The organism is Vibrio sp. SCSIO 43086, assembly GCF_051132235.1.
GTDB classification, from domain to species: domain Bacteria; phylum Pseudomonadota; class Gammaproteobacteria; order Enterobacterales; family Vibrionaceae; genus Vibrio; species Vibrio diabolicus.
The window spans coordinates 865072-922742 of the sequence record NZ_CP072678.1; the positions used below are offsets into that span (position 1 = coordinate 865072).

Genomic DNA, 57671 nt, shown 5'->3' on the forward strand with positions numbered 1-57671 from the left:
CTACTCTATTTGGGCCCGGCCTCAAACTGAGTCAGGTTATCCGATATCTCAAGCCACGGCGCTTTGGACGCGACAAAAATATGGAAATTTGGCTTGTGGGATGGAGCATCATCCAAGACACCTAGGCGAATATTGACAATCCCATTGTTCTTTTTCGAATACAGGCTCGATCCACAATGGCGACAAAAACATAACATGGTATTTTCGCTTTTCTGATAAGTTTGAATATCCTCTTTTCCTTGGATAATGAGCAACTTATCTAGAGCAATACCGCCCGCCGATGAATAGTCAGAGCCAGTAAATTTTCGACATTCCGAGCAATGGCAATTTCCCATGTACTTGAATTCATCTGCCACTTCCAATTTCACCTTACCACACAGACATGAGCCTTTGAGTACTTCCATTTGAGTCCCTTTTTGTTATGAATCTAATTGAATTAGACGAATACACCGACACCTTGCCACTGCAATGCGAAAAATTAAAGGCAGGTAATACAGGTTTTCAAAAATGAAACGAAAATGTAAAACACTCTATTCAGAGGAAAGATAGGTGTGCTCAGCACATGAGAGCTCAAGCTATTGTCGATACAAAAACACCAAGCAAGACGCTTGGTGTTTTCTTAATATTTTGTCTAACACAGTCATCGCTCTTAATAAGAGACGCCGTGTTGAGAAAGTGTAGTGCTTAGAAAATGCAGTGCTTAGTAAAGCTGGTGGCTTCGTTTGCACTCCAGTCACCTTTTGGCTTATCTTTCAGGTTCTCACACCATTGCTCGCTGCCCACACCATCTTGAAGAACACAGTGCTTCGCAAAGTCTACTGCGTTGTCTGCTGTCCATTCTGTTTTTGGCTTATCGCGCATGTCGTTACACCAGCCTTCAGTGCCCACTTCATCACTACAAGCGGTTAAAGCAGAAGCCGCCAACATCAGCATGACTAGTTTTTTCATAAATTTAAGGTTCCAGTTGCAAACAATATTAAAATAAAACTCAATCGCTTCAACAAATGCCCATTCAACTGTTGAACTAAGCAGTCACTTGTTGAAGTGACTTTTGTATCAACTATAACGAAATTATCAGTCTACGTGTTAAGACACCGAAAAATTATTGAGCCAAGCTGCGTAAATGACACCATAAACACCTATAAGCAGCGCGCTTGCGTTAATGCACTGATCTTAGAAGAACCCGTGCCAAAACATGCTAAACGTAACTCTAACGCCATTTGCTCAAAGTGCTCGACCACCGCTTGAGTGCTTATGGTAGCCGCTTTCAAGACTGCGCCCGCTTGCCCAACGAGATTGGCGCCCAAATGTATGGCTTTCGCCGCTTCAAGTCCGTTATGCACACCACCTGAGGCGATCAAAGGTAATGTAGGATGCTGTGCTCTTATTTGAGTCAAACATTTTGCCGTTGGGATGCCCCAATCGCGGAAAAGCTCGGCTGCACGCTGCATTTTCGGGTTATCTTGGCAATAGCCTTCAACCGCGCTCCAACTTGTGCCACCCGCGCCCGCTACGTCAATGGCATCCACACCGGCGTCAACCAATCGCTGCGCAACGTGACCACTAATACCAAAACCGACTTCTTTAATAATGATCGGAACATTCACGCGAGATTTAAGCTGCTCGATAGCGTGTAAGACGCCAGTCCAATTATGGTCGCCATTTTTCTGAAACGCTTCCTGCATTGGGTTTACGTGTACAAACAACGCATCCGCTTGAATGGATTCAACCGCACGCTGCGCATTATCAAGTTTACCTTTGTCGCGCAATTGAGCGGCTCCAAGGTTGGAATAAAGCGGCACATCTTTGGCTAAATCACGAATGGTTTTACCTAGACCTGCGTGTTGGCGCTCTTCTAAGCTAATACGCTGCGACCCCACGCCCATCGCAATGCCTAATTCACTGGCAGCTTCAGCCAAACGACAATTGATCACTTCAGCGTCTTTCGCTCCACCTGTCATCGAGCTAATCAAAAACGGCAGCGCCAGTCGGTGGCCAAGAAACTCTGTCGACAGGTCGATCGCCTGAAAGTCACATTCTGGCAGCGCGCAGTGTTCAAACTCGACAGACTCAAAGCCCGCCGTTTTATGCTTCATGCTCATGTCATGATGTAAAACAGCGTCTAGATGTAAATCTTTTCGGTTAGTTTGCGGAGCCATAATGTCACCCTAAAGTAAAACAGTCGCGCAGTATTGCGATCCTTATCAGTAACGTCAATGCGAATTTTCTGAATTCACGAGATTACTTTTCCGAAACCAGTAATGAATCACGACTTACTCTGACATTATAGAAAGAGAAACTCGCCTTCTGTTTTAAACAAGCAGGCGAGTGTTTCTCCAAGTTGAAGTAATCAGCGTGCGAGAAACCACGATAAAAAGAGCCGCATACTTCTCTAATTTACTTTGCGTTTTCTGACAGAATCAGAGACACAACGGTGCTTGTGGTGGTTGGAGCAAACTGCTCAGGATCATCACAGAATTGAATTTTCCCTTTTTCTTCAACGTGGAACAACGGCACTACCGAGTTCCCTTTGTGGTGCGCTAAATAGTCTTGATACGTAAAGTTGTCGCTCAATTTCGTGTGTTTTATCTCTGCACCGCGGCTCAACAAACTGGCCAGCTGGGTATAGCTTACGTTACCGCCCATCAGCAATTTACCGTGGTACTCCTGAGCCACGGAGTGCTTCTCGCTACCATTGCCGTTGGTTTTCACTTTTTGCAAGCAGTGAACTTTATCTTCACCAAACTCGTCGACGAATTGCATGCAAGCCATAATGTTGAAATGCTGGTCAGGTGTTAATGCAACTACTTGTCCCACCCCTATCAGGTTCAAATTGTCATCTGCGTGACTAGAAATCGGATTCCCGTAGTAGTAATCCAGCCCCAACATACGAACTTGACTGATGTACTCCCAGTTAGAATCGGTCATCAATATGCGGCGGTCATAGCGTGCCAACGCTTGACCAATTTCTCTTGCTACTCGGTTAGCACCAATCAACAAGAAGCCGCGTGGCGCTGGCTCCGCGACGCCCAACATCAATGCGACAGGACGTGCCGTTGCACTTTGTAAAACAACCGTTCCGATGATCACCATGAAGGTCATAGGAACCAGTAAAATCGCTTCATCAATACCGTATTCGGTCAATTTGATCGCGAAAAGAGACGAAATAGAGGCAGCGACAATACCGCGCGGTGCAACCCAAGACAGGAACAGTTTATCTTTAAGTCTCAAGTTACTGCGGATGGTTGAGAGGAAAATCGACAACGGACGCGACACCAACTGCATAAATACAAACAGCAATAACGCGCCACTACCCAGCGCAGCAAAATCATCCAAGCTGATGCGTGCAGCAAGGAAAATAAATAGGCCGGTGATCAGCAATATGGTCAAGTGCTCTTTAAAGTGCAGAATTTGTTGAATATTGATGCCCTTTGCGTTGGCAAGCCACATACCCATTACAGTAACCGTGAGTAATCCGGCTTCAGACTCGATATGGTTGGAGACGGAAAATACGCCAAGCACAATCATCAAAACTGCAAATGGCTGCAAGTATTCCGGTAGCCACGCACGGCGCATAATCGTCGCGACTGCTGCGCCAGAGGCTGCACCAAGAATGACGCCCACGGCAATGAGCGTCCCGAACACTTCGGCGCTATTTATCGCGCTGTGCGATACGATGAACTCATAAACCATCACAACAAAAAGCGCACCGAGTGGATCAATCAAGATCCCCTCCCAACGCAAAATATTGGCAAGCGTACTGTTGGGTCTTACCGTCCGAAGAAGTGGCACGATCACCGTCGGACCTGTTACCACGGTTAAGCTGCCGAACAACATGGCGAGCTCCCAAGTAAAACCGAGGAAATAGTGCGTCGCAATACTGGTTGCTGCCCACGAAATGATGGCCCCGATGGAAACGATACTCCAGACTGAGCCACTCACACCGCGAATTTCTTTAAAGTTTAGGGTCAAGCTGCCTTCGAAAAGAATCACCGCAACCGCCAATGAAACCAACGGAAAGAGCAAATTCCCTAAAATCTCATCTGGGTTTAACCACTGCATAAATGGCCCGACAATCAACCCGGCTAGCAGCAAAAATAAAATCGCTGGTAAGCGCAATCGCCATGCCAACCACTGACAACCTAAACCAATGACCCCAACCGCTGATAGCACCAGCGCTTCATTACCCACTTGCATTAATCATTTACCTGTTTTGTCTTTTTTCGCGTGAATGCGCTATACCCAAATAACCTCGGGCGTGCGGTTCAATAAGCATGACTTGGCATGCAGACTAAACGGCTTACCTTCGACTCTTCGACAGCATGCCTCTGAAATGCACATTTTTGAGGTCACTTGGGTATCGCATCAGAATTATGAATATAGTTGAACCCCAATGACTTAACGACTCATTTCTGTTCATCAGATCTTAAAGTGACACACAAGTATGTCGCTTCGTCGAATTCATCATTACGCATTGAGTTTCATTATGTAGAATGATTCTTAAAGAAAGCGCGGAACCTAGCACTATATGAAGCTAAGGCAAAGCGCTTGGACTAAGCTTTAGCGTACGTGCTCAAAGTTAAGAATCGTGTGTCACGCGACGTACGCAGGGAGAAATGGATTGTACGTAATACTAACACTGTTCATGGCGTTGCTCGCCATCCTCATCGGAGTGAAAGCCGCCAACCGAGCAGCACTTTTAGAAAAAGAGCTAACCAAACTTCGTGAAGAGGTAACATCACTGCGAGTCAGTCTAAATAAGGACTCGAACCAACCAACGCGCCAACAATCCAGCGTTGAAGAGGTAGCAAAAGAAGCAAACTCCTCATCCTCTAAGGAGCATGACCCGATTACCGACCGAGCATCTTATCCAAACACAACACATCAAGCTCAATACCAGACAAGCGAAGTTCAACTGGACGTTTTTAGTCAAGAACAAGAGTCTATATTGCCAAGTAGAGTGCAGAGTCTGTTTAGCAACATTCAAGAAAACTGGTTGGTTTGGGTGGGCGCGCTGGCAATGCTAATTGGTGGGGGGTATCTCGTACAGGTTATTGGTAGTCACATTGAGTTTTCGCCACTTATGCGTGTGTCCTTTGCGTTTGTACTCTCGTTACTTATGGTGCTTGTTGGCGAATGGTTCCACCGCAAAGAACAACAAAATCCTCAACGAGCAACACGAGCCCAAGGCTTTACTTATGTGCCTGCCGCCGTTACCGGAACCGGGCTAACTGGCATTTACTGCACGGTTATCTTTGCGTTTGTTGTTTATCAAATGCTGACACCTAGTGTCTCGCTTATCATCTTAGCCGCTGCCGCATTTTGCAGCTTGGCTCTATCTTTACAGCAAGGGCCGTTGATGGCGGTGCTTGGTCTGATTGGTGGATATACCGCACCGTTATGGATTGGTGGAAGCGAGCCTAATTACTTCTTATTAGCTGGGTATATCAGCGCGATCTCGGTCGCGGCAACATTGCTAATGCAAAAAGTGCGTAGTGCATGGATTTCTCCAAGCATCGCGCTTCCACATGTTGTTTGGATGCTGTTGCTCATTGAAAGCATGCCACTTGAGACGCTTTTTTCTTGGCTGGCTATTTATCTCTCCATTACTCTTTATCTTATTTTCGCCGTTCCAAGACTGGGTTGGACACTCAATCCTCGTTATCATCACTGCCAGAATAAGTGGACAAATCCGCCGACCGCTACCTCTATCGCGATTGCGTTATTGACCTTTTCGGCTGTCACCAGAATGCCAGAATTGGACACACTGCAAATGGTGTACTGTTATGCGCTGCTCGTTGCGACAGTATGGCTCCCAGCGGTTCGCACAGGTTGGTCATTGCGCGTATTTTTGCCTTCCATATTGGTCTCTGCGACCGCACTTGTTGTCCTCACTGTCGCGTTTGACGCTTTGTATATGCCAGAACATGGTGCCAGTATCTTACTCGCATTGGCCACTAGTATTGCACTGATCTGCTGTCGAACTTATTTCCAGTCACTCAGTGACCGATCGCAACTTAGCGGCGTACTTCTGTTAGTACTGGCTCCAGCAATGAGTTTGATTACGCTGTTTTATGTCGACGAATTTATGCAAGGCTACCTGTGGCACTGGACTGCATTCTGCGCATTGGTGACCGTTTATTACGTTGTACTTGGTCAACGCTTACATTCGCTAGCATTGGAATGTTCTGCCGTCATGCACGCTTTAATCGTAGGCGTCGCCTTTGTTTGGTTAAGCGATACCTGGTTGACGACAACAATCTCGATACAAGTTACGGTAATGGCGCTACAGACGCAATCAGGGTTATTTCGCCCCGCAAGTTGGGCGATTAAAGTGGCGATGGGGATACTGGTCATCCGCCTCACACTTTTACCCTTCATCCCTGAATGGCAACCCGTAGAAGCAGGACATTGGGCTTGGGTTATTGTGAGTTACCTACCGTCTCTCATCATCCTGCTCTATGCTCGAGCCACGCTAAAGCAAGTGGACCTCGAACTGACCAACTGGTTTGAAGGCGCATTTTTGCATGTATTCTTAATGGCGCTATTCACCCAAACCAACTACTGGTTAACTGGGCAGTACGGCTATTTGGGACACCTTGATTTCACAAGCGCCATCGTTTTTGCTAACCAAGCGTTGGTTATGGGTTTGGTGTACAGCTACCGTAGCCAATTTGCACAACGCTTAAGCCGCATCTATGAAGCCTACAGCTACCTGCTTTGGTGTGCCTTCGCATTGCTGATAATTTTGCTTAATACGGCAGAGTCGCCATTGGTGACTGACAACGTCTCAGCCCAAGCTCTTCCCGTCATTAATATGCTAAGCGTCGGCTGGTTGCTGCCAGCTTGCATCCTACTTATCGCAACCTTTAGAGGCTGGAATACGTTACAGGTTCATCGATTTGCGGTTGCTAGCCTAGGCTTTGCACTCGCTGCTATTTGGTTAGGTATGTCTATCCGTCAATTCTGGCAAACCACATCCATGATGCTGTACCAACCGACCAGCATGGCAGAACTGTTCAGTTATTCAGTAGCAGGTTTGCTCGTGGGTGGATTGCTTACTTGGCGCGGTGTGACACACAGAGGGTTGATGATGCAGCGCGTGGGTCTAGTGGTTTTAGCTTTTGTCGCACTAAAAGTATTCTTATGGGATGTTAGCTCTCTGGATGGGTTCTGGAGAGCAATCAGCTTCTTAGGTTTAGGAGCATCTTTAATCGCGCTTGGGTGGTTATTCCAGAAATTGAATCGCTCGGTGGCAAAAGCACTCGAACCATAAACGAATTAAAGAGAGATTCCCGACAATGCACCGTTCTCGTTATTGGGGGGCGATAGCGATGCAAAGCCGGGAATCATTGGAGTGTTCGTTATTTTAGCAACGCAACAACCGTATGACGGCGCACGTTTGCTTGTGCATTCAACGCTTGAAAAGTCGAGGTGAACTCACCAGACTTCTGCACAAAACCATCCAGTTTTGCATTCACATCATCCACAGAAAGCTGCGCGGTTTTATTTTGAATTGAGCGCATTTGAGTATTCAACTCTCCATGAAATGCTTTCGCTTCCTGCAAGCTCGTTTGCACTTGTCTTAGATGCTGGTTCACTTTGGCAATCGTCTGTTTCATGCCATCGCGTGATGCCAAATCAAACCCAAGTTCTGCAATACCATCTGGCTCTGACTTTAGATTTAGAACGTTCGGCTGGCCCGCAGGAAAACGGTGCCCTTCGCCCGTAACCATCACTTTCTGCTGCATTTGCTGATAAGCGTTGTCTCTGGCTTCAAATAAAATGCTGCCATCGTCAGCTAATGAGGCACGCATCCCTAAAGCAATCAAGCTTCGGTCAAGCATTTTGACAGTTCGAGCACCATCGGCTTGTCCATCGAACTGAATCATTACCGCTTGACCCTGAGGGAAATCCAAACGAATTTGCTCAGCCTTGTCACTTAAGCGATGCACGTTCAAGCCAGGAATAGAAAAGCGACGAATGTCTGCTTTATCTAGCTTTAAATGCAGTTCGTTGTTGAGCACTTTCTGGCCGTCGAAACGAGCATGCTCCACAACGTTCTGAATGGTGGCTTTAGAACGAACCAATGTATCCTGCAAGCCAGGTACATTTTGCACGCCTTGATTCACCGCTTGCGTCAAACCACGTTTAATTTGAGTCAGCTCTTTGCCAATCACCTGCAACGATTTCGATGCGATCTGCACTGCCGTCGCTTGCTGCTGACCTTGGGTCAGTTGAATCCCAGAGACAGAGTAGGCTGACGCAGTGTCAGCCTGAACTTGCGCCGGGCGCGGTTTAATTGCAGTACTTGAGTCTGCAGAACGGGTCGGCATGATAGAGGCTTGTTCTTGCCCACCCAAGCGTATGCTATGGGGTCTAACCTCTACTGTACTCATTACCATAAAAGAACTTCCTAACCTTATAGACGGTCAAACAACGATAGATCATTGATCTTTACATAGCTCGCTTGCGTTGCTTGCAAAGCCGCCATGTAATTGCTCAAGCGTACCGATGCTTCACCGTAATCCAGAGCTGAGAGGTCACCTGATACTTTATCGACGAACAGTTTATTCTCACCATGGGCACCGCCAACCAAATCTAGGTTATTGTGTCGGCCACCAATCTCCGTCATCGTGCCAAGTACGCTTGCCAACGTATCATCAATGGCACTCAGGCTTGCGTCCACTTCAGCTTGGAAATTCGGACTCGGGTTCTCAAATTCTGTAATTAGATTGTTAATTTGATCCAGTACGTTTTTGCCGCCACCAAGGTCCAGAATGTCCTTTGCCGTCATGTTGGAATCCATCGTTACGCCTTTCGCAATCGTCACGACACGTTTATCGCTGTTGCCCTCGATGACATAACTACCGCTTGCGCTATTTATAGCAGGGGTGTCAGTTTTGGTGCCTGAAAATAGGTAGTGCCCTTCTTCATCCTGAGCATTGAAAGACGACTCAATTGAATCACGATAGCTCTTTAGCTCAGTGATCATACCGGTACGGTCTTGATCAGTCAGTGAGCCATTCGCACCCCATAATGCAATATCACGCATGCTCATTAGGCTCTCTTTCACTGAGTCTAAATGAGTTTCTTGACTCGAAAGCGTGGTTTTGACGTTTGCGATATTGTTTTGATATTGGGCGATGGCGCTGTTTTCACGATCCAAATTAAGCAGCTTAATCGATGCCATTGGATCGTCAGATAGCTTAGTTAGACGCTCACCTGTCGTCATTTGTTGTAGCACGTGCCCCAGACCTGCATTGTTACCTTGCAGGCTTTGCAGCATCATTTGGCTAAATTGATTGTCACTGATTCGCATCTGGGTTTCCTTTAGAATAACTGCAATACAGAATCGAACAGCTGATTCGCTGTGCTGATCACTTTCATGTTGGCATTGTGTGCATTAGCAAACGTCATTAAGTTAGCCGCTTCTTCATCACTGTTAACGGCACTCACATTGTCACGAGCCGCATGTGCTTGCTTGTTCATGGCTAACTTAGCTTGGTAATCGGCGTCTGCTTGGCGTGCTTTAATCGCGGTTTGACCCACCATAGAACTGAATGCGTCATTCAAACTCACTGAGCCATAGCCAGTCACAGAAACAGGCTTGTTGCTTAAATTAATCAACGACTGCAATACATCCGCATTACCTGGCGTACCATCACTTGAAAACGCAAGCTCACCTGGAGTCAACTCAGTGATATCCAAACTTGCCGCTGGGTTGGCAGGGTCGTAGCTGAACAATGGTTTACCTGGGTTACCATTTAAATCTTGTCCAGTAGCGAGCACAGCGTTGTATTCATCCGCTAATGCTTTCGCCATGTCATTCAAAGCCAATTGGTTTGGTTTTAATACATCGGTTTGATAATCGTTAATCGCACCTAATTTGCCACCAAGAGAGTCACCAATCGCAAAACTTTGGCTTGAGAATGTTACGTGTAAGTCTGCTACGTAAGGGTCACTAGGATCTGGAACGGCTGCGAGTTTGCCATGGTCCGTGCCCATCACAAGTGGCTGACCAGAGGTCAACGTTACCTGAACACTGCCGTCAGGCTGTTCTGTTGTTCTGATTTCGATGGTTTGAGATAACTCGCCGATCAATTTATCTCGTTCATCCATAAGTTGCGATGGGTTGCCGCCTGTTCCTTGCATTTCAACCAGCTGCTTGTTTACCTTCGCGATGTTTTCCATGAGGCTATTCGCGTGGTTGAGTGCCGCATTACGCTGGTCGCTCATATCTTTGTGTTGGTTGTGCAAAGACTCGGTCAACGTATTAAAGCGGCGCGCCAACGCTTCAGATTCGTTGATGATTTGTTGACGGTAAGGGATCGACTCAGGCTTAACCGTAGCATCGTTAAGCGCAGCGTTTAGAGAGTCCAAACCAGCAGAAATACTGAAGCCATCGGCCCCTAGCGTATTTTCCAATTGGCTCATGTTGCTGGTGTAGCCAGAAGCGTACGCCGCCATACTGTTAGTGGACCACGTTTGCTTAATCAGAAATTGGTCTGTAACGCGGCGAATGCTGGTGACCTCTACCCCTAAACCAGGGCTTAAGCGGTTGGCTTTTCCGTCATCAACTGATGCCATCAACGCTTGTTGACGGCTGTAGCCCACAGTATTCACGTTCGCCACGTTTTGTGCCGTTACGTCTAAGGCCACGCGGTTCGCGCCTAAACCTGAAAGGGCAATATTAACTAGGTTCATTTACAGCTCCATTTTCCTGATCAACGGCTGAGAAAACGCGGTAGTCATACCGGCCTCACCGAGCACCTGTTTTACAGAGGCGACGGCTTGAGAGGCGGTATTAAATAAGCTTGAGTTCCCCTCAATCTCGTTAGCATCAAGCTGTGAGATAGATTCAGAATTCGCACCTTTACCATCGTTTGCAGATGAGATGTTACGCGCAGCATCAAAGGCGACTTCGCGCATAGAGGGGCTAAGTTGCTGGATGAGCATATTGGCAATGCCTGAGCTCTGCTTTTTTGCCAGTTCCATTGCCAGTTGCCCATCGTACATATCACGGAAAACACCTTGCTGCTGGCTTGCAAACGGGCTGTCTTTATCCGCTAGAACATCGCTGCTGCTGCGCATTTGACGCAGCACCATTTGTAAAAACATCGCCTCAAATTGACCCGCCACTACTTCAAGCGCGCCTTCCTGATCTCGACTCTGCTTGATGTTGGCAAGTGCGCTGTTGTCGTGATACAGCATCGAATTCAGTTGAGTTTGTTCATTGGTACTGTCTAGTTTCATCCTTAACTCCTTAAATCACGACCAATTCAGCGTTCAATGCACCCGCTTCGCTCAGTGCTTGCAGGATAGACATCAAGTCAGTAGGTGTGGCACCTAAGCTGTTTACCGCAGTCACAATAGTGTTGAGCTCCGTGCCTGGAGGCCAAATTACCATTTGAGCTAAATCTTCGTTCACATCAAGATCCGTTTGGTTAACGACTTTCGTATCGCCATTTGCAAACGCATTTGGCTGACTGACTTGTTGTGATTCAGAAATTCGCACGGTTAAGTTGCCATGGCTCACTGCTGCCTCACTCACTTTGACACTCTTACCGATCACGACCGTTCCCGTACGAGAGTTAAAGACAATTCGAGCCGGCTTGCGGCCTTCCACGACGCTCATTTCTTCAAGCATCGACATCATCACTACGCGCTGTTGGGTATCTTTTGGTGCACGCATATCAATGCGCGCTTTATTGATCGCAACAGCAACGTTAGGCCCAAAAGTGTTGTTGATTTCACGCGCGATATTTTTTGCCGTCGTGAAGCTTGGTTTACGCAGGTTTAAGGTGACTTCATCACGCTGGTTGAAATCAGTTTTGATTTCTCTCTCTAACGTCGCACCATTCGGAACGCGACCTGCCGTTGGCGTATTAACTTCGACTTTGGAGCCACTTCGCCCTTCTGCAGATAAACCGCCCACCACGACGTTTCCTTGTGCAATGGCATACACTTCACCATCAATACCGCGTAAAGGCGTCAACAATAGCGTACCGCCACGGAGGCTTTTCGCGTCACCAATTGAAGACACGACCACGTCCAAAGTTTGTCCAGGGCCCGCCATTGGATCAACGGTTGCTGTCACGCTTACAGAAGCCACATTTCGTAGCTTAGGGTTCATACTGTCATCAATTTGAACCCCAAACTGACGGAGCATGTTGGTAATAGATTGAGAAGTAAATTTCACTTGGTTTCGGTCACCCTGGCCAGCTAAGCCAACCACCAAACCATAACCAACCAATTGGTTTTCTCGAATGCCGCGTACATCGACCAAGTCCATGATCGGAATTTCCACTTCAGCATGTGAAGTGGTTGGTAATCCCAAGGTCAACACCAATAGGAAAGACGTAAAGAAAGATTGCATTGTCTTCATTAGAAAGGTACCCATGGGCTGTTGAAGAATTGAGTTAGCCATCCGGCTGCGTTGCTGTCAGCCAGAGCTCCGCGACCTGCGTAGGTAATTCGTGCATCAGCAATTCGTTGAGAAGAAACTTGGTTGCTGCGATTAATATCATCCACACGAACAATGCCAGTGAGACGAATAAACTCATCTCCCTGGTTAAGGCGCAGCCATTTTTCGCCACTGATACGCAATACACCATTAGGTAACACCTCGTGTACCGTTACGGTGATAGCACCTTGCAGCTTGTTGCCCTGTGAGCTTGAAGCGCTGCCATCAAAGTTGCGGCTGCCATCGACACTAACCCCTAGCTCATCGAACGTTTTCGTTCCTATGGTCGGCGCCGCGAAATTAACCGCTGAGCTTTTGCCAAACTTAGTACCCGCTTTTTTGCTCGATGAGGTTTCTTCTGATAGTTGAACCGTTAACACATCGCCAACTCGGTAAGCACGACGATCCTGAAACAGGGTCATCGTGTATTGGTGACGATAAAGGCTACCAGACTGGGTTTCCGGCAACGTGTAATCGAGCGTTGGTGGTGCATATTCCTCGGCATTTGGCTCAGGCGGAATAAATTCCTGACGGCCGGCACATCCCACCAGCAACACGGCGGCTACTGCCCAACTCTTAGAAAGCCATTTCATTGCTTTTTCCTTCATCATCACCAATTTCATACTTACATTGATTGCGAAACAAACTTCAGCATGTCATCTGCAGCAGAGACCACTTTCGCATTCATCTCATACGCACGTTGAGTCGTGATCATGTCGACCATCTCTTCCACTACTTGTACGTTTGAACCTTCCAATGCACCTTGCTTGATGAGGCCTGCGCCATCTTCACCAGCAATCAGTTCATCTGCCGGGCCGCTGGCTTCCGTTTCACGGAACAAGTTACCACCCACGGCCTCTAAGCCTGCTGGGTTAATGAATTTTGCGAGAGTGATTTGACCAAGCTGCTGTGGCGTTGGATCGTCGGCCGTCGTTGTTGTTACCGTGCCATCAACACCAACAGAGAATGAAGAGGCATTATCTGGGATCTGAATTTGTGGCTCTAACGGCAAGCCTTGGCTGTTAACCATCAAGCCTTCAGAGTTGACATGGAACTGACCATTACGTGTGTACATGATCTGTCCATCCGAGTTTTCGATTTGAAAGAAACCCTGTCCCATAACGGCAAGGTCCAACTCTTGTGTTGTATTTTGAGTGTTACCTTGCGTAAACACTTTTTGCGTGCCAACTACGCGAACACCGCTACCTAGCTGAATACCACTTGGCAATTCGTTAACTTGGTCTACTTGAGCACCAGGTTGACGCTGAATGCTGTAGAAAAGGTCTTCGAATACAACTCGGTCACGCTTAAAGCCAACTGTATTTACGTTCGCTAGGTTGTTAGAAATGGCAGTCATCTTCGTGTCCTGCGCTGCCATGCCTGTTTTACTTACCCATAATGCTGAATGCATTTTTTATTACTCCTTGCGGGGCGAGACTTATCTCGCCGCCATTAATTTATTACCAGCTTGTGCCAACGTCTCGGCCGTTTTCATCATGCGAACTTGCATCTCGAAGTTACGCGTTAACGACATCACGCTAATCAACTCATCAATGGCAGATACGTTACTGCCCTCAATGTGCTCAGGAGAAAGTTGCACCGTTTCATCGGCAGCGAATGGCACGCCATCTACACTGTGCAGTAGGCTGTCACTCTCTTTTTGAAGTTGGTTCATTTCTGGTTTAACCAACTTCAACGTTCCAGCGACGATTTCTGCGCCACCACCTGGTGGAATCACGGATACTTGACCACGCTCGCTGATTTCAATCTTTTGATAATCAGGCACAACCAAAGGCCCATTTTCACCAAGAACAGGGAAACCATTGATGGTCATGGCACCAAAAGTGTCGACTTGGATATTGCCCGCTCGCGTGTACGCTTCGTTACCCGCAGGGGTTTCAACAGCAAGATAACCCTCACCCATGATGGCGACATCCAACGGGCGTCCCGTTTTCATAATGTCGCCAGAATCAAAGCGCGTTGAGGCAGAGTTGGTCACAACCATAGTGCGACCATCAAAACCTGGGCCTTGCATTTCTACACTGCGCACGCGCTCCATATCCGCTCGAAAGCCAGCAGTATCAGCGTTTGATAAGTTGTTTGAACGCACGTGCTGAGCCTTAAGAACTCGACTCGCACCTGACGTTGCAGTAAATAACAAGCTATCCATGCAAAACTCCCATTACACCGCGTTAAACAAAGCTTGAGTTAGCTTGTCGCTGGTAGAGATGGTTTTCGCGTTTGCTTGGTAGTTACGCTGTGCGGTCATAAGCGCCACAAGCTCACTGGTTAGGTCAACGTTAGAACCTTCTAGCGCACCTGGGGTTAAATCACCCAACGTACCTGAACCAGGGACACCCATGATTGGCGCACCAGAGCTAAAGCTTTGAGTCCACGCCGTACCACTCACTTTTGCTAAACCTTGTGTGTTGGCGAAGTCTGCAAGTACAACTTGACCTTGCAGCTGTGATTGGCCGTTAGTGTAGGTCGCGTAAACCATGCCATTACCTTCAACGCGTACACCTGCAAGCTCACCGGATGTGTAACCGTTCGGGCTGTTAGTACTTACGCCGAATTTAGCACCAAACTGCGTGCTGCCTTTCAAGTTAATGTCGACACTCATCGCGTTTGCGCCTGCCGCAGGGAATGAAACATTAAACGGAGCCGTCGGTGAAGAAAGCGAACCGTCTTTGTCAAACGTTACTGGTACCGTTGTCACTGGTGTTGCGCCACCATCCACTTGAACATTCACTTCCCAAGAGTTAGAAGCGGTCTTAGTGAAGTACTGGGTTACCGTGTGCGAGTTACCCAGCGAGTCATAGACTTTTGTGGTGTAAGACGAATTGAATGAGTTTGGATCGTCCGGATTAAACGGCGTTACCGTTTTATCAATGGCAGACGCACTTGCATCAAAGTTTGCAACAAAATCAAGACCGTCTGTCGCTTTTGCATTCAGTGATGACGTAGATACTTGGATATTGCCCACAGAGCCTGTCATCAGGTTGTTGTTGCTATCCACACTGTAACCTTGCAGTTTTGCGCCACTGTTAGCGGTAACAAAGTTATCTTTATCTGTCGCGAATACACCTGAACGCGTGTATAGCGTTTGACCCATGTTGTCTTTAGTGACAAAGAAGCCACCACCGTTGATCGCCAAGTCCATCGCACGGCCAGTTCCTGAGATACTGCCGTCTTTGTCGAAGTTCTGTGAAATTGACGCGACTTCTACACCACCAGGTTGCATGCCGTTGTATACTGCGGAGAATTCTGTGCGGCCACCTTTAAAACCATACGTTGATGCGTTGGCAATGTTGTGACTGATTGTGTTTAGCTCTGTGTTGGTCGCGTCCAGACCACTTAGTGCGATGTTAAAACTCATAAAAAGACCTCTGATTTCCCTATTTGGTTAAGCACCAAACTGAGTGATTTGATAGAAAGGAACGTTGCCAACGCCATGGACATTGACTAATGCTGCGCCGCCAGTATTTGGAATACGCACTTGCTCAACAGTGCCAGCCATGAGCACATTTGGACTTGCTTGCCCTTCTTGCACTTCTACTGCCACTGAGTATTTGCCTGGTTTAAGACCAAGTTCTTCAGGATTAATTGAAAAGTCGACGTCACCTTTGCCGTGAGCACCTAATGGCACTTTAGTAGATTGACCAAACTCATCTTTCACAACTAACGTCACTTGGTTTGAGCTATGAGCCAGTTCGATTTTTCCGTTCTGAACGCCTTCACCAAGCTCAAATTCTTTGGAATTGACGTAAACAGTTTGTCCTACGAGCCCCGCTGTCGATAGCACTTGCATGTTGTCGAGGAGAATCATGCTCTGTTGCATTGTCTTGGACATATTCTCGGTACTTTGAACTTGAGAGAATTGAGCCAACTGACCAACGTATTCCGTGCCATCAAGTGGGTTAAGTGGATCTTGGTTTTGGATCTGCGCCACCATCAAAGAAATGAATTCGTTCTCTAATGAAGAAGCACTGTTCATATCTTTAGGATTTGGGGCAATGCCATTGTTCTCTTTTGCTTTAGTGCTCACCGGAGCATCAGACGATAAAGGTGTATATTGTGCGAGACTCATTAACTGCCCTGCCCTAATCTAAGCAGACCTTGCTGCATACTTTTCACATTTGATAACACTTCAACATTGGTTTCGAAGCTACGTGTCGCTGACATCATGTCTGCCATTTCAGCCACGACATCGATATCTGGGTAATACACATAACCTTCACCATTGGCCAACGGGTTGTTTGGCTCAAAGCGTTTCTCGGCTTCTCCCGCATTTTTCACAACGTCAACAATGCGAACTTCAGCATTGGGATAAACCCCGTTTTCCGTTGTCAACTGCGCTTTTTGGTACACAGTCGCGAATACGGGCTTCAGCGCTTTATAAGCGTCATCTGGATTTGCAGACACCGCGTCCGCGTTAGCTAAGTTACTGGCGACCGTGTTAAGACGCACAGTTTGTGCCGTCATCGCGGATCCAGTGATCGAGTAAATATCAGTGAATGACATAATTAACGTCCCTCAATCGCTTTCGTTAAGCCATTAAATTTCATGTTGAGAAACGTCAGGCTAGTTTGAAAGTCCATGTTGTTTTGCGTGAATTTCGCTTGTTCAACACCCAGTTCTACAGTGTTGCCATCTTTGCTGTTCTGGTAAGGCACCGAGTATTGGGCCTGAACCTGAAACTTAGGCACTGGTTTGTTCACACCGCCTGCAGCCACCTGGTTCATTACGGTGGTGAAACTTAGGTCTTTCGCCAAATACCCAGGGGTGTCAACATTTGCTAGGTTACTGGCAAGGACTTTGGTACGCTGAACGCGAAAATTAAGTGCCTCTGGATGTACACCTAAAGCATTTTCAAATGTGATCGCCATGCATCTTCCTTACAGTTGGCTCGAATACGCCAACATACAAACAAGATGCGTGCCATAAAAAATAGCTATATATATCAATGATTTACAAACAAGGATGGAAGCCAAACTTCCGGCTCACGGAAAGCATTAAAAGCAAGGGGAAAGTGCTTACTTCCTCAACATTAATGCTAACTCTGCTTGCTCTAATACCAGGGCAAACTTTCGCCAACACCTCTGGCAGAACCCTAAGCGTTGAGGAGATAAAATCCGTTGTAGCAGAGCATTTCAAACAAGAAGTGGCCCAAAATGCTCACTCTAACCAGTGGGGAGAATACCAACTGGATTTCGACATGTGGGTACCAGGCTCGGCGAATCACCTACCTGAGTGTGAGTCGCCTCTGGTCATCACTGGTCGCGACAATCAAGCGTTGCCAGTTGGAAACCTTAAGCGCTCAGTAAGTTGCGATGACATCGCTTCACCCTGGCGAATTAACGTCACGATAAAATCTTCTCTGACACTGCCTGTCTTGGTTGCCACAACCACGGTCGGTCGAAATGAAGTTGTGACTGCCAAGCACGTTAAACTGGAAACGCGCACCATCTCGCGACAAGACGATTTTTATACTCGCCCAGGACAAGCAATAGGCTTAGAAACCTCTCGCCGTTTACGTGCAGGGCAAGTGGTCAACCCATCCAATTTATCGGCTCCACCTTTAATCGAAAAAGGCAATGAGGTCATAGTGATTGCGAGCAAAAATGGATTTAGCGCCAGCACGAAAGGAGTCGCCTTAGAAGATGGTGCGAAAGGGCAACAAATTGAAGTAGAAAACCTAAGTTCTGGCAAGGTCATTAGAGCTGTCGTAACCGGGTTAAACCAGGTTCATACTCAATTTTGATTTTGGACTCAGAGTAACATTTTTTAATTTTGGCTCTCGTCAGTAACACTGAATTTCGAGTACAAAAAAAATATTTAATGTTTATCACATCCTAACCGCCTACTTAATTTAGAACATGATGATGAGGACCACAGCATGAAAATCGACAAAGTCGCGGGCGGTCATGTCCCACAAACAAAATTACAGCAAGCAAGCAAACAGCCTGTCGACGTCGTCGAACAGAGCAAAGTACACGAGCCTGCATTTCAAGCGAATACCGTAGCGATAGATCGCGCTCAAGCTGAAATGGCATCACTACCTGATGTTGATATGGAAAAAGTAGAACAAGTACGTAACGCATTAGCGCGTGGCGAACTTAGCCTAGATACCAAAGCACTATCAAAGGCGATCATGCAATTCCATACAGGTCACGAGTAATAACACACTAGGAAGAGATCATGGCAAGCGCAGTATCGCAGCGAATTCAACAATTTATTCGCTCAATACCTGAGGATATCAAGCTCTATCAACAACTTATCCCTTTGCTTCAACAGCAAAAAACGTTGTACTTAAAGTTTGATGGTGAGGCACTGAGCAATAATGTTCAGAAACAAATGCCAATACTCAATAAACTTAGCCGCTCAGCCAGTGATAGAAGCCAGTGTATGCGAGAGCTGGGGTTAGCGTGTAATGACGCCAGCGTAAAACGAATTTTCAATGCTTTGCCTGCCCAAATAGGTATGCAAGCTAGAAAACAATGGGCGCTATTGGAAACGTTGGTAAGTCAGTGCCAACAATACAATCAGAGCAATGGCCACAGCTCTGCGGCGTTCCATGAGTTGGTCAGTCAACTCAAACAACCTGTGCAACACACTTATGAAGATAAATCGTTCTAAACGATGTTCGTCTTGCCTACAGATTCAGTCGCCATCTCGGCTGAGTACTGTAGGCCTTTTTATTTTTATCGCCTTACTATCCTGCCTTTCAATCACCTGCCAGGCGAAACCAAGCCCAGCTGATATTCAAACGCAATATCAAGTTTTAGCCCCATACAAACCACAAATTGCCAAACGTCTCGATTCATCCAGCCCGGTGATTCATCATATTTTCAAACAACTGCAAAGCCACTCTTTACCAAAGAGTCTAGCCTTAGTGCCAATGTTGGAATCCTCTTACAACCCCAAAGCCGTTTCTCATGCCAACGCCGCCGGACTTTGGCAACTGATACCAGCAACCGCTCAACGATTCGGGTTGACTGTAGATACAAAACAAGACGATCGCTTTGATACAGAAGCAAGCACAGCTGCAGCACTCAAGTATCTGACGTTTTTATACAACAAATTCGATCAAAACATGGCGCTGACATTAGCGGCCTACAATGCAGGCGAAGGGCGTGTCGCACGCGCTATTCAGCGAGCAGGCAGTAACGACTTCCAGAAGCTCACACTACCTAAAGAGACTCGCCAATACGTTAGTCGATTCTTCGCGCTGGAAAAGTTGATAGATATCGGTCAGTTACAACCCTCATCATTTCAACCTTTACTCTTATTTTCTTCAGATGCTCCGATGGTTTCGCAACCGCTGATCGACTTTAGTCCACTACCTCCGTTGGTCAATTTGTGATAAAAATCACGACAAAATCCAATGTCAGAAAAACGTAAAATTACAAGATCGTGTTCAGCCAATTTGAAAACTCGTGATCTCTATGCAAACGTGTGCAAAAAAGTTGAGGTAAGGTATCTCAAAGATAAGAAAGAGTAGTGGTTTATTAAAAGATACCCAAATTGCGCTTGCCAATTGGGTAGATATGCGTCACATTGCGTTTGCAAAAAACATGAAAACCAATGGTTGGACCTAATAATTATTTACACACTAAATGTAAAACAGCTATTGTTTTCATAGTTCGAAACAAATTTAAAATATCAAGATGACGCTTCGCTTGCGCGTCTGGAATAAGTCCGGGTTCCGGGGGGGAGTCCGGACTTTTTTTATCGATTTAAAAGCTGACCTATCAACAGAGCAACGAGTGGGTAAGTCACTATGAGGCGAGCTAAGTTATTTATAGTAATTCTTTAGAAATCAACTGAAGCAAAAACGTTTCGCGCTCGATGCTCATACCTTTTTTTGGGCTTTCTGCCATGGTCTTTTCATTGTGCGCTATCGCTTCGTGGATGTTCATCCATACTGGACGCATTCCATTTTTAACTTCATAGTCTTCATAAGCCGTTTCGCCTAACTCACGATCGATTTTACATGTATAGCAATACGACACCATGTGCATTACGTCAGCGTCGTCTTTGTACCAAGGACGAAACTCCTCAAAGATTCCGAAAGGCTTAATACCATGGATATTCTGCGCGCCGGTTTCCTCTTCTAGTTCACGAACTAGTCCAGCAATCACATCTTCACCATCATCAATACCACCACCTGGCAAAGTGTAGTCATGGTAACGCTCTGTATAGAGCAACAACACATCTTCACCATCTAGTACGATGGCGCGTGCCGCATTGCGCTGAAAAATAATTTTGTCGTCCAAGTGCTCAATGTCCGGATGAACGATCGATTTTAAGTGTCTCATCGAAAATACCACTGTCATGTTTTGCGCGCATATTACCGAACTTCACGCTTTAAATCATCGTTGTCGGTCCAAATGCGTTCAAGACATTGGTTTGAACGCAACGGTTCTAACCTTCGTAACAATCCGAAACAAATAGAAGTGTGACGTGATAACCAGTAAAAGATGAGAATATCTAAATTCTTATACGTCCCTCTTACTTTTAACATCGATAAGACAATAATCTCTGAAAGTTGCCTATAATCAATACAATACTCGCCCACCCCATGCGGAGATAAAGAATGAAAAAGACAAATTTAATGATGGCTATGGCTGCAACGTTGGTACTGGCTGGTTGTTCAACTTACGAAGGTGCCACTCGCTCGACTGAGTATACCTCCGTCGCAAATCCTGCAGCCGTTTACTGTGTTCAGCAAGGTGGTGAGTTGGATACCGTTTCGGAAAATGGCGAACGTGTGACTTACTGCGTGCTGTCTGACGATAATCGTGTCGAGCAATGGGAATACTATCGCGACAATCATAAAGAAAGTGAGAGTGGCGACTACTAAATTTTTTTGTCGACACGTCAGATTCCCTCTATCACTTAGGAGCCTTTAGGCTCCTTTTTTATTTGATTTATCAAAACTTTCTCACTTCATTTTTGCATACCTCTGACTTTACCGCACATCGATACTATATCGAACAGTGTTCTATTCTTGACATTCCTCTGACATAACTTTCCACTTGGACAATAAAATCCCAAACACAGATCACACTAATTCACATTTCTTCCACATTTTCTGGAACAGGTGAGCAAGATGAAAACACAAATAGTAAAAGAAGCCGAGTCAGCCCCAAGCAACGTTGTTACTGAAGAGTCAAAGCGCATCATTTATAAATCGAGTTTAAGTGCATTGATGATTGTCGCTATCAGTATTCTCGTTAACCTCAGTCTTCGCCTTGATTATGTCGTGTTGGGTTCAAGCCTTGGTGAGCTTTCCATAACAGAAACACTCCAGCTTGTGATGCTCGCGATTGCATCATGGTCATTTTTTAGCCTATCTAAACAACAGCCTCAGCTAAAGCATGCGGCCATTTTGATTGCCGGCTTTTTCACGGTGCTCATTATTCGTGAAACAGACTATTGGACAGACATGATTCGTCATGGTTCTTGGGTTTTCCCTGCGCTAGCTGTAACCGCACTGGCTTGCGCCAAAGCTTACCAAGGTGGTAAAGGTACCATGAACGAAATGGCGACTATCTTAACGGTGCCCCACATGAAACTGTTAATTGGTGCCGTGATGCTATTGTTGGTCTTCTCTCGCTTGTATGGCATGGGCAGTTTTTGGCAACAAGTGATGGACGAGAACTACATCCGTGATGTTAAGAATATTTCGGAAGAAGGCATGGAACTCCTTTGCTACTGTTTGATCGCATTGAGCGCAGTCCGTACAAAACGCGAACTTAATGAATAGACTCAGGATCCAAGCGGCGGTTCAATGCAGTTAATATCGGATGAACGATCCTTAACGCTTGTTCCGCAGCTCCTACAGATTCATCCAAGGCCGTCATTTCGATAGCCTTTTTCATATCTTCAATCTGTTGCAAACTATCTTTATCGAGTGGTAAAGCGAGCAATTGCTGAATGGCATGTCTCGCGATCATAAGCGGCTTCTTTCGGACAACCGATAAGTCTCGTAAAAATGCTCCCTGCTTGACCCCTTCTAAATAAACTCGGTAAGTCGTGAGTTCATCCAGTAATAAAAATGCCGCCGCCACAGGCCCTTTATGTGGGTATGGTACGCTGATATGTTTGTTGATATCCAAGGGTAAGTTGAGAGTAACGCCCATGGAGGCGCACTCAGATTTTAGTACTCGTAATAATCCCTGCTCATCCATCAAGGTTTGGATTTCTATGATTCGCTCAAGGTGGTAGTCATTCGACAACAAGGTGACCTCAACCGGGCGCGCTGACCATAACTGGAACAAACCACTATCACACAAAATGCGAGAAGCGTAACGCATGTTCTGAAACGTATTCAAAGATCGATTTTCTAAAAGTACTTGATGTTCAGGGAACGGATGCACAGCGGCCGCATTTAGAGATTTAAAATAACTGTACATTGCATCTGCTTCAGAAATGCGTTGACCTTGCGTTAATCCACCACAAAAAATAATCGCCGTTCGCTCTGTCGGCAATGACGCAATCGTATTAGATAAGGCTTCGACTCTTGTTACCCCTTCAACGGTCAATCTGCTATTGACGAGGCGTTTACCTAAAACAATGACCACATTGTCTAACTTCATTTCAAAATCTCGCGCTTAGTTGGCAGTGTTACAAAAATCTTCTTTCACTCCCGGCCTACAGGCTTTAACATCTAGTTAACAACACTGTTCTAGAGACCTTTATAAAGGTTCACTGCTAAAGGAAGTCAATTATGCTGTCGATTTTCGATATATTTAAGATTGGTGTCGGGCCTTCTAGCTCCCACACTAATGGTCCTATGCTTGCCGGATTCCATTTCACTCAACTAGTTAGCGACTCTATGGCGAAAGTGCATCGGGTGCAAGTGGACCTTTATGGCTCATTATCGCTCACTGGTAGAGGGCACCACACAGACCGAGCCACTGTCCTTGGTTTGATGGGAAATAAACCCGATACCATCAAAATGAGTAGCGCTAAAAGTGCGCTACAAAATACTATAGACAACAACACGCTGCTGCTCGCTGGTACGCACCAGATTGAGTTTAGCTACGACCATGACATCGTCTTTCATAGTGACAACCTTCCCCTGCATGAAAACGGAATGACGATTACTGCACTAGACGCTGCGGGAGACCAAGTGGCGTTTGAAATTTATTATTCCATCGGAGGTGGGTTCATCGCCACCGCTCACGAACTAGAAAACGGCACGCAACAAGATGAAGTCGCGGTACCATTTCCTTTCACATCAGCGGATGAGATGCTGGAAAAAGCCGAGACTAACGGTTTTAGTTTGGGAGGTATGATTCTACAAAACGAACTGGCATTCCGCTCAGATGAAGAAATTAGCCAAAGAGCAGAACAAATTTGGAAAGTGATGTCGCTCTGCATGCAACGTGGTTTCGATACGGAAGGGATTTTAGAAGGTGGTCTCAATGTCACTCGTCGTGCACCAAATCTTTTGAAGAAGCTCGAAGCCAACGCTGCAGTTGAGAATGATCCAATGGAGATCATGGATTGGATTAACCTCTTTGCCTTTGCGGTTAGCGAAGAAAATGCAGCTGGAGGACAAGTCGTTACTTCTCCAACTAATGGCGCTGCAGGGGTGATTCCGGCGGTATTGATGTACTACCATCGCTTCATCAAAGAGCTTGATATTAAACAGCTGAAAGATTTTCTTGCAGTCGCTGGCGCTATCGGCATCTTATACAAAACTAACGCGTCAATTTCCGGCGCCGAAGTGGGTTGTCAGGGAGAGGTCGGGGTTTCTTCATCCATGGCAGCCGCTGGTTTAACGGCGCTCAGAGGCGGCAGTAACGAGCAGATTTGTATTGCTGCGGAAATTGCGATGGAGCATTCATTAGGAATGACTTGTGACCCGATCGGCGGCTTGGTTCAAGTACCTTGCATTGAAAGAAATGCCATGGGCGCAATGAAAGCCATTAATGCCTCACGTATGGCATTAAAGCGCACGAGCAAATGCCTTATTTCATTAGATAAAGTTATCGAAACCATGTATCAAACTGGTAAAGATATGAACAAAAAATACCGTGAAACTTCCTTAGGTGGCTTGGCCGTTATTCATATGGCACCGCCATGCGAATAGTCAAATAAGCCCGCTATATCATTGCTGGCGATGCACTTCGTCAGCAATTTCCTTTCTCGCAAGACCTCTTTTTATTTACCAGTAATCCTATAAACCCCCTTCGGTCTCAATTAGTAACAAATACAAAAAAATTAAACAAAAATAGAATTAAGCACTGCTTTATTCAAATTGATCTAGAACAACACATTAGCATTTAGCCATATAAGCATTAGAAAATATAGTGCAGCATTTCCACGTTATGCGACAATTATTTCAATACTCAATCTTTCGTTTCATTACTATTTAATAGAAATAACAATACCTACCTTTCTCCGCTAATGTGAGTACAAAATTATGTGGAATAAACTCAATAAATCCATGATGTTCTGCCAAATGATGTTTGGCTTATCATTTTACGGTGTATTAGTAAGTCTAACTCGATTTTTTCTAGAGGATCTAAATTACAACGAAGCCGATACGATGATGATCGTTGGTGCTTTTTCGGCGATCGGGCCACTTTTCGCGATTGCGGGCGGCTTTATTGCAGATAAGTTTTTAGGCGCTTATCGCTCACTTTCTATCGCATATTTCGCTTTTGCATCCGGTTACGTATTACTCGTGCTGGGGGCTTCTGCTTCTAACGTTCCACTTTCAATGTGTGGTATTGCGCTCGCCAGTTATGGCCGCGGCCTGATGTCACCCTCTTACCCTAGCCTCTATAAACGAACGTTCAAATCACAAGAAGATTTTGAAAAAGGATACCCAATCAATTATTCAGTGAATAATGTTGGCGCCTTTTTAGGTCAATATTTGTTCCCAATGATTGTCCTTGTGATCGGCTTTAATGGCGGTTTTACCATCTCTGCTGTTATGGCAGCAGCGGCATTGATCATGCTATTGGTATTCCGCAAAGATCTTGTTGGCGTAGCCTCTGAGCTTGATCAAAAAACCGTAAGTTTAAAAAACTGGGTACTTTTTGCATTGATTTCATTGGCAATGATCGCGTTGGTATTTTTCATGTTTTCAAACATGGATATTGGCCAAAATATCGTATACGCCATCGGAGGGGCGGCGATCGCATACTTCATATCTCTGATGCTTAAAGCAAGCAAAGCTGAGTCTTTGAAGATGGGGACCATCTTAATTGTGACCTTGCTGACAACCTGTTTCTTTGTTTACTACGGACAAATGATGACCTCGATGAACATGGTTGCTATCAACACATTAAAAGGCTCTCTATTTGGTTTTATTCCGCTCGAACCAGAAGCAGCAATGGCAATGAACCCGCTTTGGTGTATGGTTGGTGGTCCTATCGTAGCTGGCTTTTTTGGGTTGTTGGAAAAGCGCGATATCTACCTCTCTACCGCGACAAAAATCGCCTTGGCATTTGTACTGACCGCGATAGCGTTTGGTATCTTGACGTTTGCCGTGACTACCGTGGGTGAAGATGTCGTGATCATGCCAGAAATCTTTCTCGCTATTCACTTCTTCCAGGCGATTGCAGAAGTCATCGTGGGTTCGATGGTCGTAGCGTTTATTCTTTCCGTCGCGCCGAAGCACATCGAAAACTTCTCTGTTAGCCTATTTTCTGTGGCAATCGCATTGAGCGGTATTATTGGTGCTGCATTTTCAACCTCTATCGCGTTAGAGAAAGGACAGACCATCACACAAGACATTGTACAAAACGTATATGGTGATTATTTCCAATTACTCACTGTCCTTGCTGTCGTGATGGTCGCTATCGCAATGGCAGCGTCACTCATTATTCGCAAAATGCTTGATGCGGCGAAAGAAAGCGATACTCAAGCGCAACCAGTCGAGATCGAAGCTGGGGTTGAAGTTCAAAGCTGAGTTTGATGATTTACCTATCTCAAAATATAAAAAATGCCGCGATATTCGCGGCATTTTCTTAACAACAACATGTTCGATTAATCGCGTCGACCACGAAGTTCGATTTTTTGTGTAGCAGCATCCGTTTGGATGATTACCCCGCCATAGGCCGTTTCATTTCGACCTTTCAACGTCAGTTGAGAATCTGCGCGCTCGACGTCGACCTGATTTTTCGTAGCCATCGTCATATCAATCGTGCCCGTGTATGACCCATCACCAGCTAATGCTATGTTTGTTGAGCAAACCATCAAACCAAGTGCGATTAATTTTTTCATACGTCACCTCTGTTTTTGTTCTTACCTTCTTTCGATGAAAAAACTGTAACAACAGAAACGTGTTCATACGAGGAAAGTCATCATTTACCAAATGGAAATCCAAACCACTAAATTGATATGACCAAGCCTATTTGCTGTCCACCGTCGCCTTCAATAAACCATAAGATACGACAGCATGCTTAAATTGACCGAACGTTGTCTTTTATTCAGAAATTCAGAGATATGATTTCTCGGCAGAAGATAAATGAGACGATGTATGAGCATTAATCTGGACATTCAAAACGTATTGGTACTAAAACGGATGTATGAGTTACGTAGCGTCCGATTGGTGGCAAATTCACTCGGAAAGACATCAGGTTCAATCAGCAAAAACCTGACAAAAATGAAAGCGCAGCTCGATGATCCTTTGTTCATTCAAACTAAAAATGGCTTTGAACCGACCGCTTTTGTCGAAGCGAACATGCCACATTTTGAACAAATCCTCACCAGTATTGATTCCATCAAACCGCAGAGTTTTTCACCCGCTCATTTTGACGGCTCGATCACTATTTATGCGAACACATTGTTTTGGGATTACTTTGGTGACAAGTTTTACTTAGAATTACTAAAACACGCCCCAAAAGCAAAGTTCTCTTGTTTACGTTGGGGTAGCGACGCGAAAAAGCGATTAACTGAGGGTGAAAACGCTATTGCGATTCATTATTTTGATGAGGATCTTCCACAGTCAATTATTCAAAACGAACTAGGTCGAGGAAAAGCCGTATTTTTTGTTCGAGATGAGCATCCCGCTCAACATTTCCAAGAGCTAGAAAACTACCCCTTTTTACTTTTCAAAACGCCGGGATGGAACGACTACCGATACCCGTTGTTGGAAAGGCTCAACCATATGGGGTTCAGAACCACACCTAAGGTAGAAATTGAACACCCTGCGATGATTCAAAAAGTGCTCCTACAAACGGATCATTTTGGTATAACCATGAGTGGACATGTGCCTAAGGGCTGCCGAAGTATCGCACTTCCTGGCGGGTTAGAGCTTGATGTTCGCTACGTGATGAGCTGTCGTCGCTCACAACAGCAAGCCCCGATAAACCTGTGGTTATTCAATGTCATTAAAGATATCACCCAGCCCTAACCTAAAAGCCCTAGGGTGATGACTTGTCTATGTTTTCTTAGGTACTCGATATCGTTGAGGTAAGCGGTATGATGACAATCTTCTAGGTTCGCTTGAAACCTATCATCACCTTGAAATGCAACCCCTCTCATATAATCAACTAACGCGGAGAGTCGATGTATCATCACCTCCACCAGCTCTTCCCGTTCCAATCTCGAACACCCATAAGCGTCACAGAAGAGTTTTGCACGCTGAATTTGTTGCTCCAAACAGCCCATTTTATCGTGCTCATCGGTTTTAAATGGTGCCCAACCATAGACCGAAAAAGAGACATCCCAAACTCTTGGCGCCGGATGCGCCGTATCAAAATCAAACACACCAACGACAAACTCTCCACGGAGTGCCACGTTATATGGCATGAAATCACCATGACAAATCACCTCTTGTGGTGTTCGTGGTGGCAGCATCCAGTGCAGCGTTTCATTTTGATATTGCTTAAGGAAACCCTCAGATGCATCGTGCATATCGCGTAACATTTTTGCCGCAGATTGGAGCGCGGAAACAGAAGCAATGTTGCCAATCAATGGATAGTTGTAAGTCTCTCCTTCGACATAGCTAACCCACTCTTTTCCTTTTTCAATACCAACCGCTTTAGGGCATGCCGTAAAGCCTCGTGAATGAAGATAGGTAAGTATCTGATGGATAGTCATCGTCCAATAACTGGCAGGACGAGATATCAAATTCCCTTTTCGATAGATGGCATTTTCTCTACCGCCTTGCATTGTTTCCATAACAGTATCCTGTGTGGATTAATCGCGCATCAGATAACGTAAAGCTAGATCATCATACACTCAAAGCTTTTAGAGAAGGTTGACTGACCCTATAAGAAACCGCGCATTTTGTTAGGTAAATCGCAAGAATAAGTACCGCTGTAAAAATAGACCGTAAAACATCAAAGGCTTTGTATTAACCATTGGGCAAAGGTGTTTACGTGTGACTTTTCTGATGCTCTAACCATCATATAGTGTGCGCCGGAGCTAGGCATACCCCAATCTCCGATTTGCACTAATATCCCTTGTTGTAACTCATCCTCAACAAGAAAGTCTCTCACCAGCAATATACCAAGTTGATTGGTTGCAGCTTGAATAGCAAGCAATGAATGTTCAAATTCGGCTATCACTTTGCTCACCTTGCCTTGATAACCTTGGTACGCAAACCATACCTGCCAAGATTCATGATAACCCCCGGTGCAAATTTTAGGTGTGTGAGACAACTTCGTGAGGTCATCAATCGGATTTAACTGAATAAAGCCGGGGCTTGCTACAACGATCCAGTTTTCTTGCGTAAGCTGAATAGCTTGTTGCTCTTGCCAATCGCCATCTCCGTTAATAATTTCTATATCTGCAATCGCACTGGCGTTTGGAACCGTATTCGCGGTTGTCGAGATCTTAAAGGAAACATCTGGAAATTGACGCTGAAAATCGGCCAGCCTTGGCATTAGCCATTGCGAGCAAAAACTGTGGGCGACATGTAAGGTAATTTGCTTGTTCTGTGGGCGAGTAAATAAATGATGGGTCGAGGTTGATAAGGTTTGAAGCACATGGTTAACCACCGGCCAGTATTCTTTTGCTGAGCTGGTCAGCGTAAGGTGCGTACCCTTGCGCTCGAATAATGTTGCATTTAACTGCAGTTCTAGCGATTTCACCTGCTGACTGACGGCCGCACGGGTCACATTTAGCTCCTCTGCGGCTTTAGTGAAGCTCTGTAATCGCGCCGTGGCTTCAAACGCTCGGAGCAAATTAAGCGGCGGTAAACTTTGCATAACACTCTCCCAAATACTCAGTAGCCATGGTATGAACTGGTGATGACAAATTGATGAAAGTGCTGAGTTTGTTAAGCGGGATCAAAAAAGCCAGCGTGATACACGCTGGCTTTTGGAACTGTCTCTTAAGCAGGAATTATTCTGCTTTCTCAGTGGTTTGGTATTCAAACGCAGGGACAACTACTTCAACACGACGGTTCATTTGACGACCTTGACGTGTTTCGTTGCTTGCTACTGGGTTAGCTTCACCCATGCCTTTCACTGTCATACGCTCAGCCGCAATACCTTTTGCTTGGAACTCGTCAGCAACGGCTTTCGCGCGTTTTTCTGTAAGTTGCTGGTTGTACGCAGCAGAACCCGTCGTATCACTGTAACCCGTGATCTCAACTTGAGCTTGTGGGTAAGTGTTCATCAGATCAACGGTACCAGAAAGGGTCGATGCATCTTTCACTTCTGCACTTTCTAGGTCGAATTGTACTGTCGCTGTTGTTTGAGCAGGGTAAACATGCTCAACAATGCGTGTTGCAGGGCGTGTTTCTACTACTTCCTCAACCACTTCTTCTTGAACTACTGGTTCAGAGCCGAACTTGTAGTTAAAACCAATACCGAAGAAATCTGCATCCATATCTTCAATCACGTCATCAGACATATCTTGGTAACGTTGGTATTCAGCACGTAGGCTCCAGTTGTAGTTGATTTTGTACTCAGCACCTAGAGAGCCTGTTGGTACGAAATCTTTTTCGTCACCCGCCATCATGTATGCAGCACCAACTTTCGCGAATAGATTCCAAGAATCCGTTAGCGGTAGGTTGAATTTAGGAGCAAGAGTCAACGCCCAAAGATCACCGTCAACGGTGTTTAGGCCCGGCTTTTTGAAGTTTGCAGTGAAGTCACCAAGGTAATCAACACCGTACTCTGCTGCAACGTACTCGTTGAAGCTGTAGCCCAAGTGCATAGATGCAGCAAAACTGTCGTCGTCACAAGGTTCGTTTAGGTAACACGCATCATTTAGAGAATTGTAACCTACTTTACCGCCCATGTAAGTGTCAGCAAGTGCAACGTTTGAGATCACACCACCAGCAAGTACAGTAGCCACTGCTATAGCGATTTTTTTCATTATTCTTTTCCTTTTTCTTGTACACAAAGCAACACATCGAGGCAGCATACTGCCGTAAAATATGAAGCCGTAACTTTCTCTTTTCTTCGAACAGAAATAGCTAAATAGCGTAGGAAAGAATCAAAAAATGATATTCAAACGCCAATGACGTAAAACGGAGAAAGATAACCTCAAGACCATCTATTCATGAGCTTCATCCGCATACCCAACCGAGAAATAAAGTCTCGTTGCGTTGGTTTAGCCATAGTCAATTCGTTGCGGAGAATATCACAAAATAGCCAGTTTTCTGTGACGCAAATCACCATAAAAACCCATATTCTCAAATTTAAGAATCGACATTTAAGCCTGTGAATGGCAACAAATTTTTACAGGAGAGAATGGATATCGAAGGCATAAAAAAACAGCTCATTTAAAATGAGCTGTTTTCGAAATAATTAACAGACGTTAAGTTATCGAACTAGATTTTATCCGCCACGGTAAGCGTTGCAGCTAAGACATCTTGCCCAAATAATACACTGCGTTCTGGTGACCAACCATAAAGCGGATCTGGGTGATTGTTGTTGTCTTTAAATGGCATCTCGATCGTGTACGACAGGCATTTGAACTGCTCCGCGACCCAGTTTGAGCCTACCGTCAAATTCGCTTTACCCGGCTCATCTTTATCATAACCAATCTCATCTTGGAACTCAGGTGTAATAGTCAGTAACGCTTGCTTAAATGATGCCTCTAAAGTGGCAAGATTTTCATCGTAAGAAGGAATACCTTCTGAGCCAGCGACGAAGTTGTAAGGAATTGCTTCATCACCATGGATATCTAAAAACATGTCAACACCCGTTTCCAGCATACGTTGACGCACAAGGTAGACCTCTGGACTTTTCTCCATAGACGGAGTTTGCCACTCACGGTTCAAGTTCACGCCTATCGCGTTCGTACGCAAGTGACCACGAATACCACCGTCTGGGTTCATGTTTGGTACCACGTAAAGCACTGCTTTTTCCAGTAATGCACGCGCAACCGTGTCATTTTCGTCCAGTAGACGTTGGATCATGCCTTCCATGAACCATTCAGCCATGGTTTCACCCGGATGTTGGCGTGCAATCATCCAGATTTTCTTTTTGCCTTCTTCTGGCTCACCAAACGTTAGCAAGCTCATGTCATTGCCGTCTAATGTGTGGCCTAGTGTTTCTAGTTGGCAATGGTGCGCGCTTTGTGCCATGTGTAACAAGTCTAAATGACGATCGTATGTGTAAGGCGCAAAGTACGCGAAGTAAATTGAGCTACGCTCAGGGATAACAGTGAAAGTCAGCGTGTCGCCATCGAACTCTGCTGGTATACGGAACCATTCTTCACGGTCGTAAGACGCTACGACATCGTAACCTTGCCACCCTTCTGGATAAGCCGACTTAGCCAAATCAAGCAGTTTGATCGTGTGCGACTGCTCGGCTTCGGTTTCTAGACGGAAATGGAACCACTGGTAGAATTCCGACATATTGTCATTAGGGATTTTAAGTTGGATGTCATTTTTGTCGTCCGCTTTCACTACGTGAATGCTGCCGCTATCGAAGTTGCTGAATACTTTCATTATATTACTCACCTTTTAAATCTGAGCTTGAAAGACAGAGGCTAACACAAGGCTACATCGCCCCCCAATGACTTTCACTGCAAACTGTCTCGTTTGTGGCTAAAGTCTTCAGTTTAGTCGAGCTTATCCGCTTTGCCTGCTGGTCCTGCGAGTTTCGCTAGCCATTTATCCCAAACAAACGGATGTTTCTCATTGTCTTCCGCTTCCTCTTTTCGGCGAACAGCATTTCGTACCATCATTGCTCCCAGCCAACGTATTGGTTCTGGTGGAAAATACCCAAGCGGTCCTTGCGCTAAACCACTTCGCGTCCATTCGTTATCTAGCCCTAACACCAACGACGATAAAATTTTTCCACCCATTCTAGTTTGGGCAACGCCGTTACCTGAGTAACCAAATCCGTAAAAGACATTGCTTTGCTTATCCAATTGGCCAAAGAAAGGAAAACCAGTTGCGGAGCGATCCGAACCGCCAGTCCAAGAGTACTCAAATTCAGCCCCTTTTAAGCGAGGAAAAAGGTTGTCGAATGATTTTTTTAGTAGCGTTTGATAACGCGTCGGCTTGTTAAACATCGCATCAACTTGGTTGTTGAAAGAGAACTGATTACCGCCTTTACCTAGCATCAAACGGCCATCTGGCGTATCTCGGTAATAATGTACGAAGATGCGTGAGTCCAAGACACTCGAACCCGCTTGCCAACCAGATTGAGACAAAGTATCACCAAGCGGTTTGGTAATAACCATATCCGAAGACACCACCACGATACTGTTTTTGAACTGCTTAAATTGCTCAACCATCCATGCGTTCAATGCCAGCACCACCTGCTGTGCTTGAATGTTTCCTTTAGGTGTACAGACGGTGGCAGGTTTTCCATAATCTAGACGCGTCATTGGCGTGTTCTCATAAACTTCTACACCCAGATCAATAGCAACACGGCGTAACCCTCGCGCGAGTAAGGCGGGTTGTACGTTAGCAGCAACCGGAGAGTGATAGCCTTCAATATGGCGAGGTGAACCCGCATTAGCACGCAGTTCCTTCACCGAGCAACGACGCCAACTGTTCACATCTAGCCGTTGTAACTCGTCGACAACTGGCTGCATTCCACCTTTCTGAGCCTGATTGGTTGCGGTGTAATAAACCCCTTTTAAAGATAATTGCGCATCGATATTGTATTGCTGACAAAAGTCGTCAATCTCCAACACCGCTTGTTCCGACTCTTTTACCAACCAAACAGCATGTTCTTCACCGAATAACCGTTTCAACGTTGGGAACTTGGTAGACCATGTCAGCATACAGCCGCCATTCGCGCCAGATGCCCCACTGCCACACAAGCCCTTTTCGATAACAACCACCTGTTTTTCAGGAGATTGCTGCTTAATCATAATCGCTGTCCAAAGTCCGGTGTAGCCACCACCGACAATAGCAACATCGGTATCAATATTTTGATGTAATGGTTGCGGCGTTTCCGGCTGTTCAGCTTCAATGGCCTGTTTGAACCAATATGAATGATGTGTCATCGGATATCCTTGTTAGTGCTTTGCATCGTTTCTATAAACACTTTACAAACGATGAGCACAATCAACGAGCAAGAATATCTAACGCTGAGCGATAGCAAATTTTGCGCTGAGAGAGTGGAAGTTTCCGCTATCAATGAATACAAAAATGGGGAGCAGCGCTCCCCAAAACAAACAGCGAGGATATAAATTATCGGAAAATCGAGACCGTCTTACTGGTTAGTATTTACCGGTTTCACGCATGCGGTACTCGTATTGAACATTGAGAATAGGCTGGTATACAACTTGCCCGTCACTTTGCAAGAACTCATTCACCATGACTTTTGAGTCAGTGATAGAAAACGACTGGCGATCAACATACTCTGTAAGGCTTGTAAACTCGTCACGAAGCTGACCTGGTGATTTGCTTTGATAGTTCTGAATCATGTCACGACCCATTTCATAAGCCGCTTGTTTACTATCCATAACATCACCATGGATCGTTTCGGTATCGTTTGTCCACTGATAGCCACCAGCAAAAACAACAGAAGGTGCAGCAGTCAGAGCAATCATACTTGCTAAAGTCATTAAGCGTTTCATAAACCTCTCCTTACTTACCTTTATATCGGACCTAAATTGGCTCGATATTTATAAGGTACGTATAAAGACCAGAAACACGTCAAAATAATTTCAAATAACGTTCAATTCTTGTTCAACTCATTTCACTTTAACTTAGCAACACGGCATCATACTCTGCCAACACGAGCATTTTTCTACCTCGTAATCACAACGTTCAAAGTGGCTTCCAAACTGACATTTCCTTACCAACCCATACAATACCTAAGGTCAATTTTCTCTTAGAATCCCAACAAAAGAACAGTGTTCAAAACCTTATATAAACGTCGGGCACAGCAAAACCTCCCCTTTTAGTAGTGCTTTGCATTTCCCCCTTTTTCGGGTTCTTCGCTGCTCGTCCGTCGGTTCTTAATTGTGGCTGTTGAGCACACGTTAATCTGGAGTGAAAATGACCGCGAACAAATCCATTTTTTACCATAGCAAATCAATTTACTCAGATGATTATGCTGATGTCTATAAGCCAATTTGGACCTACAGAGCTAAGTTCATCTTGCGCGCACTTTACTACAAACGAGCGTTTAAGCACCTGTCAGATAATATTGAATCGTCATTGCTAGAGATGCTTTGTGCACGTACGCACCGATTTTTAGAAAAACCGTTTCGTCCCTACATCATCAAAAATAACTCAGCGTTCGATCGTTCAAACCTAGTGGTTGATCACTACAAAACCATTTCAGAGCTGTTTTCTAAACAGACCATTGAAGAGATCTATACCGATTCAACTGGCTTAACATTAACATCATTTGAAATCGACGAGACATTGTACTCTGTGCGATTGGTGTACGAAGCGCGTTACCAAAAAGAAGGCGACATGAGCCTAGTGCTACACAGCGCGGAGGATGGCAACTTCTATACGCTCTCATTTACTCTCGGCCACATAGAATCTGGACGCAGCATTATGATTGGCGGCTTGCAAGGGCCACGCAGCAGTGAAGAGAACAACGCAAAAATTAAAAAGTTAACTCGTAAGCTTTACGGGCAAAGACCAAAAAGCTTGATGGTGAGTTTGCTCACTTTACTCGCGCAAATTTGGGAAGTGAATACGATTCTAGCGGTAAAAACACAATCCCATACTTATGCTGCACGACGCTACAGTAAAGGACGAATCAAAACGGATTACGATGCACTCTGGCAAGAGTTGGGCGGCACCGAATACAACCGTCATTTCTACTCACTCGATGTGAATGCCCCGCGTCGTGATATCGAAGGCATGTCGCGTTCTAAGCGTTCGATGTATCGACGTCGTTACGAATGGTTAGACAATACCAAAGCGGAGTTCATGACAAGGCTACGTTAACCCAACGCACCACATGACGTTTTGTTTTTTCATTTTATGATTCGGAGTTTTTATGTCTTACAAGTACGCCGTTGCATGCTTACTGTCCGCACTTTCCTTAACGGCTCATGCACAACCAACCCAACATGTTGTTGGAGCAAATTTAGGCTACGGTAATGTTAGTTACGATGTGAACAATAGCCATGATGAAGGTGACATGTTCCTTGGTGATGTATATTACCGTTACATGTTCGATCACAACTTTGGTATTGAAGCTGGCTATAAGGGCGCATTTAACGGCATCGGCTCCGTACTTATCAGTCCCTTAACAGAAATCACCGATGTCAGTTATGGCGGGCCTCGACTCAGCGGTTACGCAAGTTACCCTCTGGGAGCTGGCTTTGAGCTTTACGGGAAAGGCGGTATCACTTACTACACGTTAAGTTACACGCTTAAAAACAATGGTCAGAATAAAGAATATGACGAGTCTAGTCTTGGCGGAGAAGCCGCTGCTGGTGTCGCTTGGGCCTATAAACACTTTGGTTTGAACTTAGAGTACAACTACGCCAAGAATAGCGATTTTGATTCTGGCGGTGTGATGTTTGGTGCACAATTGCGATTTTAAAAATTTAGCTGTGCCAAGGCACCGAATCGACATCGGTGCCTTATACCTCAAGCAGAGCTCAATGACATAATGATTCCGCTCAGGATCAACAGCACCCCGACGCCTCGCGTGAAATACCATTTTTCAGCCAACAACCACACGCCCATTAATAAACCAAACACAATGCTGATTTGTCGCAAAGCCACAACAAGGCTGACGTTATCAGTCATAGTCATCGCAAACAGCACCAAACCGTAGGTGGATGCCATCATGATGCCAGCCATGCTCGCACTTTTGCGAATCATCCAAGCGGTTTGTAGTTCTTGCTGACTCCCCGAAACAATACACCACAATAAAACCGGTACTCCCATAACCCAAAACTGCACGCCTAGATAAAAAGTCGCGCTATAGTGGTCGTTAAGAATGGTCGATGTTTGTTGAGTTAGCAGATTCAGTGCTTGCTTGTCCACAACGGAGTAACCCGTCGTGCCAAGCGCCGCAATCAAGGCCCAAAACACACCAACATTCAGGTACTCCCCAAGAGTAATTTGACGAAAACTGGTCACTGGAACTAGGACACAACCTAAAGTAATAAGCAGGAAACCCAACCACTGCTGAGCATTCAACTCATAACCTAAGGCGACGGTGAGTGCGCCCACCATCATTACAGGAAGTGCTCTCGCAATCGGATAAATCACTCCCACATCGGAGTGCTTGTAGGCCACGATCAAACCAACCAAATAGACGATTTGAGATAAACCACTGATAAACAGCATTCCCCAAAACACGTTGGGCAACGTCGCCCAGCCAATGTTAAAGAGATACCAAATAAGATAAGGAGTGAGCAGAAGGCAAGCAGATAAACTTGCCGCCATCGTAAACGCGAGCCCTGAACCAGCATTGCTTTTACCAAGAATATTCCAGCCAGCATGCATAACCGCAGACAATACAACGAGTGCGATTGCCAAGAGATCCATTCCGTTTTCCTGTTTATGATATTTAGATACCCTCAAGGTGCTTGGGTACAACAAAGGCCCCAATATGGAGCCTTTGAATTTGAGATATAAATTGCTCGTACCAACTAGACAGATGCCCAGCAAACAGAGATTAATTCAGCTCCGCGACAGACTCGATGCTGATGGCATCATGACGCCAGTATTCGATGTCACAGTCAATCAACTCACCATGTTGGTTGTAGTTGATACGTTCAACCACCATTGCAGGCGTACCAGACGTCGCGCGCAATGCCTGTGCCACCTCACCCAACAAAGTACTAGTCGAAATGCGGTAACGAATTTTTTGATACGTCACACCATAGTGTTCACGATAAATGTCGGTTAACGAGTTTGATAAATCATAAGACAATAAGTTGGGAAATATGTCTGGTCGAATGTAGTTCGTGACATAAACCACCGGACGCTCTTCTAGGTAACGAACGCGGTCGACACGAAATACGTCTGAAAACGGCTGAAGGACCAACAAACGAGCGGCCAATTTATTAGCCAAAGTGCCTTTTGCGGCTATCACTTCTGTTTTTGGCACACGATTTTGCGCTTTCGCCATGTTCGGGAAGTTCAGCGTTTGGGTTGGGTCGTAACGCAATGGCTCAGGTGAGATAAACCAACCTCGGCGGTCTTCGCGATAAATTCGACCTTCCGCTTCTAGTAGTGATAAAGCTTCACGCAGAGTGACGCGTGTAGTATCGAACGACTCCGCCAACTTACGCTCTGCTGGCAGTTTTTGACGCGGCGATAGCATGCCCGCTTCAATCTGTTCAACAATCGAATCTTTAATTTTTACGTATTGCACGAAGTGTCCTTATCTTTTGCGCCAAGCTTGTGTGCGATTCTCTAACAATTTACCCAAAGTCATCTGAACAATCTTCGCAATTGCGGCAGCAATCATAATCATCACAGCCATTGCCGCTGCAGCGCCAGTTTGACCTGCATCGTCCATGTTCAGAATCGAGACCGAAGCCGGAATCGTATCGGTTGAGTAAAGGAATACTACCGCAGAAGTGGTGGTCAATGCATTAACAAACAAGTAAGTCGCAATGTCCAAAATCGCAGGTAAACACACAGGTAATGTCACTTTAAAGAACAACTTGTATTGAGGAAGCTTCACCGATGCTGCCGTCGCTTCAATCTCCGATGGCAACTGCTTTAGCGCTGTCAGTGCTGTCATATGGCCCACGGTGTAGTAATGCACTACCGTGTTAATCACCAAGAATGCCATGGTGCCATAAAGCACGTTCAAAGGATTGTTCGCATCATTGAAGTAAAAGATGTAACCCAAGCCAAGCACCATACCCGGAACCGCCATTGGCACCACGCTAAGCATTTGCATCACCTGACGAATTGGACCAAATGCACGCCCTTTCTCAATGCAGTAAGCACCGACAAAGATGATGGCTGTACCAATAACTGCCGTCCAACCTGCAAGTGTTAGCGAGTTGAAGAATGGGCTCCAACCGTAAGTGCTCATTTCAGCAAAGTTGTAGTTGTTTAGCGTCAGCGCTTTGTTCCAAGGCCAGAACGTAACTAACGAGCCATACACCGCCATGCCAAGCACAGCCAACACTGCGATAGAAATGATGCTGCAGTAAACCAGACAAATGCTGTCGCGCGCTTTGTTAGGTTCTGGCTGATAAGGCACCGAGCGTGTGTCGAATAAGCTCTTTTGCTTTTTCTGTACCCAGCGATCTGCGCCAAACGCCATTACCGCAGGGAATAACAGCATAATGCTTGTTACCGCACCCATGGCAAAATTTTGTTGTCCCACAACTTGCTTGAAGATGTCAGTCGCCAGAACGTTATAGCTGCCACCAATCACTTTCGGCACACCAAAGTCCGTGATAACCAGCGTAAAGACGACAATAAGCGTACTGATCAAACCGTATTTCGCCGCAGGTAACGTCACCATAAAGAAGGTTTTGATTGGTGAGGTTTTCAGTGCGCGGGCGGCTTCATACAAGCGGGCATCTGAAGTGCGCAGCGAAGTGGTTAAGATCATCAATGCATGAGGAAAGGTCCAGAAGATCAAACCCATCGAGATACCAATCACGCCGTAAATCGAGTTTCCTAACAGCATCTCTTTGGCAATGCCTTGATTACCGAAAAGGAAGATCAAACTGATCGCTGGTAACAACGAAGGCGCAAGGATCGGCGCAGTACCTATGATTTGAAACAAACCTTTAAACGGCATGCATGAACGAGTCAGCGCGTAGGCATAACCAAACGCAAGCACGCCCACTACCGAGGTCACAATCACGCCCAAAGTGAAGGTGTTTCCCACCGACACCCACAAGCTAGAAGAAGAAAAGTACGTCGCAAAGTTTGCCAATCCGACAAATTCGCCATTGGCATTTTGCACACTCTTGGTCAACATTGCCCAAAGCGGCATTAAGATGAACAGCACCATCATAGTCGACAAGCCAGCGAGCAAGCCAAACAACACAAGGTTATCGCGGCTAACACGTCCGAGTAAGGATTTTGCTTTGTCTTGAGTGGTCAGGCTATTCATCGTCATTGTCTTCGCATCCATGTTTACACCTACGCTGCTAGCGCTTTATCAACCGAGGGCACGGCGTAACCATGCAGCCCTTCTTCAGCAAACTGGATGTAACGTACATCGCCCGCCTTGATATTGAGTTTTTGAACCGTTTCCACAGGCACATCCACTACGATGGTTTTCGTTGAGCTGTCGTTTTGCAATACGCAATCAATACGGAAAAACGCCCCCAAAAACTCGGTAGCCGTAACTCGCACTGGTAAAGAGTTGGTGTAGTTTTCAACGAACTTGATGCTTTCAGGACGCACCGCAAGATCGAAGCGGTCACCACGTTGGATCTTACGATTGGTCAAGCTTGGCGCTGGCATCAGGGTTTCTGCAATTCGTACTTGGGAGTCCGTTGCGACTGAGGTTTCAATAAAGTTCATACTGCCGACAAACTCAGCGACAAAGCGCGTGGCTGGTTGTTGGTAGATCTCTTGAGGTGTGCCGACTTGCTCAATCACACCATGGTTCATTACCACAATACGATCCGCCATCGACAACGCTTCATCCTGATCGTGCGTAACCATGATGGTGGTGATGCCAAGCTTACGCTGCAGCTTACAAATCTCGTCACGTAAGTGAACACGTACTTTTGCATCCAGCGCTGACAGCGGCTCATCAAGTAGCAGTAGACCCGGAGACAACGCTAATGCGCGAGCAAGTGCCACACGCTGTTGTTGACCACCAGAAAGTTGGTTAGGGAATTTCTCGCCAGAGGTTGGAAGACCAATGGTTTCTAGCCAGTAATCCACCTTCTCTAACGCTTCTTTGGTCGACATGCCTTGGTTCTTCAAACCCACCGCAATATTCTCTTGCACAGTTAGGTTCGGAAACAAAGCATAAGATTGGAATACGATGCCGAAATCACGCTTCTCTGGTGGTAGGAATGTGGTCTCTTGACCGTTTTGAAAAATCGCACCAGACGTTGGCAAGTCTAAACCTGCAATAGCACGTAATAGAGTGGTTTTACCGCAGCCAGAAGGACCAAGAAAACAAACAAACTCGCCCTTTTCAATCGCTAGCGAGATTTTCTTTAATGCAGTGAACTGTCCGAATTGCTTCACTACATTTTCGATATTTAGGTAATGTTGGTTAGTTGACATAACACATGCTCCAAATGGTATATACCAACTTTAGTTTTGGAGTGTTACGTTCCAATGACAAATTTATAGCCAGAAGATGACAAATAGATGAAGGGCGATGACGTTTGTTCAAGTGGTAATTAGAGATTCCCGACTCACTCCTCCGTCGCTCTCGAGAATGACGTTGTAAGTGCGGATAGAAGATCCCAACTTTCTTAAGTCCGTCATTCCAGCGAACCTAGGTGAGACTAGGAATCTACTTGCAGCAAACTCTGAAATAAGAGGGAAAACAAAAAATCCACCTCAACCGAGGTGGATTTCAGCATTCAACTCAAAGCAAATTCAATTAAGACTTTGGCTCTGATTTCGCGTCAAATTTCTCAGACCATGTCGCTAAGATTTCTGCACGCTTGCTGCCCATTTGCGCAAAATCCATCTTCGCCATGTTCTCTTGAACGTTCGGGAAGTTAGATACCGTCGCTTTCACATCTTTATGTGCAACCACTGGGTACATTTCTACGTAAAGCTCGTTTGCTGCTTTAGAGATTGACCAGTCGACAACACGTTTCGCTGCGTCAGACTCTTTTACTAGACCAACGGCTTCTGATTCCCAGCCGATGCCTTTTGGTGTGATAACCGCTAGTGGTGCACCTTGTGTTTTCAGCTTCGCGCCGCGGCTTGCCATCGAAATACCGATAGCCACTTCACCCATTCCTGCTTGAACGCATGGCTTAGAGCCAGAGTGCGTGTAGTGTGCAATGTTCTTATCTAGGTCACGCATGTAGTTCCATGCCTGATCTTCACCCATGTTTTGTAACCAAGCAGAAACCTGCATGTAGCCAGTGCCGGAAGACGCTGGGTTCGGCATTGCAATGTGACCTTTGTAAACCGGCTTTGTTAGGTCTTCCCAAGACGTTGGTTTAGGCAGGTTAAGTTGTTTCGCTACCGCTTCGTTGAAACAAACTGCGTTAAAGAACGCATCGTTACCGAACCAAGCTTGGTTTGATTGAGGGTCGTTTAGGTTCGCATGCAGCTCTTCCAAACCTTTTGGTGTGTAAGGCTTAAGAAGACCTTCATCTTTAAGCAGTGCCATTGACGAGCCAGCCAGACCCCAAACCACTTCTGCTTGAGGGTTATTCTTTTCTGCCAGCAATTTCGCCGTCATGATACCTGTTGAATCACGAACCCACTTAATCTTGATATCTGGGTTGTCTTTCTCAAACGCAGACTTGTATTTAGCAAGAATGTCAGTTTCGAAAGCGGTGTAAACCGTGACTTCCTGTGCTGCCATTGCATTCGTAGCTAGCAGAGAGACAAGTGCAGCCAGCGATCCTTTCATCAAACGGTTTTTCATCATTTTCTCCAGTTAATTTGGCCAAGTTTTCATTTGGTCTGTACCAGTTGACGATAACCACCCTACTGAGCCTTTGTGACGAAATCATGACCATTAAATGGCAGTTTTACGAAAATTTGCGATGAATAATCGTTCAATTGATCCGCAATTTTCTGGATATTAAAGTTTTATGAAATTGGACATTCGCCTATTTACTGCCCTTTTCTTCCTCGCTAGAGTTAACTCGAAATTTGGTGTAGACCAATTAGCCTATTCTGATGGAAATCGAGATGAAAAACGAATACCTACTACTGACTCCAGGTCCTCTATCTACTTCTGAAACAGTACGTGAAGCCATGCTAAAAGACTGGTGTACTTGGGATGATGAATACAACAAAGACATTGTAGAAGTGATCCGCACTAAGCTTGTAAAACTGGCGACGGAGCAAGACGGCTACACCAGCGTACTAATGCAAGGTAGCGGCACCGCATCAGTAGAAGCAACGATTGGCAGTGCCATTGGCAAAGATGGAAAATTGTTGGTTGTCGACAACGGTGCTTACGGTGCGCGTATCGCTCAGATCGCTGATTATCTAAATATTCCATGCCATGTAGTTTCCCCAGGCGAAACATCACAGCCACACTTGAACGAGGTGGAAACTGCATTGGCATCGGATCCTACAATCACACACGTGGCGATTGTTCACTGTGAGACAACCACTGGCATGCTTAACCCAATTGAGGCATTTGCTTCTGCGGCAAAAGCACACGGTAAAGTGGTGATTCTCGATGCCATGTCGAGCTTTGGTGGTATTCCTATCGATATAGCTGAGCTAGGCATCGATTTTATGATCAGCTCAGCGAACAAATGTATCCAAGGCGTACCGGGCTTTGGCTTTGTGATTGCGAAACAAACTGAGCTAGAAAAGTGCCAAGGTCAGGCACGTTCTTTGAGCCTTGATCTTTACGACCAGTGGCACTGCATGGAAGTGAACCACGGCAAATGGCGTTTCACGTCTCCAACGCACACGGTTCGCGCTTTCTATCAAGCCTTGCTAGAGCTGGAGCAAGAAGGCGGCATTGAGGCTCGTCATCACCGCTACCAAACTAACCAGAAAACACTGGTTGCAGGTATGCGTTCTCTGGGTTTCGAACCACTACTGAGTGATGACCTTCACTCGCCAATCATCACCTCTTTCTACTCTCCAACTCACAGTGATTACCAATTCAAAGCGTTCTACACGCGTTTAAAAGAGCAAGGTTTTGTGATTTATCCGGGTAAGGTATCGAATGCAGATTGCTTCCGTATCGGCAACATTGGCGAAGTTTACCCAGCAGATATCGAGCGCTTGATCGGTGCAATTGAAAAAGCAATGTACTGGCAAGTTGCGTAAAGCAACTTTCTGATTGAGAGAGCGTTATGACTCAGAATATCAAACCGACTCATTTCCGCAGCGAAGGCGATGTCAACACGACACCAGCGCGCCAAGATTGGAATGCATCGATGTACGACGAACGCACGCAAGCATTACTAAAGCGTGATTCGGAGGTCTTTCTTCATCAAGCCATGTCGACGCCGTGCTTAGATACCTTGGAAGCAGTAGAAGGCATCTACATCCAAGATGCTACCGGCAAAAAGTACATGGACTTCCATGGCAATAACGTCCATCAGCTGGGCTACGGTCATCCGCATGTGATTAAACGTGTGCAAGAGCAAATTGCCAAACTGCCATTTTCACCACGTCGTTTTACCAACGAGACCGCGATTGAATGTGCCGAAAAGCTTACCCAAATCTGTGGCGGCGAATTGAACCGCGTGTTGTTTGCTCCGGGTGGCACATCTGCGGTTGGCATGGCTCTTAAATTAGCACGCCATATCACGGGCAACTACAAGGTGGTGTCGTTGTGGGATTCCTTCCACGGCGCATCGTTAGATGCTATCTCAGTGGGTGGTGAAGCGTGTTTCCGTCAAGGAATGGGACCATTAATGGCAGGTGTTGAACGCATCCCACCAGCTGTATCTTACCGAGGCGCTTTCCCTGTCGCGGACGGCAGCGACGTGCATTACGCCGACTACCTTGAATACGTGATTGAGAAAGAAGGCGGCGTGGGCGCGTTTATCGCAGAAGCGGTTCGCAACACAGATGTTCAAGTGCCGAGCAAAGTCTACTGGAAACGCATTCGCGAAATCTGTGACAAACACAATGTCATGCTGATCATCGACGACATCCCTAACGGCATGGGTCGCAGCGGTGAATGGTTTACCTACCAAGCCTACGACATCGAGCCAGATATGCTCTGCATCGGTAAAGGTTTGGGTGGTGGCTTAGTGCCTATCGCAGCCATGGTAACCAAAGACAAATACAACACCGCCGAGCAAATCTCAATGGGTCATTACACTCATGAGAAAAGCCCTATCGGTTGTGCTGCGGCACTGGCAACCATGGAAGCTATTGAACAAGAAGGCTTGTTAGATAAAGCCAAAGCCGACAGCCAGTTCATGCGTGAAAAGCTGTTAGAGATGAAAGCCAAGTACCCAGTGATTGGTGATGTACGTGGCATCGGCATGTTGTGGGGCATTGAACTGGTTACTGACCACGAAAGCAAAGCGCGTGCGTATGACGAAGCGGAAGCTGTGCTGTACCAATGCCTCAACAATGGCGTGAGCTTCAAGGTATCGCAAGGTAACGTGATTCAACTCAGCCCACCGCTGATCATCACTCGAGAACAGCTGACAGAAGCGTTGGCGATCTTCGAAGAAGCCATCGCCAAAGTGTGTAAAGACTTTAACTACTTTTAGGGTCAATAGACCTCAACAAAACCAATTTATCCAGAGCGCGATTCCAACGTGTAGGCAAGCGCTCTGGCAAGCAAGAAAAAGGATTGAACATGAGCAACTCACCAATTCAAGCAGTGATCTTTGACTGGGCTGGTACTATCGTCGATTTCGGCTCTTTTGCGCCAACCAGTATCTTTGTGGAAGCGTTCAAACAAGGCTTTGATTTTGATATCGACCTTGAAGAAGCGCGCGAACCAATGGGTCTTGGTAAGTGGGATCACATCCAAGCTGTGGGTCGCATCCCTGCCGTTGATAAGCGTTGGAATGAGAAGTTTGGTCGCTCAATGACCAGCGAAGACATCGACGCTATCTACGCGGCGTTTATGCCTTTGCAAAAAGCAAAAGTGGCTGACCACGCAGAACCAATCCTCAACGCAGTTGAAGTGGTAAACGGTCTGAAAGACAAAGGCATCAAGATCGGTTCTTGTTCTGGTTACCCTCGCGAAGTGATGGATGTACTGATTCCTGTTGCAGCGGATTACGGCTACAAACCAGATTACGTTGTCGCGACAGACGATCTGCCACAAGGTGGTCGCCCTGCGCCGTTTATGGCACTGAAAAACGTGATTGAGCTTGGTGTAACCGACGTTAAAGCATGCGTCAAAGTGGACGACTCAGCACCAGGCATCTTTGAAGGTCACAATGCGGGCATGTGGACGGTGGGTCTGCTGCTTTCTGGTAACGAAGCGGGTCTGACATTTGAAGAATACCAAACCGCAGACGAAGCAACCTTAGAGAAAGCTCGTGAAAAAGCACGCGCGAAGTTTATCAAGAGTGCACCTCACTACTTAATCGACACCATCTCCGATCTGCCAGAGGTGATCGGAGATATCGAACAACGCCTAGCCGCGGGCGAACGTCCGTAGTTTTCGCTCGCGAATTCAGAATGTAAAAAGCCTCTCCATATTGAGAGGCTTTTTGTATTTATGGAAAGCGGAAGTGTCAGTTAATCGCGGTACTTGCTCGACGCTTTAGCTTAAAGCCCATACTGGTCGGCCGTTCTTCTGGCTCACCTTTGATGGCATGCAACAGTTTTTCTGCCGCCTTGGTGCCCATGCGCTCGTAATCAAATTCTGCCGATGTCAAACTTGGGTAAGCGTGCTCCCCCATAGAAGAGCCTTCAAGGCAAATAATGGCAATGTCGGTCGGGACTTTGAGCACGCGGCGATGGCACTCAAAGAGCGCACCAATTGCTATCTCCTCATGGCTACACACCAAAGCATTCAAGCTTGAATCGCGTAGCAATAACTTCGCCAATCCTTCCGCCCCCAATTGTGAAGATGGCGCTTCATGAGTCGTCAGAAAATGATCTGGGGTGAGATAGTTTTCAATCATCGCACTTTGCCAACCGTGTAACTGGCGTTGCAACGTCGAGTGATTCCCGCGCGCCCCAATAAAACCAACGTTCTTAAAACCTTGTTCAATCAGGTGTCTGGTACAGGCCTTACCCACTTCGAAGTGATCCACGCCAATGTTGAGATAACTGGCCTTTGAGCTCAGTTCGGCAATCTCTAACACTGGCGTATTTGATGCCTCTAACAGTTGATGCGTTCGCTGACTATGCTCACTTCCAAACAGTACAACGCCCGCAGGACGGCTCTCTAAAAAAGTCGAAAGCAACTTTTCTTCTTGCTCAATCGAGTAGTCGCTGTAACCCAGCAATAGTTGATAACCCGCTTTGTTTAACGCCTGTTGGAAGCTTGGTAAGAAATGCGCGCATGCTTTTTCAAACAGTGACGGAATGATAAGAGCGATGGAATAACTTTCTGCAGATGCGAGTGCCCCTGCGGCTTTGTTCGGGATATAGCCGAGCTCATCAACCACTTGTTGAATTTTTTCTCTCAGCTTATCGGATACCAGCTCTGGCGTTCGTAATGCTCGCGACACCGTCATCGTGCCTACGCCTGCTTGTTTGGCGACATCAGCCAAAGTGACATTGCCGGTACTTCTTCGTTTGCGAGGTTCGCTCATTGTTTTTATTTAATGTTCTCTAATTTCAGCTGCGACATCTTATCACAGCGCTTTAATGGTTTTGATATTAGCGCATTAGAACTCGAACACCAGCACATGAAACTTCGATGCCTGATAAAAATGATAGCGCTATCACAATTAATGGTAGCGCTATCAGATAGCGCTACCATTTGTGATCACTCTCAGGTTTTTCTGGCAAATTGATCGATAAAGTACGCAGCAACAAAACAACAAATCGGAAACATTCCAATGCTACGTGAACTGATTACCTCTGATGTCATTCGCATCCATTCTGACGCAACCGACTGGAAAGATGCGATCAGCAAATCTTGTGAAGCTTTGATTGAAAATGGCGCGATAGAACCAAGTTACGTTGAGGCAATTTACCGCTCGCACGAAGAGCTTGGTCCTTACTACGTGGTAGGTCCGGGCATGGCGATGCCACACGCTCGCCCTGAAGATGGCGTTAACCGCTTGTCATTGGCGATCACGGTGATCCAAAACGGCGTCAATTTTAACTCTGAAGAAAATGACCCAGTAAAAATGCTGGTCACGCTAGCGGCAACGGACAGTAATAGCCACGTTGATGCGATTTCGAAACTGGCGGAATTGTTTATGAATGAAGAGCATGTAGAGGCCATCTGCAACGCTCAAAGCAAAGAAGATGTTCTTGCGATCATCGACAAATACTAAGTTTTACTCCTGACATACCCCATTCACAAATGGGTATACCCCCTATAAAAAAGAAAAGGTCTGAATTATGAAAATTATGGTTGTTTGCGGTCACGGTCTTGGTACTAGCCTAATGATGGAAATGAGCATCAAAAGCATCGTAAAAGAATTGAACGTCGATGCCGCAGTGGATCACATCGATCTTGGCTCAGCAAAAGGCACAAGTTGCGACATTTTCATCGGCACAAAAGACATTGCAGAACAGTTGGAAGCACTTGGCGTTGAACAACGTATCGTAGCGCTTGATAACATGGTCGACAAAGTCGCAATGAAAGAGCGTTTATCTTTGGCACTACAAGAGCTTGGCGCTCTATAAGGTGGCGTTATGGAATTCTTCAGTTTCTTAATGAACGATGTCCTATCAGAGCCAGCGGTTCTGGTCGGTCTCATCGCCCTAATCGGCTTAATTGCCCAGAAAAAACCGGTCACCGAGTGCATTAAAGGCACGGTAAAAACCATTCTTGGTTTCATCGTGCTTGGCGCAGGTGCAGGCTTAGTTGTGAGCTCGCTAGGCGACTTCGCGACCATTTTCCAACACGCATTTGGCATTACAGGCGTGGTTCCAAACAACGAAGCTATCGTCTCTATCGCGCAAGAAGCGTTTGGTAAAGAGATGGCGATGATCATGTTCTTCGGTATGTTAGTGAACATCTTGATCGCTCGCTTCACGCCATGGAAATTCATCTTCCTAACCGGTCACCACACACTATTTATGTCGATGATGGTAGCAGCGATTCTGGCATCTAGCGGCATGAAAGGTGTTCCACTGATCGCGCTTGGCTCTGTGGTTGTGGGTTCTGTAATGGTATTCTTCCCTGCAATTGCGCACAAATACATGAAGCAAGTAACAGGTTCTGACGACGTTGCGATTGGTCACTTCTCTACCCTTTCTTACGTGCTAGCTGGCTTTATTGGCAGCAAATTCGGTAACAAAGAACACTCTACTGAAGAGATGAATGTCCCTAAAAGCTTGCTGTTCTTGCGCGATACGCCAGTGGCGATCTCTTTCACCATGGGCATCATCTTTATGGTGACGTGTTTGTTCGCTGGCGGTGATTTTGTCCGTGAAGTCAGTGGCGGTAAACATTGGTCTATGTTTGCGCTAATGCAATCCATCACATTTGCAGGTGGTGTATACGTTATCCTGCAAGGTGTACGTATGGTTATCGCAGAAATCGTTCCTGCATTTAAAGGCATCTCAGACAAACTAGTACCAAACGCAAAACCTGCACTGGATTGTCCGGTTGTGTTCCCATACGCGCCAAACGCGGTATTGGTGGGCTTCCTATCGAGCTTTGCAGCCGGTCTAGTGGGCATGTTCCTACTTTACGTGATGGGTCTTACTGTGATTATCCCTGGTGTAGTTCCACACTTCTTTGTGGGTGCGGCTGCGGGTGTATTTGGTAACGCAACAGGTGGTCGTCGCGGCGCAATTCTAGGTGCGTTTGCACAAGGTCTACTGATTACTTTCCTACCAGTCTTCCTAATGCCAGTACTGGGTGATCTTGGCTTTGCAAACACAACATTCAGTGATGCTGACTTCGGCATTGTAGGTATCCTACTTGGCCTGATTGTGCGCTAATCTTTTATTCTTATGAATGCAGAATTAGGCTCGTCGGCATTCATCTCTCAAAGGCTCTAGCAGGAAAAGCACTCAAACAAAACGCCCCTCACGTGAGGGGCGTTTTTCATATTGAGGCTATCTTATTGAGACAACAACTTTCTCGTTGGTTCTTGCTCGGTGTATTCAACGGATTCGTTACCAGATAGCTTATCGACGTCCGCTTGTTCGCCGCTCACCACCAGTACCTGTTGCTTCACCAACGCATCAACCACTTTAAGGTTATGTTGACGAAGAAGCGCTCTCACTTCGCTCTCTTTCCCTTTGTGATACTTAACAAAGTAACGCGTAGGTTGTTGCTCAGCTTGTTCAGAACGTTCATCCACGAGCGGAAATCCTTGATTGTTCGCCAAGCTGGCCGAGCTTAGTCCGATTGCCAATAGTGCGGTAGCACTCACCGCAGACAAAGAAAGTAAGGTCAACTTCTTCATAGCCACTCCTTATTGAAAAGTCAGAGTCCAACTGTTGATTGTGCCTGTGTCTCTTCTGGCACTGTCTACCGCTTTTAGTTCCCAAGAACCTTGTGATTCAAAACCAGAGAAATCCGCTTGGAAAGTGGCTTTGATATCGTTAGCGCTGCCGCCAGTATTATCGTGAAGCACGACTTCTCCACCAGTCGGTGAAGTTAGCGTCACTCGTAGGTCACCGATGTAAGTGTGGCTAATATCAACGTCAATACTTACTGTACCTGAATCACCAGAGCGATCGACATCTACTGCGCTGATTGCGCCAGAAGATTTGTTGTCAGGAATCGCAACAGGGCTGGTGTTTAAGAAGCTAGAGTCCGAAGAGCTACCGCCACCGTCAGGACCGTTACAGCCCGCATCCAAGAACAGTTTCGCCGCTTCCGCATTCACTAGGCCGTGACCTGTGCGGTTGTCTCGTCCAGCGACATCAATGTCTGTTGCCGTTTGAACTAGGGCATTACGTACTTGCGCTGCTGTACACGTTGGGTGGTAACTCCACACCAAGCCTGCTACGCCAGTTACATGAGGTGTTGCCATCGATGTACCATTGTAGTACTCGTAATCTTCACCAGAGGTGGTTGAAACCGTAATTTCTTGACCAACATACCCCAACAGCTCTTGACCAAATGCACGGTCAACCGTCACCGAAACCATACGATAAGTGTTGTTTGAGTCTACCAAGAATGGGTTTTGTAAACCAGGTAGTTCAGAGTTGCTGTATACGATTGCAGCTCGCGCACCCGCATTGTAACAAGCCTGAACTGCATCCACTTCTGGGTAGTTACCTGAAGACTGGTTGCCAATACGCTCAGTCAAACAAATTTTGCCCGACATATCACCACAGTTAAAGTTACCGCCAGATACATCACAGCTATCTAGCATTGCTGTTACTGAACCAGCGATTGGATCTGGCACATACGAAGAGCCGTTATTGATCAAACGATTGTGAGGGACAATGCCGCGATCAAATTGGCTTACGCCATTCAAGGTAATATCAGAAAGTTTACCTTCGCCTACCGTAACCGTTGATAAGATCGCCACACCTGGGCCAGAGATCTCAACTTGATCAGTAGATTGCGAGAACGCCGCATGATCATTTTGGTTATCGACAGCAGCAACAGACATAACTGAATCGTAAGAAGCTGGGTAGCTGTGTGCGGTGTTACCGTCATTACCAGCTGCGGCGATTAGCAGAACACCTTGATCGTAAATGTTTTGCAGTGCATTTTGCTCAGTTCGGCTTGATTGACTACCACCAAGACTCATGTTCACAACGTTGGCACCATTATCTGCACACGTTTGGATCGCTTTAACAAGCCCAGATGAGTAACCCCAACCTGATTCGTTAAATACTTTCACGATGTGCAAATTCACATTCTGGTTTGGCATCACACCCTTCACACCTTCGGTGTTGGCAATCGCTGCGATAGTACCTGCTACGTGAGTACCGTGGGCGTTATTGTTACCCGGATCGCTCCATGATCCTGTACCACTATCGTTGGTACCTGCAACACGGTTACCGCTTAGGTCGTTGTGCGAGATGTCATACCCTGAATCGATAATACATACAGTGCGATTACCAGCATTGAAGTCATCTAACTGTTGAGCATTAACCGCTTCATAACCCCACGGGGTAGTTTCGCTGAGCAAATAGCGAGGCGGATCGACTTCGACATATTCCACATCACTGCGATTACGAAGGGGTTCTAAGTCATCACCATCCAACTCAACGCTGTAAATGGCGCGATTACCCAGTTTTTCCACCTTACGTGCCTTCACCTGTTGTAAAACAGACTCCTGCGCGATTCGTGGTCCCCAAAAAGAGTTACCACCCATTGAAGATCGGCTGACTGCATCTTCTTTGAATTTGACGATGTACTTCGTCGGTAACTTAGATTCATCAAATCCCATTGGTGGAGCCGCAAACGCTGACATAGAAGTGGTCAGTGCTATCGCTACGGCAGACAACGAAAATAAGCCTTGTTTTTTACTTGTTGCGTAGTGCATTTGCCCTATTCCTTATTTGAGCTAATTTTTATTCACTATATTCTCATGAAAAGTCATCACCATGATGTTCGCATGAGAGCTTCAGCTATAGTTTATAGGCCAAAAATGCCAAACAATTTGTTTCATGAATATACAACTTTGTACAAAAGATCATTCAATAAACATTTTTAGTTAACATCAAAAAGCATAAACAAAACCTTATAAAGCAATCACTTAATTAACAAAAAGTGCATGTTAAATTAATGTTAGTGAGTAATTATTCTAAATAATACACATTTAATCGATTGCTATGCTGAATGGATTTTTTGACCGTGGTGCCAAAACTGAAATATTGAATATTTAGTTGTTGACTGTCTTGAGTATTTACTCAGAATTAGAAGGTTTAGTGAGAAAAATTCTCATCTAAATACTGTTATAGCCGAGCGTATTCACGTATTCGGAACCATAACCATTACAAGAAGAGTGAATGATGAAAAAAACAATCACACTATTAACTGCATTACTTCCGCTTGCCTCTGCCGTTGCAGAGGAGCCAACATTATCACCAGAAATGGTTTCTGCGTCTGAAGTGGTCAGCACGCAAGAAAATCAAACCTATACTTACGTTCGCTGCTGGTATCGTACGAGCCACTCTAAGGATGATGCGGCTACCGACTGGAAATGGGCGAAAAACGAAGATGGTAGTGACTTCACTATCGACGGTTATTGGTGGAGCTCTGTTTCATTTAAAAACATGTTCTACACCAACACTTCACAAAACGTGATTCGCCAGCGCTGTGAAGAAACACTAGATCTGGCGAACGAGAACGCAGACATTACGTTTTTTGCTGCTGACAATCGCTATTCTTATAACCACACGATCTGGAGCAATGATGCTGCAATGCAACCAGATCAAATCAACAAAGTAGTGGCTTTGGGCGACAGCTTATCTGATACAGGCAACATCTTTAACGCTTCCCAATGGCGCTTCCCTAACCCAAACAGCTGGTTCTTAGGTCACTTCTCGAACGGTTTTGTTTGGACGGAATACGTGGCTAAAGCCAAAAACTTACCGCTTTATAACTGGGCAGTTGGCGGCGCAGCAGGTGAGAACCAATACATTGCGCTAACAGGTGTCGGCGAACAAGTTTCTTCTTACTTGACCTACACAAAACTGGCGAAAAACTACAACCCAGCAAACACATTGTTTACGTTGGAGTTTGGTTTAAATGATTTCATGAACTACAACCGTAGCGTGCCGGAAGTAAAAGCGGATTACGCTGAAGCTCTGATTCGTCTAACAGACGCGGGCGCGAAGAACTTCATGTTGATGACACTGCCAGACGCAACCAAAGCACCACAGTTCAAATACTCAACGCAGGAAGAAATTGAAACGATTCGCGCGAAAGTATTGAAAATGAACGAGTTCATCAAAGCACAAGCGATGTACTATAAAGCTCAAGGTTACAACATTTCATTGTTTGATACGCACGCGCTGTTTGAGACGTTAACCTCGGCACCAGAAGAACACGGGTTCGTGAATGCAAGTGATCCTTGTCTGGACATCAACCGCTCATCTTCTGTGGATTACATGTACACTCACTCATTACGTTCTGAATGTGCAGCATCTGGCGCAGATAAGTTTGTGTTCTGGGATGTGACTCACCCAACCACTGCCACGCATCGTTATGTTGCTGAAAAAATGTTGGAAAGCAGCAATAACTTAGAAGAGTTTCGCTTTTAATAAGACTTTCTTATAGGTTAAATTCTTAATCATCATAAATACTTTGATGATAAAAATGGCCACGAAATATCGTGGTCATTTTGTTTTCATATACATGAGTCTACTTTTATATTTAAATATAGATGAACAACAATTGAAATACAAAATTTCAAGTTATAAGTATTATAAACAAAACTTTTAAATACCAACAAACCAGTAAAATAAAAATTATTCAATATGCCATCCATTTAAATTTCATTATGGTCATTTTGATTATTGAATTTAAAGAGGAGTTAAGTGGCAAGTTAAATAAAAAATACCCACATAACACAGGTAAGACCGAGAGGAGTGTGTCATGTGGGTTTAAAACGATAGTTCTCTTGCTGATTCGAACTACCAACGTTGGGATGCAATGGAAATACAAATGACTCAGAGTTTCCATCACGGACACTTTATCGCTGGATTTGCCTCTGTTTGTTAGGGAACAGTCAGCACAATAAAAATAGAGAAGTAATACCGCAAAAATAAGAATAGAGGCTCTGAGTTTAATTTACACGTAAAATAATCACCACATTCACGACATGAACCATTAATAAATTCACCAATAAATATTTATTAAGTTAAATTTATTTATTGTCAACATACTGTTAGTTTCACCCCTAAATATACTGATCAGATTTGTTTATTTTACTGATTTTCGTTGCAATACAATCTCTAATTAATTCATGAGAAAAAACATGCAGCGACAATTCACTCTTTCACCGATTTATTTATTAATCGGTTTAGCCTCATCGACGGCGTATGCCGGTGGTTTTCAAATTAACGAACATTCGGCGACGGGTCTTGGTCGTGCTTTTGCTGGTGATGCTGTTATTGGTGATAATGCGTCTGTAGTCAGCCGCAACGCCGCAGCGATGACGCTGTTTAAACAAAATGCCTTATCGTTCGGTGTCACTTACGTCAAACCTGACGTTACCGTTAAAAATGCGCAATATCATCGAGCTAATATTAATGCGGATGTCAATGTTGGTATGGGCGGTTTTCCTCCGTCCCCTCAAGTTGACATTACCCCGTCCTTCTCTCAAACCGTGACAGACATTGATGACGTCGATGGCGTTGGTCAACCAGCCGTTGTACCCAATTTTTACTTTATTCACCCTATCAACGACGACTGGTATCTAGGCTTATCGGCATACTCCAACTTCGGAACCGACATGGAGTTTAAACCAAACTATGGCGCACCTGTTTTTGGCGGTGTCACCAGCGTAGCGAGTGTCAACCTTGGCGCAAGCTTGGCATACAAGGTGAACGACCGTTTTAGTATCGGTGGTGGTATTGATGTGATTTACGGCTCTGGTGAGCTGTACCGCGATATGGACGTGGGTGTTTGCGTTGGTGGGAACATACTTGGAAACGAACTAGAACAACGCTGTGGATCCGTAAAAGGCAACGCACTTGATGTGGAAGCTGGTGGCATTGGGCTTGGCGCGAACATTGGCATGATATACGAGTTTAACGAGCGTCATCGCTTAGGTTTAAGCTACAAGCACAGCCCTAACATTGATGCCAAGGGCGACATCCACTTTGCTGGCGAATCGTACGACTCGCTTGCTATGCCGCTACCGGATATTGCGGAGTTTTCCGGTTATCACCGCGTCTTACCTAAATTTGCCCTGCACTATTCTGTGCAGTGGATTGGTTGGTCAGCATTTGACAGCTTGAAAGCTGATGATTAGTTGCTAAAAGATTTTCAGTGGCAAGACTCCGCGCACTACTCCATCGGTGCGACTTGGTACGCCAATGAACGTTGGACACTTCGCACGGGTTACATGTTCGACAAAACACCTGTCGATGAGCTGACTTCGCTTTCTATCCCAGATTCGAACCGTCACTGGTTATCTGCGGGAGCCTCTTACCAATGGTCATCAGATACCACGGTTGACATCGGCATGACGTACTTGATTGGTGAAGATGTCAACGTAGAAGAGTACGCGTATGAAGGTGTTCCTGCACCGATGGTAACGGGCGTGACCCATTCAAATGCGTTCCTAATTGGTGCCCAACTCAGCCACCGTTTCTAATTTGTCAGGCAGTGATCAAACCTCTAGGTCATTGCCTTGTAACAACGCTTATCAAAGCGACCGAACAGAGACATTATTATGAACAAAACACTACTTGCTTTTTCACTCTCACTTCTCACTCTAGGCGCGGCTCAGGCTTCAGAATGGGGCTATGGCAATGACAAACACGGGCCAGAGCACTGGGGAGAAATCGCCAAAGACTGCGCAACCACGAAAAACCAAAGCCCAATCAACATCGACAACCCAGCCGATGCAAAACTGGAAGCACTGAACCTTTCGTACACTGGTCAGGTCATTGGTTTAACCAACAATGGTCATACGCTGCAAGCGCAAGTGAACGGACGTAACAGCTTCACCATCGATGGCGAGACGTTCGAGCTGCAACAGTTCCATTTCCACACACCTTCAGAAAACCAAATCAAAGGCCGCCAATATCCACTTGAAGCGCACTTTGTGCACGCCAACGCAGATGGCGAGTTGGCGGTAATTTCGGTGATGTTTGATGCTGGCGATCAAAACGCAGCACTGTCTAAACTGATCAGCGCAATCCCACAAGAGAATCAAACCACGTTCTTTAAAGATACTTTTGAGATTAATGACTTACTGCCAAAAACTGCAAACTACTATCGATTTAACGGCTCTTTAACCACACCGCCATGTTCAGAAGGTGTGCGCTGGTTTGTGCTTAAAGACACTCAAACCTTATCCAAAGATCAAGCCGCGAAACTGATGGAAGTCATGGGACAAAACAATCGTCCGCTGCAACCGTTAAATGCGCGCGTTGTACTTTCTAACTAATCGCCAAATCCGATAAGGGGCATCGTATTTGCCCCTTATTTTGATTCGCTCTAACCTCACTTCGTTACAGGAACCCCCAATGAAAACTCCATCTGTTCTGTCACTCTTACTCGCACTCGCCCCGACACTCGCCTTCTCTCATAACCTTTCTGTCGGTCAAACTAGCCCATCCATCAGCATTGATACCTATGGCGAAATGACGCTGCAAGGAGACGATGTGGCTTATCAACCTTGGGCAACTCAGCAGATGTTAGGCAAAGTCCGTGTGATACAAGCCATTGCAGGTCGTAGTAAAGCTAAAGAGATGAACGCGCCGCTGATGTCAGCAATCACTGCCGCTCACTTTCCTGAAGATCAGTATCAGACCACAACCGTGATCAACCAAGAAGACGCCATTTGGGGAACCGGTACATTTGTGAAATCGTCGGCAGAGGACAGCAAAAAGACATTCTCTTGGTCTTCCATGGTGTTAGACAAAAATGGCGTATTAGCAACAACTTGGGATCTACAGCAAGAAAGTTCTGCGATTATCGTACAAAATAAACAAGGCGAAATTTTATTCGTGAAAGAAGGGGCTTTAACTCAAGACGAAGTCACACACGTCATCGAACTGATTAAACAGAATATCTAAACCTAAGGTAAGGAAAAGCTATGAAACTGTTCAACACCATCGCACTCTGTCTTTTAGCGGCTGTAGCCTCTTTCCAATCGGTTGCTGGAGACAACGATTGGGACAAGATTGCAGATAAAACCGTCAGTTTTAAATCGGAAACCGACACAGTCAATCCACTATCACCATTTGCTAACGCTCGTTTCAGCCACATCAAAATCAAATGTACGCAAGGTACGGTCGATCTGAAAAGCGTTAAAGTGATCATGAAAGATGGTCAGGAAAAGACGTTCGACAGTTTAGGTGTTCTGACTAAAGGCATGTCATCAAGAAGCTTAAGCCTACCAACGAAAGATAACGCGAAATTAGACAAGATCGAGTTGAACTATGAATCGGTTGGCAGCACAGCGCTGCAAGTCGCGGGGGTGACCAAGAAAGCGAAAGTAGAAATTTTAGGTAAGAAAATCGACGAGTAAGCGATGGCTCAACGAGCTCTCCCAAACTAAAAACAGCGGCACT

General features: G+C 45.8%; 55 protein-coding genes and 1 pseudogene. 23 read left to right on the forward strand and 33 right to left on the reverse strand.

Features of this window, described 5'->3' with window-relative positions; translation table 11 throughout:
- Positions 1-5: 5 nt before the first annotated feature.
- The 4 genes from J8Z23_RS20025 to J8Z23_RS20040 all read right to left on the reverse strand — a co-directional run bounded on the left by J8Z23_RS20025 (position 6) and on the right by J8Z23_RS20040 (position 4197).
- Complete coding sequence (locus tag J8Z23_RS20025; protein WP_005395284.1) at positions 6-404, reverse strand: GFA family protein; 399 nt, start codon at positions 402-404, stop codon at positions 6-8.
- A 280-nt stretch (positions 405-684) separates the two neighbouring features.
- Positions 685-948: a DUF3012 domain-containing protein gene (locus J8Z23_RS20030; RefSeq protein ID WP_005395285.1), complete on the reverse strand. Its 264-nt coding sequence runs from the start codon at positions 946-948 to the stop codon at positions 685-687.
- A 191-nt stretch (positions 949-1139) separates the two neighbouring features.
- Complete coding sequence (gene fni, locus J8Z23_RS20035; protein WP_434635828.1) at positions 1140-2159, reverse strand: type 2 isopentenyl-diphosphate Delta-isomerase; 1020 nt, start codon at positions 2157-2159, stop codon at positions 1140-1142.
- Positions 2160-2397: 238 nt separating this feature from the next.
- Positions 2398-4197, reverse strand: a complete 1800-nt coding sequence (locus tag J8Z23_RS20040) for a cation:proton antiporter (RefSeq protein WP_048624717.1) — start codon at positions 4195-4197, stop codon at positions 2398-2400.
- 448 nt (positions 4198-4645) lie between these two features.
- Between J8Z23_RS20040 and J8Z23_RS20045 the strand changes: the two genes are divergently transcribed.
- A complete protein-coding gene (locus tag J8Z23_RS20045) occupies positions 4646-7276 on the forward strand; it encodes a DUF2339 domain-containing protein (protein ID WP_434635838.1) in 2631 nt (876 codons plus the stop codon).
- A gap of 88 nt (positions 7277-7364) precedes the next feature.
- Here J8Z23_RS20045 and J8Z23_RS20050 read toward each other — a convergent pair whose 3' ends face one another.
- From J8Z23_RS20050 to flgB, 12 genes are read right to left on the reverse strand one after another with little or no spacing between them, the layout of a single operon-like run.
- Positions 7365-8405 carry a hypothetical protein gene (locus J8Z23_RS20050; RefSeq protein ID WP_012842382.1) on the reverse strand — a complete coding sequence of 347 codons (1041 nt, stop codon included), beginning with the start codon at positions 8403-8405 and terminating at the stop codon, positions 7365-7367.
- A 17-nt stretch (positions 8406-8422) separates the two neighbouring features.
- Positions 8423-9322, reverse strand: coding sequence for a flagellar hook-associated protein FlgL (flgL, locus tag J8Z23_RS20055; RefSeq protein ID WP_005395290.1), 900 nt, complete (start codon positions 9320-9322; stop codon positions 8423-8425).
- An 11-nt stretch (positions 9323-9333) separates the two neighbouring features.
- A complete protein-coding gene (flgK, locus tag J8Z23_RS20060) occupies positions 9334-10707 on the reverse strand; it encodes a flagellar hook-associated protein FlgK (RefSeq protein WP_005395291.1) in 1374 nt (457 codons plus the stop codon).
- Positions 10708-11256 (reverse strand): rod-binding protein, encoded by a 549-nt coding sequence (locus J8Z23_RS20065; RefSeq protein WP_005395292.1) that lies wholly within the window; start codon positions 11254-11256, stop codon positions 10708-10710.
- A gap of 10 nt (positions 11257-11266) precedes the next feature.
- Complete coding sequence (locus tag J8Z23_RS20070; protein ID WP_031780462.1) at positions 11267-12388, reverse strand: flagellar basal body P-ring protein FlgI; 1122 nt, start codon at positions 12386-12388, stop codon at positions 11267-11269.
- Positions 12388-13059, reverse strand: coding sequence for a flagellar basal body L-ring protein FlgH (gene flgH / locus J8Z23_RS20075; protein WP_005395295.1), 672 nt, complete (start codon positions 13057-13059; stop codon positions 12388-12390). The genes J8Z23_RS20070 and flgH overlap by 1 nt, the downstream gene beginning before the upstream one ends.
- 32 nt (positions 13060-13091) lie before the next feature.
- Complete coding sequence (gene flgG, locus J8Z23_RS20080; RefSeq protein ID WP_005395297.1) at positions 13092-13877, reverse strand: flagellar basal-body rod protein FlgG; 786 nt, start codon at positions 13875-13877, stop codon at positions 13092-13094.
- Positions 13878-13904: 27 nt separating this feature from the next.
- Positions 13905-14636, reverse strand: coding sequence for a flagellar basal-body rod protein FlgF (gene flgF / locus J8Z23_RS20085; RefSeq protein WP_006741308.1), 732 nt, complete (start codon positions 14634-14636; stop codon positions 13905-13907).
- A gap of 12 nt (positions 14637-14648) precedes the next feature.
- A complete protein-coding gene (gene flgE / locus J8Z23_RS20090; protein WP_046873843.1) occupies positions 14649-15845 on the reverse strand; it encodes a flagellar hook protein FlgE in 1197 nt (398 codons plus the stop codon).
- Positions 15846-15872: 27 nt separating this feature from the next.
- Positions 15873-16556 (reverse strand): flagellar hook assembly protein FlgD, encoded by a 684-nt coding sequence (gene flgD / locus J8Z23_RS20095; RefSeq protein ID WP_005395303.1) that lies wholly within the window; start codon positions 16554-16556, stop codon positions 15873-15875.
- A complete protein-coding gene (gene flgC, locus J8Z23_RS20100; RefSeq protein WP_005395305.1) occupies positions 16556-16990 on the reverse strand; it encodes a flagellar basal body rod protein FlgC in 435 nt (144 codons plus the stop codon). The genes flgD and flgC overlap by 1 nt, the downstream gene beginning before the upstream one ends.
- Before the next feature lie 2 nt (positions 16991-16992).
- Complete coding sequence (gene flgB, locus J8Z23_RS20105) at positions 16993-17355, reverse strand: flagellar basal body rod protein FlgB (RefSeq protein WP_005395306.1); 363 nt, start codon at positions 17353-17355, stop codon at positions 16993-16995.
- Between the two features lie 77 nt (positions 17356-17432).
- On the opposite strand from flgB, the gene flgA reads away from it, so the two are divergent.
- The 4 genes from flgA (at position 17433) to J8Z23_RS20125 (ending at position 19832) form a co-directional block, all read left to right on the forward strand.
- Positions 17433-18230: a flagellar basal body P-ring formation chaperone FlgA gene (gene flgA, locus J8Z23_RS20110; RefSeq protein ID WP_006741306.1), complete on the forward strand. Its 798-nt coding sequence runs from the start codon at positions 17433-17435 to the stop codon at positions 18228-18230.
- 135 nt (positions 18231-18365) lie between these two features.
- Positions 18366-18647 carry a flagellar biosynthesis anti-sigma factor FlgM gene (flgM, locus tag J8Z23_RS20115; protein WP_006741305.1) on the forward strand — a complete coding sequence of 94 codons (282 nt, stop codon included), beginning with the start codon at positions 18366-18368 and terminating at the stop codon, positions 18645-18647.
- Between the two features lie 20 nt (positions 18648-18667).
- The gene (gene flgN, locus J8Z23_RS20120; RefSeq protein WP_006741304.1) at positions 18668-19105 is read left to right on the forward strand and encodes a flagellar export chaperone FlgN; all 438 of its coding nucleotides are present in this window, start codon (positions 18668-18670) and stop codon (positions 19103-19105) included.
- Complete coding sequence (locus J8Z23_RS20125) at positions 19086-19832, forward strand: lytic transglycosylase domain-containing protein (protein ID WP_301577207.1); 747 nt, start codon at positions 19086-19088, stop codon at positions 19830-19832. The genes flgN and J8Z23_RS20125 overlap by 20 nt, the downstream gene beginning before the upstream one ends.
- 436 nt (positions 19833-20268) lie before the next feature.
- Here J8Z23_RS20125 and J8Z23_RS20130 read toward each other — a convergent pair whose 3' ends face one another.
- Positions 20269-20787: an NUDIX hydrolase gene (locus J8Z23_RS20130; RefSeq protein ID WP_199804205.1), complete on the reverse strand. Its 519-nt coding sequence runs from the start codon at positions 20785-20787 to the stop codon at positions 20269-20271.
- Positions 20788-21065: 278 nt separating this feature from the next.
- Between J8Z23_RS20130 and J8Z23_RS20135 the strand changes: the two genes are divergently transcribed.
- Together J8Z23_RS20135 and J8Z23_RS20140 are read left to right on the forward strand one after the other, a co-directional pair.
- Positions 21066-21332 carry a putative hemolysin gene (locus J8Z23_RS20135; protein ID WP_005395313.1) on the forward strand — a complete coding sequence of 89 codons (267 nt, stop codon included), beginning with the start codon at positions 21066-21068 and terminating at the stop codon, positions 21330-21332.
- Between the two features lie 249 nt (positions 21333-21581).
- A complete protein-coding gene (locus J8Z23_RS20140; RefSeq protein ID WP_124007490.1) occupies positions 21582-22238 on the forward strand; it encodes a hypothetical protein in 657 nt (218 codons plus the stop codon).
- On the opposite strand, the gene J8Z23_RS20145 is transcribed toward J8Z23_RS20140, so the two are convergent.
- A complete protein-coding gene (locus J8Z23_RS20145) occupies positions 22228-23070 on the reverse strand; it encodes a YdcF family protein (protein WP_434635829.1) in 843 nt (280 codons plus the stop codon). The genes J8Z23_RS20140 and J8Z23_RS20145 overlap by 11 nt on opposite strands.
- A 131-nt stretch (positions 23071-23201) precedes the next feature.
- Between J8Z23_RS20145 and J8Z23_RS20150 the strand changes: the two genes are divergently transcribed.
- The gene (locus J8Z23_RS20150) at positions 23202-24572 is read left to right on the forward strand and encodes an L-serine ammonia-lyase (protein WP_053808123.1); all 1371 of its coding nucleotides are present in this window, start codon (positions 23202-23204) and stop codon (positions 24570-24572) included.
- A gap of 333 nt (positions 24573-24905) precedes the next feature.
- The gene (locus J8Z23_RS20155) at positions 24906-26402 is read left to right on the forward strand and encodes a peptide MFS transporter (RefSeq protein ID WP_005395321.1); all 1497 of its coding nucleotides are present in this window, start codon (positions 24906-24908) and stop codon (positions 26400-26402) included.
- Between the two features lie 77 nt (positions 26403-26479).
- Here the strand turns inward: J8Z23_RS20155 and J8Z23_RS20160 are convergent, their stop codons facing one another.
- Positions 26480-26716, reverse strand: a complete 237-nt coding sequence (locus J8Z23_RS20160; RefSeq protein WP_005395322.1) for a hypothetical protein — start codon at positions 26714-26716, stop codon at positions 26480-26482.
- A 256-nt stretch (positions 26717-26972) separates the two neighbouring features.
- Here J8Z23_RS20160 and J8Z23_RS20165 point away from each other — a divergent pair, with 256 nt between their 5' ends.
- Complete coding sequence (locus J8Z23_RS20165; RefSeq protein ID WP_434635830.1) at positions 26973-27848, forward strand: LysR substrate-binding domain-containing protein; 876 nt, start codon at positions 26973-26975, stop codon at positions 27846-27848.
- Here J8Z23_RS20165 and J8Z23_RS20170 read toward each other — a convergent pair.
- From J8Z23_RS20170 to J8Z23_RS20195, 6 genes are all read right to left on the reverse strand, one after another.
- Positions 27845-28618, reverse strand: a complete 774-nt coding sequence (locus J8Z23_RS20170) for a phosphotransferase enzyme family protein (RefSeq protein WP_434635832.1) — start codon at positions 28616-28618, stop codon at positions 27845-27847. The two genes, J8Z23_RS20165 and J8Z23_RS20170, sit on opposite strands and share 4 nt — an antisense overlap.
- A gap of 161 nt (positions 28619-28779) precedes the next feature.
- A complete protein-coding gene (locus J8Z23_RS20175; RefSeq protein WP_434635833.1) occupies positions 28780-29649 on the reverse strand; it encodes a LysR substrate-binding domain-containing protein in 870 nt (289 codons plus the stop codon).
- Positions 29650-29785: 136 nt separating this feature from the next.
- Positions 29786-30766: an OmpA family protein gene (locus tag J8Z23_RS20180; RefSeq protein ID WP_434635834.1), complete on the reverse strand. Its 981-nt coding sequence runs from the start codon at positions 30764-30766 to the stop codon at positions 29786-29788.
- A 457-nt stretch (positions 30767-31223) separates the two neighbouring features.
- Positions 31224-32348: a M14 family metallopeptidase gene (locus J8Z23_RS20185; protein ID WP_301615309.1), complete on the reverse strand. Its 1125-nt coding sequence runs from the start codon at positions 32346-32348 to the stop codon at positions 31224-31226.
- A gap of 113 nt (positions 32349-32461) precedes the next feature.
- Positions 32462-33862, reverse strand: a complete 1401-nt coding sequence (locus tag J8Z23_RS20190; RefSeq protein ID WP_301658726.1) for an FAD-dependent oxidoreductase — start codon at positions 33860-33862, stop codon at positions 32462-32464.
- Between the two features lie 216 nt (positions 33863-34078).
- Positions 34079-34438, reverse strand: coding sequence for a DUF3316 domain-containing protein (locus J8Z23_RS20195; protein WP_005395335.1), 360 nt, complete (start codon positions 34436-34438; stop codon positions 34079-34081).
- Between the two features lie 424 nt (positions 34439-34862).
- Here J8Z23_RS20195 and J8Z23_RS20200 point away from each other — a divergent pair, with 424 nt between their 5' ends.
- Positions 34863-35771 (forward strand): VirK/YbjX family protein, encoded by a 909-nt coding sequence (locus J8Z23_RS20200; RefSeq protein WP_046873855.1) that lies wholly within the window; start codon positions 34863-34865, stop codon positions 35769-35771.
- Positions 35772-35823: 52 nt separating this feature from the next.
- Positions 35824-36375 carry a porin family protein gene (locus J8Z23_RS20205; protein WP_047008000.1) on the forward strand — a complete coding sequence of 184 codons (552 nt, stop codon included), beginning with the start codon at positions 35824-35826 and terminating at the stop codon, positions 36373-36375.
- Between the two features lie 47 nt (positions 36376-36422).
- On the opposite strand, the gene J8Z23_RS20210 is transcribed toward J8Z23_RS20205, so the two are convergent.
- The 5 genes from J8Z23_RS20210 to J8Z23_RS20230 form a co-directional block, all read right to left on the reverse strand.
- Positions 36423-37331, reverse strand: coding sequence for an EamA family transporter (locus tag J8Z23_RS20210; protein WP_164665383.1), 909 nt, complete (start codon positions 37329-37331; stop codon positions 36423-36425).
- A 130-nt stretch (positions 37332-37461) separates the two neighbouring features.
- Complete coding sequence (gene phnR / locus J8Z23_RS20215) at positions 37462-38163, reverse strand: phosphonate utilization transcriptional regulator PhnR (protein ID WP_434635300.1); 702 nt, start codon at positions 38161-38163, stop codon at positions 37462-37464.
- Positions 38164-38172: 9 nt separating this feature from the next.
- Positions 38173-39897 (reverse strand): putative 2-aminoethylphosphonate ABC transporter permease subunit, encoded by a 1725-nt coding sequence (locus tag J8Z23_RS20220; protein WP_434635301.1) that lies wholly within the window; start codon positions 39895-39897, stop codon positions 38173-38175.
- Between the two features lie 8 nt (positions 39898-39905).
- Positions 39906-41012, reverse strand: coding sequence for a putative 2-aminoethylphosphonate ABC transporter ATP-binding protein (locus tag J8Z23_RS20225; RefSeq protein ID WP_005432488.1), 1107 nt, complete (start codon positions 41010-41012; stop codon positions 39906-39908).
- 325 nt (positions 41013-41337) lie between these two features.
- Positions 41338-42348 (reverse strand): putative 2-aminoethylphosphonate ABC transporter substrate-binding protein, encoded by a 1011-nt coding sequence (locus tag J8Z23_RS20230; RefSeq protein WP_025442487.1) that lies wholly within the window; start codon positions 42346-42348, stop codon positions 41338-41340.
- Between the two features lie 266 nt (positions 42349-42614).
- On the opposite strand from J8Z23_RS20230, the gene phnW reads away from it, so the two are divergent.
- From phnW to phnX, 3 genes are all read left to right on the forward strand, one after another.
- The gene (gene phnW, locus J8Z23_RS20235) at positions 42615-43718 is read left to right on the forward strand and encodes a 2-aminoethylphosphonate--pyruvate transaminase (RefSeq protein WP_085343334.1); all 1104 of its coding nucleotides are present in this window, start codon (positions 42615-42617) and stop codon (positions 43716-43718) included.
- Between the two features lie 26 nt (positions 43719-43744).
- Entirely contained in the window at positions 43745-45124 is a 1380-nt protein-coding gene (locus tag J8Z23_RS20240; protein ID WP_434635302.1) for an aspartate aminotransferase family protein, read from the forward strand.
- A gap of 89 nt (positions 45125-45213) precedes the next feature.
- Positions 45214-46029, forward strand: a complete 816-nt coding sequence (gene phnX / locus J8Z23_RS20245; protein WP_434635303.1) for a phosphonoacetaldehyde hydrolase — start codon at positions 45214-45216, stop codon at positions 46027-46029.
- Positions 46030-46105: 76 nt separating this feature from the next.
- On the opposite strand, the gene J8Z23_RS20250 is transcribed toward phnX, so the two are convergent.
- On the reverse strand, positions 46106-47134 hold the full coding sequence (locus J8Z23_RS20250) for a LacI family DNA-binding transcriptional regulator (protein ID WP_005463961.1): 1029 nt from the start codon (positions 47132-47134) through the stop codon (positions 46106-46108).
- A gap of 249 nt (positions 47135-47383) precedes the next feature.
- Between J8Z23_RS20250 and J8Z23_RS20255 the strand changes: the two genes are divergently transcribed.
- The 3 genes from J8Z23_RS20255 to J8Z23_RS20265 all read left to right on the forward strand — a co-directional run bounded on the left by J8Z23_RS20255 (position 47384) and on the right by J8Z23_RS20265 (position 49448).
- Positions 47384-47827, forward strand: a complete 444-nt coding sequence (locus tag J8Z23_RS20255) for a PTS sugar transporter subunit IIA (protein WP_005463973.1) — start codon at positions 47384-47386, stop codon at positions 47825-47827.
- Positions 47828-47894: 67 nt separating this feature from the next.
- Positions 47895-48182, forward strand: a complete 288-nt coding sequence (locus tag J8Z23_RS20260; RefSeq protein WP_020834885.1) for a PTS sugar transporter subunit IIB — start codon at positions 47895-47897, stop codon at positions 48180-48182.
- Positions 48183-48191: 9 nt separating this feature from the next.
- Complete coding sequence (locus tag J8Z23_RS20265; RefSeq protein WP_075984400.1) at positions 48192-49448, forward strand: PTS ascorbate transporter subunit IIC; 1257 nt, start codon at positions 48192-48194, stop codon at positions 49446-49448.
- 122 nt (positions 49449-49570) lie between these two features.
- On the opposite strand, the gene J8Z23_RS20270 is transcribed toward J8Z23_RS20265, so the two are convergent.
- Both J8Z23_RS20270 and J8Z23_RS20275 read right to left on the reverse strand, forming a co-directional pair.
- Positions 49571-49918: a hypothetical protein gene (locus tag J8Z23_RS20270; RefSeq protein WP_005395359.1), complete on the reverse strand. Its 348-nt coding sequence runs from the start codon at positions 49916-49918 to the stop codon at positions 49571-49573.
- A 9-nt stretch (positions 49919-49927) separates the two neighbouring features.
- Complete coding sequence (locus J8Z23_RS20275) at positions 49928-51961, reverse strand: S8 family serine peptidase (RefSeq protein ID WP_434635304.1); 2034 nt, start codon at positions 51959-51961, stop codon at positions 49928-49930.
- Positions 51962-52427: 466 nt separating this feature from the next.
- Between J8Z23_RS20275 and J8Z23_RS20280 the strand changes: the two genes are divergently transcribed.
- From J8Z23_RS20280 to J8Z23_RS20300, 5 genes and pseudogenes are all read left to right on the forward strand, one after another.
- Positions 52428-53684, forward strand: coding sequence for a type 2 secretion system lipase (locus tag J8Z23_RS20280; RefSeq protein ID WP_145534286.1), 1257 nt, complete (start codon positions 52428-52430; stop codon positions 53682-53684).
- A 716-nt stretch (positions 53685-54400) separates the two neighbouring features.
- Positions 54401-55744, forward strand: a pseudogene (locus J8Z23_RS20285) (OmpP1/FadL family transporter).
- A gap of 78 nt (positions 55745-55822) precedes the next feature.
- On the forward strand, positions 55823-56542 hold the full coding sequence (locus J8Z23_RS20290) for a carbonic anhydrase (protein ID WP_015312843.1): 720 nt from the start codon (positions 55823-55825) through the stop codon (positions 56540-56542).
- Between the two features lie 79 nt (positions 56543-56621).
- The gene (locus tag J8Z23_RS20295; RefSeq protein ID WP_170901966.1) at positions 56622-57173 is read left to right on the forward strand and encodes a YtfJ family protein; all 552 of its coding nucleotides are present in this window, start codon (positions 56622-56624) and stop codon (positions 57171-57173) included.
- A 20-nt stretch (positions 57174-57193) separates the two neighbouring features.
- Complete coding sequence (locus J8Z23_RS20300; protein ID WP_005393700.1) at positions 57194-57628, forward strand: hypothetical protein; 435 nt, start codon at positions 57194-57196, stop codon at positions 57626-57628.
- Positions 57629-57671 lie beyond the last annotated feature (43 nt).

Coding starts and splice junctions, on each gene's coding strand:
- J8Z23_RS20220 (WP_434635301.1), bottom strand. CDS start 39,897: ATGGATGCGAAGACAATGACGATGAATAGCCTGACCACTCAAGACAAA.
- J8Z23_RS20155 (WP_005395321.1), top strand. CDS start 24,906: ATGTGGAATAAACTCAATAAATCCATGATGTTCTGCCAAATGATGTTT.
- J8Z23_RS20190 (WP_301658726.1), bottom strand. CDS start 33,862: ATGACACATCATTCATATTGGTTCAAACAGGCCATTGAAGCTGAACAG.
- J8Z23_RS20260 (WP_020834885.1), top strand. CDS start 47,895: ATGAAAATTATGGTTGTTTGCGGTCACGGTCTTGGTACTAGCCTAATG.
- flgG (WP_005395297.1), bottom strand. CDS start 13,877: ATGCATTCAGCATTATGGGTAAGTAAAACAGGCATGGCAGCGCAGGAC.
- J8Z23_RS20140 (WP_124007490.1), top strand. CDS start 21,582: ATGAAAACACAAATAGTAAAAGAAGCCGAGTCAGCCCCAAGCAACGTT.
- phnX (WP_434635303.1), top strand. CDS start 45,214: ATGAGCAACTCACCAATTCAAGCAGTGATCTTTGACTGGGCTGGTACT.
- J8Z23_RS20125 (WP_301577207.1), top strand. CDS start 19,086: ATGAAGATAAATCGTTCTAAACGATGTTCGTCTTGCCTACAGATTCAG.
- J8Z23_RS20295 (WP_170901966.1), top strand. CDS start 56,622: ATGAAAACTCCATCTGTTCTGTCACTCTTACTCGCACTCGCCCCGACA.
- flgN (WP_006741304.1), top strand. CDS start 18,668: ATGGCAAGCGCAGTATCGCAGCGAATTCAACAATTTATTCGCTCAATA.
- J8Z23_RS20050 (WP_012842382.1), bottom strand. CDS start 8,405: ATGGTAATGAGTACAGTAGAGGTTAGACCCCATAGCATACGCTTGGGT.
- J8Z23_RS20040 (WP_048624717.1), bottom strand. CDS start 4,197: ATGCAAGTGGGTAATGAAGCGCTGGTGCTATCAGCGGTTGGGGTCATT.
- flgH (WP_005395295.1), bottom strand. CDS start 13,059: ATGAAATGGCTTTCTAAGAGTTGGGCAGTAGCCGCCGTGTTGCTGGTG.
- J8Z23_RS20145 (WP_434635829.1), bottom strand. CDS start 23,070: ATGAAGTTAGACAATGTGGTCATTGTTTTAGGTAAACGCCTCGTCAAT.
- J8Z23_RS20240 (WP_434635302.1), top strand. CDS start 43,745: ATGACTCAGAATATCAAACCGACTCATTTCCGCAGCGAAGGCGATGTC.
- J8Z23_RS20210 (WP_164665383.1), bottom strand. CDS start 37,331: ATGGATCTCTTGGCAATCGCACTCGTTGTATTGTCTGCGGTTATGCAT.
- J8Z23_RS20280 (WP_145534286.1), top strand. CDS start 52,428: ATGATGAAAAAAACAATCACACTATTAACTGCATTACTTCCGCTTGCC.
- flgL (WP_005395290.1), bottom strand. CDS start 9,322: ATGCGAATCAGTGACAATCAATTTAGCCAAATGATGCTGCAAAGCCTG.
- J8Z23_RS20135 (WP_005395313.1), top strand. CDS start 21,066: ATGAAAAAGACAAATTTAATGATGGCTATGGCTGCAACGTTGGTACTG.
- J8Z23_RS20025 (WP_005395284.1), bottom strand. CDS start 404: ATGGAAGTACTCAAAGGCTCATGTCTGTGTGGTAAGGTGAAATTGGAA.
- J8Z23_RS20300 (WP_005393700.1), top strand. CDS start 57,194: ATGAAACTGTTCAACACCATCGCACTCTGTCTTTTAGCGGCTGTAGCC.
- J8Z23_RS20195 (WP_005395335.1), bottom strand. CDS start 34,438: ATGAAACGCTTAATGACTTTAGCAAGTATGATTGCTCTGACTGCTGCA.
- J8Z23_RS20180 (WP_434635834.1), bottom strand. CDS start 30,766: ATGAAAAAAATCGCTATAGCAGTGGCTACTGTACTTGCTGGTGGTGTG.
- J8Z23_RS20225 (WP_005432488.1), bottom strand. CDS start 41,012: ATGTCAACTAACCAACATTACCTAAATATCGAAAATGTAGTGAAGCAA.
- J8Z23_RS20230 (WP_025442487.1), bottom strand. CDS start 42,348: ATGATGAAAAACCGTTTGATGAAAGGATCGCTGGCTGCACTTGTCTCT.
- flgK (WP_005395291.1), bottom strand. CDS start 10,707: ATGAACCTAGTTAATATTGCCCTTTCAGGTTTAGGCGCGAACCGCGTG.
- J8Z23_RS20185 (WP_301615309.1), bottom strand. CDS start 32,348: ATGAAAGTATTCAGCAACTTCGATAGCGGCAGCATTCACGTAGTGAAA.
- J8Z23_RS20255 (WP_005463973.1), top strand. CDS start 47,384: ATGCTACGTGAACTGATTACCTCTGATGTCATTCGCATCCATTCTGAC.
- fni (WP_434635828.1), bottom strand. CDS start 2,159: ATGGCTCCGCAAACTAACCGAAAAGATTTACATCTAGACGCTGTTTTA.
- flgE (WP_046873843.1), bottom strand. CDS start 15,845: ATGAGTTTTAACATCGCACTAAGTGGTCTGGACGCGACCAACACAGAG.
- phnW (WP_085343334.1), top strand. CDS start 42,615: ATGAAAAACGAATACCTACTACTGACTCCAGGTCCTCTATCTACTTCT.
- J8Z23_RS20160 (WP_005395322.1), bottom strand. CDS start 26,716: ATGAAAAAATTAATCGCACTTGGTTTGATGGTTTGCTCAACAAACATA.
- J8Z23_RS20205 (WP_047008000.1), top strand. CDS start 35,824: ATGTCTTACAAGTACGCCGTTGCATGCTTACTGTCCGCACTTTCCTTA.
- J8Z23_RS20045 (WP_434635838.1), top strand. CDS start 4,646: ATGGCGTTGCTCGCCATCCTCATCGGAGTGAAAGCCGCCAACCGAGCA.
- J8Z23_RS20275 (WP_434635304.1), bottom strand. CDS start 51,961: ATGCACTACGCAACAAGTAAAAAACAAGGCTTATTTTCGTTGTCTGCC.
- flgC (WP_005395305.1), bottom strand. CDS start 16,990: ATGTCATTCACTGATATTTACTCGATCACTGGATCCGCGATGACGGCA.
- flgF (WP_006741308.1), bottom strand. CDS start 14,636: ATGGATAGCTTGTTATTTACTGCAACGTCAGGTGCGAGTCGAGTTCTT.
- J8Z23_RS20270 (WP_005395359.1), bottom strand. CDS start 49,918: ATGAAGAAGTTGACCTTACTTTCTTTGTCTGCGGTGAGTGCTACCGCA.
- flgA (WP_006741306.1), top strand. CDS start 17,433: ATGATTTACAAACAAGGATGGAAGCCAAACTTCCGGCTCACGGAAAGC.
- J8Z23_RS20030 (WP_005395285.1), bottom strand. CDS start 948: ATGAAAAAACTAGTCATGCTGATGTTGGCGGCTTCTGCTTTAACCGCT.
- J8Z23_RS20165 (WP_434635830.1), top strand. CDS start 26,973: ATGAGCATTAATCTGGACATTCAAAACGTATTGGTACTAAAACGGATG.
- J8Z23_RS20065 (WP_005395292.1), bottom strand. CDS start 11,256: ATGAAACTAGACAGTACCAATGAACAAACTCAACTGAATTCGATGCTG.
- J8Z23_RS20150 (WP_053808123.1), top strand. CDS start 23,202: ATGCTGTCGATTTTCGATATATTTAAGATTGGTGTCGGGCCTTCTAGC.
- J8Z23_RS20170 (WP_434635832.1), bottom strand. CDS start 28,618: ATGGAAACAATGCAAGGCGGTAGAGAAAATGCCATCTATCGAAAAGGG.
- J8Z23_RS20070 (WP_031780462.1), bottom strand. CDS start 12,388: ATGAAGACAATGCAATCTTTCTTTACGTCTTTCCTATTGGTGTTGACC.
- J8Z23_RS20200 (WP_046873855.1), top strand. CDS start 34,863: ATGACCGCGAACAAATCCATTTTTTACCATAGCAAATCAATTTACTCA.
- J8Z23_RS20130 (WP_199804205.1), bottom strand. CDS start 20,787: ATGAGACACTTAAAATCGATCGTTCATCCGGACATTGAGCACTTGGAC.
- J8Z23_RS20265 (WP_075984400.1), top strand. CDS start 48,192: ATGGAATTCTTCAGTTTCTTAATGAACGATGTCCTATCAGAGCCAGCG.
- J8Z23_RS20175 (WP_434635833.1), bottom strand. CDS start 29,649: ATGCAAAGTTTACCGCCGCTTAATTTGCTCCGAGCGTTTGAAGCCACG.
- J8Z23_RS20250 (WP_005463961.1), bottom strand. CDS start 47,134: ATGAGCGAACCTCGCAAACGAAGAAGTACCGGCAATGTCACTTTGGCT.
- flgM (WP_006741305.1), top strand. CDS start 18,366: ATGAAAATCGACAAAGTCGCGGGCGGTCATGTCCCACAAACAAAATTA.
- J8Z23_RS20290 (WP_015312843.1), top strand. CDS start 55,823: ATGAACAAAACACTACTTGCTTTTTCACTCTCACTTCTCACTCTAGGC.
- flgB (WP_005395306.1), bottom strand. CDS start 17,355: ATGGCGATCACATTTGAAAATGCTTTAGGTGTACATCCAGAGGCACTT.
- flgD (WP_005395303.1), bottom strand. CDS start 16,556: ATGAGTCTCGCACAATATACACCTTTATCGTCTGATGCTCCGGTGAGC.